This is a genomic window from Klebsiella sp. 64, assembly GCF_018223915.1.
Classification (GTDB): Bacteria; Pseudomonadota; Gammaproteobacteria; order Enterobacterales; family Enterobacteriaceae; genus Klebsiella; species Klebsiella pneumoniae.
Genome location: NZ_JAGRQZ010000014.1, coordinates 55,930 through 111,762 on the forward strand (window position 1 = coordinate 55,930; position 55,833 = coordinate 111,762).

The 55,833-nt window shown below is 57.2% G+C and carries 58 protein-coding genes (1 of these 58 only partly in view); 24 read left to right on the plus strand and 34 right to left on the minus strand.

Features of this window, described 5'->3' with window-relative positions; translation table 11 throughout:
- Positions 1-37 precede the first annotated feature (37 nt).
- The 4 genes from KHQ23_RS11465 to KHQ23_RS11480 are packed head-to-tail and all read right to left on the minus strand — an operon-like array spanning position 38 to position 2,788.
- The gene (locus KHQ23_RS11465; RefSeq protein WP_016530278.1) at positions 38-841 is read right to left on the minus strand and encodes a carboxymuconolactone decarboxylase family protein; all 804 of its coding nucleotides are present in this window, start codon (positions 839-841) and stop codon (positions 38-40) included.
- A 32-nt stretch (positions 842-873) separates the two neighbouring features.
- Positions 874-1,893, minus strand: coding sequence for an aldo/keto reductase (locus KHQ23_RS11470; protein ID WP_002916289.1), 1,020 nt, complete (start codon positions 1,891-1,893; stop codon positions 874-876).
- Between the two features lie 20 nt (positions 1,894-1,913).
- Entirely contained in the window at positions 1,914-2,471 is a 558-nt protein-coding gene (locus KHQ23_RS11475; protein WP_004181226.1) for an NAD(P)H-dependent oxidoreductase, read from the minus strand.
- Positions 2,472-2,479: 8 nt separating this feature from the next.
- Positions 2,480-2,788: a superoxide dismutase gene (locus KHQ23_RS11480; protein WP_004151785.1), complete on the minus strand. Its 309-nt coding sequence runs from the start codon at positions 2,786-2,788 to the stop codon at positions 2,480-2,482.
- Positions 2,789-2,926: 138 nt separating this feature from the next.
- Between KHQ23_RS11480 and KHQ23_RS11485 the strand changes: the two genes are divergently transcribed.
- Complete coding sequence (locus KHQ23_RS11485; protein WP_023301278.1) at positions 2,927-3,853, plus strand: LysR family transcriptional regulator; 927 nt, start codon at positions 2,927-2,929, stop codon at positions 3,851-3,853.
- Positions 3,854-3,856: 3 nt separating this feature from the next.
- On the opposite strand, the gene KHQ23_RS11490 is transcribed toward KHQ23_RS11485, so the two are convergent.
- A complete protein-coding gene (locus KHQ23_RS11490) occupies positions 3,857-4,429 on the minus strand; it encodes a DUF1349 domain-containing protein (protein ID WP_002916283.1) in 573 nt (190 codons plus the stop codon).
- Between the two features lie 30 nt (positions 4,430-4,459).
- On the minus strand, positions 4,460-4,753 hold the full coding sequence (locus KHQ23_RS11495; RefSeq protein ID WP_002916282.1) for a YciI family protein: 294 nt from the start codon (positions 4,751-4,753) through the stop codon (positions 4,460-4,462).
- Positions 4,754-4,971: 218 nt separating this feature from the next.
- Here KHQ23_RS11495 and KHQ23_RS11500 point away from each other — a divergent pair, with 218 nt between their 5' ends.
- From KHQ23_RS11500 to KHQ23_RS11520, 5 genes are all read left to right on the plus strand, one after another.
- The gene (locus KHQ23_RS11500) at positions 4,972-5,301 is read left to right on the plus strand and encodes a metalloregulator ArsR/SmtB family transcription factor (protein ID WP_002916281.1); all 330 of its coding nucleotides are present in this window, start codon (positions 4,972-4,974) and stop codon (positions 5,299-5,301) included.
- 51 nt (positions 5,302-5,352) lie between these two features.
- Complete coding sequence (locus tag KHQ23_RS11505; RefSeq protein ID WP_021464060.1) at positions 5,353-6,645, plus strand: arsenic transporter; 1,293 nt, start codon at positions 5,353-5,355, stop codon at positions 6,643-6,645.
- Between the two features lie 9 nt (positions 6,646-6,654).
- A complete protein-coding gene (gene arsC / locus KHQ23_RS11510) occupies positions 6,655-7,077 on the plus strand; it encodes a glutaredoxin-dependent arsenate reductase (RefSeq protein WP_002916278.1) in 423 nt (140 codons plus the stop codon).
- A 472-nt stretch (positions 7,078-7,549) separates the two neighbouring features.
- Positions 7,550-9,103: a peptide MFS transporter gene (locus KHQ23_RS11515; protein WP_002916277.1), complete on the plus strand. Its 1,554-nt coding sequence runs from the start codon at positions 7,550-7,552 to the stop codon at positions 9,101-9,103.
- Between the two features lie 184 nt (positions 9,104-9,287).
- The gene (locus KHQ23_RS11520) at positions 9,288-9,587 is read left to right on the plus strand and encodes a DUF1889 family protein (RefSeq protein WP_002916274.1); all 300 of its coding nucleotides are present in this window, start codon (positions 9,288-9,290) and stop codon (positions 9,585-9,587) included.
- Between the two features lie 62 nt (positions 9,588-9,649).
- Here the strand turns inward: KHQ23_RS11520 and KHQ23_RS11525 are convergent, their stop codons facing one another.
- From KHQ23_RS11525 to KHQ23_RS11540, 4 genes are read right to left on the minus strand one after another with little or no spacing between them, the layout of a single operon-like run.
- Entirely contained in the window at positions 9,650-11,098 is a 1,449-nt protein-coding gene (locus KHQ23_RS11525; protein ID WP_002916272.1) for an MdtP family multidrug efflux transporter outer membrane subunit, read from the minus strand.
- A complete protein-coding gene (gene mdtO / locus KHQ23_RS11530) occupies positions 11,095-13,032 on the minus strand; it encodes a multidrug efflux transporter permease subunit MdtO (protein ID WP_021464059.1) in 1,938 nt (645 codons plus the stop codon). The genes KHQ23_RS11525 and mdtO overlap by 4 nt, the downstream gene beginning before the upstream one ends.
- 12 nt (positions 13,033-13,044) lie before the next feature.
- Complete coding sequence (gene mdtN, locus KHQ23_RS11535; protein ID WP_004174502.1) at positions 13,045-14,070, minus strand: multidrug transporter subunit MdtN; 1,026 nt, start codon at positions 14,068-14,070, stop codon at positions 13,045-13,047.
- Positions 14,071-14,076: 6 nt separating this feature from the next.
- Positions 14,077-14,349, minus strand: coding sequence for a YtcA family lipoprotein (locus tag KHQ23_RS11540; protein WP_002916204.1), 273 nt, complete (start codon positions 14,347-14,349; stop codon positions 14,077-14,079).
- A gap of 205 nt (positions 14,350-14,554) precedes the next feature.
- Here KHQ23_RS11540 and yjdI point away from each other — a divergent pair, with 205 nt between their 5' ends.
- Positions 14,555-14,785 (plus strand): 4Fe-4S mono-cluster protein YjdI, encoded by a 231-nt coding sequence (yjdI, locus tag KHQ23_RS11545; RefSeq protein WP_002916202.1) that lies wholly within the window; start codon positions 14,555-14,557, stop codon positions 14,783-14,785.
- 11 nt (positions 14,786-14,796) lie between these two features.
- A complete protein-coding gene (locus KHQ23_RS11550; protein ID WP_002916201.1) occupies positions 14,797-15,069 on the plus strand; it encodes a GNAT family N-acetyltransferase in 273 nt (90 codons plus the stop codon).
- Between the two features lie 42 nt (positions 15,070-15,111).
- On the opposite strand, the gene KHQ23_RS11555 is transcribed toward KHQ23_RS11550, so the two are convergent.
- From KHQ23_RS11555 to KHQ23_RS26535, 11 genes are all read right to left on the minus strand, one after another.
- The gene (locus KHQ23_RS11555; RefSeq protein WP_073553320.1) at positions 15,112-16,524 is read right to left on the minus strand and encodes an EAL domain-containing protein; all 1,413 of its coding nucleotides are present in this window, start codon (positions 16,522-16,524) and stop codon (positions 15,112-15,114) included.
- A complete protein-coding gene (locus tag KHQ23_RS11560; protein ID WP_211776874.1) occupies positions 16,521-17,426 on the minus strand; it encodes a fimbrial protein in 906 nt (301 codons plus the stop codon). The genes KHQ23_RS11555 and KHQ23_RS11560 overlap by 4 nt, the downstream gene beginning before the upstream one ends.
- 17 nt (positions 17,427-17,443) lie before the next feature.
- Positions 17,444-17,929 (minus strand): fimbrial protein, encoded by a 486-nt coding sequence (locus KHQ23_RS11565; RefSeq protein ID WP_004229447.1) that lies wholly within the window; start codon positions 17,927-17,929, stop codon positions 17,444-17,446.
- A 27-nt stretch (positions 17,930-17,956) separates the two neighbouring features.
- The gene (locus tag KHQ23_RS11570; protein ID WP_004900407.1) at positions 17,957-18,484 is read right to left on the minus strand and encodes a fimbrial protein; all 528 of its coding nucleotides are present in this window, start codon (positions 18,482-18,484) and stop codon (positions 17,957-17,959) included.
- A 10-nt stretch (positions 18,485-18,494) separates the two neighbouring features.
- Positions 18,495-21,107: a fimbrial biogenesis usher protein gene (locus KHQ23_RS11575; protein WP_009308599.1), complete on the minus strand. Its 2,613-nt coding sequence runs from the start codon at positions 21,105-21,107 to the stop codon at positions 18,495-18,497.
- Positions 21,108-21,188: 81 nt separating this feature from the next.
- Positions 21,189-21,875, minus strand: a complete 687-nt coding sequence (locus tag KHQ23_RS11580; RefSeq protein WP_004144024.1) for a fimbria/pilus periplasmic chaperone — start codon at positions 21,873-21,875, stop codon at positions 21,189-21,191.
- Between the two features lie 67 nt (positions 21,876-21,942).
- Positions 21,943-22,479, minus strand: a complete 537-nt coding sequence (locus KHQ23_RS11585; RefSeq protein ID WP_004174507.1) for a fimbrial protein — start codon at positions 22,477-22,479, stop codon at positions 21,943-21,945.
- A 70-nt stretch (positions 22,480-22,549) separates the two neighbouring features.
- Positions 22,550-23,098, minus strand: coding sequence for a type 1 fimbrial major subunit FimA (fimA, locus tag KHQ23_RS11590; protein WP_002916190.1), 549 nt, complete (start codon positions 23,096-23,098; stop codon positions 22,550-22,552).
- Between the two features lie 479 nt (positions 23,099-23,577).
- Positions 23,578-24,186 carry a type 1 fimbria switch DNA invertase FimE gene (fimE, locus tag KHQ23_RS11595; protein ID WP_002916189.1) on the minus strand — a complete coding sequence of 203 codons (609 nt, stop codon included), beginning with the start codon at positions 24,184-24,186 and terminating at the stop codon, positions 23,578-23,580.
- Between the two features lie 465 nt (positions 24,187-24,651).
- A complete protein-coding gene (gene fimB / locus KHQ23_RS11600) occupies positions 24,652-25,257 on the minus strand; it encodes a type 1 fimbria switch DNA invertase FimB (protein ID WP_004151951.1) in 606 nt (201 codons plus the stop codon).
- Positions 25,258-25,407: 150 nt separating this feature from the next.
- Positions 25,408-25,656: a hypothetical protein gene (locus KHQ23_RS26535; RefSeq protein WP_002916186.1), complete on the minus strand. Its 249-nt coding sequence runs from the start codon at positions 25,654-25,656 to the stop codon at positions 25,408-25,410.
- A gap of 817 nt (positions 25,657-26,473) precedes the next feature.
- Between KHQ23_RS26535 and KHQ23_RS11605 the strand changes: the two genes are divergently transcribed.
- Positions 26,474-27,430: a nickel/cobalt transporter gene (locus KHQ23_RS11605; RefSeq protein ID WP_032435030.1), complete on the plus strand. Its 957-nt coding sequence runs from the start codon at positions 26,474-26,476 to the stop codon at positions 27,428-27,430.
- Here the strand turns inward: KHQ23_RS11605 and KHQ23_RS11610 are convergent.
- Entirely contained in the window at positions 27,427-27,933 is a 507-nt protein-coding gene (locus KHQ23_RS11610; protein WP_002916184.1) for a MarR family winged helix-turn-helix transcriptional regulator, read from the minus strand. The two genes, KHQ23_RS11605 and KHQ23_RS11610, sit on opposite strands and share 4 nt — an antisense overlap.
- 81 nt (positions 27,934-28,014) lie before the next feature.
- Here KHQ23_RS11610 and KHQ23_RS11615 point away from each other — a divergent pair, with 81 nt between their 5' ends.
- Entirely contained in the window at positions 28,015-28,911 is an 897-nt protein-coding gene (locus tag KHQ23_RS11615; RefSeq protein ID WP_004181213.1) for an EamA family transporter, read from the plus strand.
- Between the two features lie 95 nt (positions 28,912-29,006).
- On the opposite strand, the gene KHQ23_RS11620 is transcribed toward KHQ23_RS11615, so the two are convergent.
- The gene (locus KHQ23_RS11620) at positions 29,007-29,216 is read right to left on the minus strand and encodes a DUF1471 domain-containing protein (RefSeq protein WP_002916131.1); all 210 of its coding nucleotides are present in this window, start codon (positions 29,214-29,216) and stop codon (positions 29,007-29,009) included.
- Between the two features lie 705 nt (positions 29,217-29,921).
- Between KHQ23_RS11620 and mrkA the strand changes: the two genes are divergently transcribed.
- From mrkA to mrkF, 5 genes are all read left to right on the plus strand, one after another.
- Positions 29,922-30,530, plus strand: coding sequence for a type 3 fimbria major subunit MrkA (gene mrkA, locus KHQ23_RS11625; protein ID WP_000756959.1), 609 nt, complete (start codon positions 29,922-29,924; stop codon positions 30,528-30,530).
- A 95-nt stretch (positions 30,531-30,625) separates the two neighbouring features.
- The gene (gene mrkB, locus KHQ23_RS11630) at positions 30,626-31,327 is read left to right on the plus strand and encodes a type 3 fimbria chaperone MrkB (RefSeq protein WP_000820818.1); all 702 of its coding nucleotides are present in this window, start codon (positions 30,626-30,628) and stop codon (positions 31,325-31,327) included.
- Between the two features lie 11 nt (positions 31,328-31,338).
- Positions 31,339-33,825 (plus strand): type 3 fimbria usher protein MrkC, encoded by a 2,487-nt coding sequence (gene mrkC, locus KHQ23_RS11635; RefSeq protein ID WP_000813718.1) that lies wholly within the window; start codon positions 31,339-31,341, stop codon positions 33,823-33,825.
- Entirely contained in the window at positions 33,816-34,811 is a 996-nt protein-coding gene (mrkD, locus tag KHQ23_RS11640; protein ID WP_032435028.1) for a type 3 fimbria adhesin subunit MrkD, read from the plus strand. The genes mrkC and mrkD overlap by 10 nt, the downstream gene beginning before the upstream one ends.
- Before the next feature lie 13 nt (positions 34,812-34,824).
- Positions 34,825-35,460 (plus strand): type 3 fimbria minor subunit MrkF, encoded by a 636-nt coding sequence (gene mrkF / locus KHQ23_RS11645; RefSeq protein ID WP_002916122.1) that lies wholly within the window; start codon positions 34,825-34,827, stop codon positions 35,458-35,460.
- A gap of 34 nt (positions 35,461-35,494) precedes the next feature.
- On the opposite strand, the gene mkrJ is transcribed toward mrkF, so the two are convergent.
- From mkrJ to KHQ23_RS11675, 6 genes are all read right to left on the minus strand, one after another.
- Positions 35,495-36,211 carry a phosphodiesterase MrkJ gene (mkrJ, locus tag KHQ23_RS11650; protein ID WP_004144002.1) on the minus strand — a complete coding sequence of 239 codons (717 nt, stop codon included), beginning with the start codon at positions 36,209-36,211 and terminating at the stop codon, positions 35,495-35,497.
- Positions 36,212-36,354: 143 nt separating this feature from the next.
- Entirely contained in the window at positions 36,355-36,927 is a 573-nt protein-coding gene (gene mrkI / locus KHQ23_RS11655) for a transcriptional regulator MrkI (RefSeq protein ID WP_002916079.1), read from the minus strand.
- Between the two features lie 17 nt (positions 36,928-36,944).
- Positions 36,945-37,649, minus strand: a complete 705-nt coding sequence (gene mrkH / locus KHQ23_RS11660) for a transcriptional activator MrkH (RefSeq protein WP_004152886.1) — start codon at positions 37,647-37,649, stop codon at positions 36,945-36,947.
- 382 nt (positions 37,650-38,031) lie between these two features.
- The gene (locus KHQ23_RS11665; protein WP_002916061.1) at positions 38,032-38,910 is read right to left on the minus strand and encodes an aldo/keto reductase family oxidoreductase; all 879 of its coding nucleotides are present in this window, start codon (positions 38,908-38,910) and stop codon (positions 38,032-38,034) included.
- Positions 38,911-39,028: 118 nt separating this feature from the next.
- Positions 39,029-40,258, minus strand: coding sequence for an amino acid permease (locus tag KHQ23_RS11670; RefSeq protein WP_002916058.1), 1,230 nt, complete (start codon positions 40,256-40,258; stop codon positions 39,029-39,031).
- Positions 40,259-40,381: 123 nt separating this feature from the next.
- Positions 40,382-40,843 (minus strand): multidrug/biocide efflux PACE transporter, encoded by a 462-nt coding sequence (locus KHQ23_RS11675; RefSeq protein ID WP_002916056.1) that lies wholly within the window; start codon positions 40,841-40,843, stop codon positions 40,382-40,384.
- A gap of 102 nt (positions 40,844-40,945) precedes the next feature.
- Between KHQ23_RS11675 and KHQ23_RS11680 the strand changes: the two genes are divergently transcribed.
- The 3 genes from KHQ23_RS11680 (at position 40,946) to ompK26 (ending at position 44,055) form a co-directional block, all read left to right on the plus strand.
- Entirely contained in the window at positions 40,946-41,815 is an 870-nt protein-coding gene (locus KHQ23_RS11680) for a LysR family transcriptional regulator (protein WP_004185510.1), read from the plus strand.
- 118 nt (positions 41,816-41,933) lie between these two features.
- Positions 41,934-43,112 (plus strand): acetyl-CoA C-acetyltransferase, encoded by a 1,179-nt coding sequence (locus KHQ23_RS11685; protein WP_211776872.1) that lies wholly within the window; start codon positions 41,934-41,936, stop codon positions 43,110-43,112.
- 247 nt (positions 43,113-43,359) lie between these two features.
- Positions 43,360-44,055 (plus strand): KdgM family porin OmpK26, encoded by a 696-nt coding sequence (ompK26, locus tag KHQ23_RS11690; RefSeq protein WP_032435026.1) that lies wholly within the window; start codon positions 43,360-43,362, stop codon positions 44,053-44,055.
- 134 nt (positions 44,056-44,189) lie between these two features.
- Here the strand turns inward: ompK26 and KHQ23_RS11695 are convergent, their stop codons facing one another.
- Positions 44,190-45,365 carry an oligogalacturonate lyase family protein gene (locus KHQ23_RS11695; protein WP_002916048.1) on the minus strand — a complete coding sequence of 392 codons (1,176 nt, stop codon included), beginning with the start codon at positions 45,363-45,365 and terminating at the stop codon, positions 44,190-44,192.
- Positions 45,366-45,508: 143 nt separating this feature from the next.
- On the minus strand, positions 45,509-45,640 hold the full coding sequence (locus KHQ23_RS26470) for a hypothetical protein (protein WP_004154563.1): 132 nt from the start codon (positions 45,638-45,640) through the stop codon (positions 45,509-45,511).
- Positions 45,641-45,850: 210 nt separating this feature from the next.
- Here KHQ23_RS26470 and kduD point away from each other — a divergent pair, with 210 nt between their 5' ends.
- Together kduD and KHQ23_RS11705 are read left to right on the plus strand one after the other, a co-directional pair.
- Positions 45,851-46,612 carry a 2-dehydro-3-deoxy-D-gluconate 5-dehydrogenase KduD gene (gene kduD, locus KHQ23_RS11700; RefSeq protein ID WP_002916003.1) on the plus strand — a complete coding sequence of 254 codons (762 nt, stop codon included), beginning with the start codon at positions 45,851-45,853 and terminating at the stop codon, positions 46,610-46,612.
- 295 nt (positions 46,613-46,907) lie between these two features.
- Positions 46,908-48,329, plus strand: coding sequence for a sugar porter family MFS transporter (locus tag KHQ23_RS11705; RefSeq protein WP_032435024.1), 1,422 nt, complete (start codon positions 46,908-46,910; stop codon positions 48,327-48,329).
- On the opposite strand, the gene KHQ23_RS11710 is transcribed toward KHQ23_RS11705, so the two are convergent.
- Positions 48,326-49,321 (minus strand): LacI family DNA-binding transcriptional regulator, encoded by a 996-nt coding sequence (locus KHQ23_RS11710; RefSeq protein WP_032435022.1) that lies wholly within the window; start codon positions 49,319-49,321, stop codon positions 48,326-48,328. The genes KHQ23_RS11705 and KHQ23_RS11710 overlap by 4 nt on opposite strands.
- A 94-nt stretch (positions 49,322-49,415) precedes the next feature.
- Here KHQ23_RS11710 and KHQ23_RS11715 point away from each other — a divergent pair, with 94 nt between their 5' ends.
- From KHQ23_RS11715 to KHQ23_RS11730, 4 genes are all read left to right on the plus strand, one after another.
- Positions 49,416-49,550 (plus strand): hypothetical protein, encoded by a 135-nt coding sequence (locus tag KHQ23_RS11715; RefSeq protein ID WP_004143987.1) that lies wholly within the window; start codon positions 49,416-49,418, stop codon positions 49,548-49,550.
- Positions 49,551-49,562: 12 nt separating this feature from the next.
- Positions 49,563-50,804 carry an MFS transporter gene (locus KHQ23_RS11720; protein ID WP_002916000.1) on the plus strand — a complete coding sequence of 414 codons (1,242 nt, stop codon included), beginning with the start codon at positions 49,563-49,565 and terminating at the stop codon, positions 50,802-50,804.
- 19 nt (positions 50,805-50,823) lie between these two features.
- On the plus strand, positions 50,824-52,257 hold the full coding sequence (locus tag KHQ23_RS11725; RefSeq protein WP_073553322.1) for a glycoside hydrolase family 32 protein: 1,434 nt from the start codon (positions 50,824-50,826) through the stop codon (positions 52,255-52,257).
- Positions 52,258-52,378: 121 nt separating this feature from the next.
- On the plus strand, positions 52,379-53,722 hold the full coding sequence (locus tag KHQ23_RS11730) for a carbohydrate porin (RefSeq protein ID WP_004149644.1): 1,344 nt from the start codon (positions 52,379-52,381) through the stop codon (positions 53,720-53,722).
- Between the two features lie 59 nt (positions 53,723-53,781).
- Here the strand turns inward: KHQ23_RS11730 and KHQ23_RS11735 are convergent, their stop codons facing one another.
- Positions 53,782-55,068, minus strand: a complete 1,287-nt coding sequence (locus tag KHQ23_RS11735; protein ID WP_020802368.1) for an ABC transporter substrate-binding protein — start codon at positions 55,066-55,068, stop codon at positions 53,782-53,784.
- A gap of 16 nt (positions 55,069-55,084) precedes the next feature.
- A protein-coding gene (locus KHQ23_RS11740) for an ABC transporter ATP-binding protein (protein WP_032435018.1) crosses the window boundary here: on the minus strand, positions 55,085-55,833 show its 3' portion. Its footprint extends 379 nt past the window's final position; only the last 749 of its 1,128 coding nucleotides appear in the window; its start codon lies off the right edge, out of view; it ends in the stop codon at positions 55,085-55,087.

Here is a 55,833-nt window from a genome sequence, read left to right on the forward strand (position 1 = left end):
ATAAATAAAGGACAGCTTCCCTGTCCTTTATTCTTTTTTATTCAGCTTTGCTCTCGCGCGCTCGCAATACCTCACCGACCACCGGGGCGGCGGTAAACGCATTTGGCCATCCCGCGTAGAACGCCGCCTGGGCGACTACTTCTCCGGCCTCTTCAGCCGAAAGCCCATTATCCATAGCTCTGTTTAGGTGGTAGCCAATCTGCGCGCTCTGTCCGGCGGCGATTAACGCGCTGACCGTCACCAGACTTCTGTCGCGGGGCGTAAGCGCGGGCCGTTGCCAGAGGTCGAGAAACAGCGGGTCGGCGGTAAATTTAACCAGGCCAGGCGAAATGGGGCCGACATTTTTTTCCACGGTGTCTGCACGCTGTTTCTCTACCTGTTCATTGAGTGGCAGCAGCGTTGGCGAGGCGGCGGGCAGGGCCTCTGCCGTCACGCCCCTGGCTTCAAAGATGGTTTTAGCGACGCTGACGGCTGACATCGCATTGGGCCAGCCAGCGTAGAAGGCGAGGTGAGTAATGATCTCTGACACTTCCGCTGGCGTCACGCCGCTATCGAGCGCAACGGCAATATAGTGCTTCAGCTCGCCTGGCTGGTTGCGGGCAATCAGCATCGCTACGGTCACGATGCTACGGTCGCGGGCGGACAGGGCGTCACGTTGCCAGAGGTCGTTGCTGATGGCCTCGCGGCCGAAGCGCGCCAGCGCCGGGGAGACCGCTTGAATATCAGCGTCCGCAAGGGTGGAAGGGGTAATTTTCATCATAGCTTCATCTCTTTGTTCGTGGGCATAAGCAAAATCAGACAGCACAAGCGACAAGGCTGCCGCGGCAATCACGTTTTTCATGTTTTATTCTCCCTGCTGAACAGGACAGAGGGTTACCGCGTCCACACCTGATGATGGTCTTTGGCTTGCGGCGTGTTTTGCGCCATCACGCCTGTGAGAACGTGCGGCTGGTAGGCTTCTTCCAGATAACGGATGTCTTCCGGGCTCAGTTGAAGGGCTACAGCGTTGACCGCGCCGTCAACATGATGCTTTTGCGTGGCGCCGATCACCGGAGCGGTGACTTTAGTCAGCAGCCAGGCCAGCGAAATTTCGGTCATGGAGACCTGATGCCGTTCGGCAAGTTCGGCGACGCGGGCAATAATGATCCGGTCCTGTTCTGCCGTGCCGTCGTATTTGCCCCGGGCATAATCATCTTCCACCGCTCGCCGCGTGTGGCCTTCTAAGCGGGAGAGACGGCCGCTGGCCAGCGCGCTATAGGGAGTCATGGCGATACCCTCTTCCGCGCACAGCCCGAACAGCTCTCGTTCATCTTCACGCATAATCAGGTTGTAGTGGCTCTGCACAGAAACAAAGGATGTCAGCCCTTCGCGTTCGGCAAGGGCGTTCACCTTCGCCAACTGCCAGGCATAGCAATTGGAAATGCCAATCGCGCGCACCTTGCCGGCGGTCACTGCGGTGTGCAGCGCCTCCAGCACGTCGATAACCGGGGTGTTGTAATCCCAGATGTGGTAGATGTAGAGGTCGATGTAGTCCATCCCGAGGTTTCGCAGACTCTGGTCAAGCGAGCGGGCTATCGCCTGTTTTCCGCTGATCCCCTCGGCAATCTGCGCGGCGGTTCGTGGCAGAAACTTGGTGGCCAGCACCACCTCCTCGCGTTTTGCCATCTCCCGCAGCGCCCGGCCAACGTACCGTTCGCTGGAGCCGTTCTGATAGGCGATGGCGGTATCGTAAAAATTGATGCCCTGTTCCAGAGCGTGGCGGATGATGTCCCGGCTGGCTGTTTCGTCCAGCGTCCAGCGATGCTGACCCGTTGACGGATCGCCAAACCCCATACATCCCATGCAGATACGGGAGACCAGTAAGTCACTCTTCCCGAGCCGGGTATACTGCATCGTTATTTTCTCCCTTTGGGTTATTCCACCAGAGTATTAAGCCGCGCGATCAGTCTGGCCGCGTGTTCCCGGGCAAGCGTTTTTTGCTGAGCGATTTTGTCGGCATCCCGGTCGGCGTAGCTAATACCGCAGGTATAAACCGGCGCCAGCAGCTCAAGATTGCACAGCCTGGCCGTGGTCTCGAAGGGAAGGAGATACTCCTCAATGGCATGGCCAAAGAAACCGTCAGCGGTATAGAGCGCCTGTGGCGCTCCCGTGGTGAAGGAGAGGATCAGCTTTTTACCACCCAGTTTCGCCGTTGAGCCATGGGCGAAGCCGTGGACAAATACCTCGTCCAGCCACTGTTTCATTAACCCGGGCAGCCCATACCAGCTAAAGGGAAACTGCCAGACAATCACATCCGCCTGCAGCAGGCTTTCCTGCTCAGCGGCGATGTTGAATTTGCCGTCCGGATAGAGCCAGTCCAGACGACGGATTTCCGCATCAGGCAGGGCGGTCGCCAGCTCATCGAGGATGGTGGCGTTGGCGATGGAATGGTTAAGATCCGGATGCCCGGAAACGACAAGAATATGAGCCATTCCCAACGTTACTCCTGATGTTTAAATTCAGCAGAGAAGAGATTTTCCCAGCTAATAAACGAGCCGAGTGGAATACACTCGAAGGTTAATAGACCCGCTTTTGCCAGCGGAAATTCGGCCATGACATTATTCGCCTCTTCCACGGTGTCGCACTCGAGGAAAATAGCGACGCCGGGTCGATCCTGACGGAAATAGATGTCGCGAATAAAGCCTGACTTGTACAGTCCCCAGGCGTGCAGGGCTTCTGCGGTAAGGTGCGGCGCATAGTGTTCCAGCGTCGCGCCGGGGGCAGGGATATCCAGACATAAAATTCGCATAGTTGTCTCCGGAAAGTCGTTATCAGCGGGAAGAGACAAAAGTATACGAGCCGCAGGGGGGGAAGATTAGGCGGTCATTGACTTAAGAATATTTAGCCTGTACTTAATAATCAGGCGAGGGTGTCTTAAGGAGATGCTATGAATAACGCGCTTTATAATCAGATACGCATCTTTCAGAGCATTGCGCGCGAGGGCAATATCTCGGCCGCCGCGCGCAAGCTCGAAATCACGCCGCCGTCGGTCAGCAATGCGCTCAGGCTGCTGGAGGAGCATATTGGCCACCCCCTTTTTGTGCGCACTACCCGGCGTATCGAGCTGACGGAAACCGGGCAACAGCTGCTGGAGCAGACCGCCGCGGCGGTGGAGACACTGGAAAAGTCGCTGGAAATCATCCGCGACCAGAATCAAGAGCCCTCCGGGGCAGTGAGAATAACCCTCTCGCGCTTTGCCTACCTGCTTATTCTCAAACCGGCGATGGCGGCATTTTGTCAGCAATATCCGGGGATCCAGCTGGAAATATCGGTCTATGACGGTACCGTCAATATTATTGAAGAACGTTTCGACCTTGGGATCCGCTTTGGCGATATTCTCGAAGGCGGCGTGGTCGCCCGCCCGTTAATGAAGCCGTTTCGTGAAGGGCTATACGCCTCCTCTGCCTATCTTGCCGAATATGGCGTGCCAGCGATGCCTGCCGATCTCCATCATCACCGGCTGATTGGCTATCGCTTTATTACCAACAACCGCATCCTGCCGCTGATCCTCAATGACCACGGCGAGCAGCTCACCGTCGAGATGCCCGGACAGTTAATCAGCAATGATATTGACGTCATGGCCGACGGTATTCGCCACGGACTGGGAATTGGCCGTTTATTTGAACCAATCCTGCAATTACAGCCCGATCGTGAGCAGTTTATTCCCGTGATGGAGGACTACTGGAAAACCTATCCGCCGGTTTATCTCTATTACCCAAAAAACGCAGGCAGAACGAAAAGGGTGAAAGCCCTGATTGATTTCCTGATAATGCATGCCGCGGATGATGCAGAGAAAATCGGGTCTTCCCGCTAGCGTTCAGCTCAGATCGTGCAGCGCTTTGTCCAGCGGCGGGGAAAGCTGAATATCCTGAAACGCAACCGCCAGTCCGCCACGCTCCGGTGAGCAGCACATGACGCCCGCTTTCACCGGGCCTGGCGGAAAGTAGCCGAGCCGCAGTAGCGGCCAGCGCTCGCCGTCGGTTGAATACTGCAGCCTTAACGCGTCGCCCTTGCGGGTCAGCCGCAGCCAGAAGGTGCGCGGGTCGCCGGGGAAAAGCCCGGTGGCCCAGTCGGAGTGGGTTAGCGTCAGTACGCTGCCGATGGCCGGGGCATCGTCATTAAACTCAATTCCCGCCTTCAGCCAGGTCTGCTCGTCGGCCATCATCATCAGCCCAGCCTGGTCGTAAAGCGTGGTGAAATCCGCACAGATTTTTGCCTGCAGGGTAAAATCGCCCGCCACTTCTGCGGCATAGAGATGGCCAGAGAAGCGCTCGAAGCCATACCAGGTATGGCGCCAGAAGTCGGTATGCTTATTAGTGACCACCGTCAGGCCGTCGGAATCGCGGCGCCACTCGGCAGGTTCATTGATCCAGTGAAAGTACGGCTGCATTTTTCCTCCGGGATATGCTTTCAGACAGGGTTATAACAGCGACTGCAGCGCGGGTGACGCCATGCTGGCCTCAAAGGGAATAATCTCTGTACGGGCGAGACCCAGCTGCTGGAAGGGATCCTGGCTCAGACGCGCTTGCAGAGTTTCCCGGCTATCGCATTTTGCCAGAATGACGCCGCCGGTGCGGGGAATACGGCGGCCGGAGGCGAGAAAGAGGCCGTCAGCATAGCCTTTTTTGAGCCATTCGATGTGGGCGGGGATCGCACGGTCAACCTCTTCGAGCGGTTTTATATACGTTAAAACAACCACATAAATCGTACTCATCCTGAAAGCCCTGGCAATCCAATGGGATCTCCAGCCTGACATATTTCGATGATGGATAAAAGAAAACGCGGCATTTTTCCGTGCTATTTAGCAGGGATGGCGGGGCGCAACATCCCGGATGCTCATCGCAGACGTGAATTAATATATATGTTTTTTCGCATGTATATTGATCTTTCTTTGTGGCCCCGTATGCTGTCCGTCACGCTTGAGGAGAAATCATGTCTTTATTGCCCCTGCAACTGTTCAAAAACCTCGCCGATGAAACTCGGCTGGGGATCGTATTGCTGCTCAAGGCGCGTGGAGAGCTGTGCGTGTGCGATCTCTGTACGGCGCTCGCCCAGTCCCAGCCCAAGATCTCCCGCCATCTGGCGATGCTCCGTGAGAGCGGATTGCTGCTGGATCGTAAACAGGGTAAGTGGGTCCATTACCGCCTCTCTCCGCAGATGCCGGCCTGGGCGGCGCAGGTGATTGAGCAGGCCTGGCTCAGTCAGCAGGAGGATGTGCGGCTGATGATCAGCAGACTGGCTGGCGGGCCGGGTTGCCGGTAAAAAATTTATCTTAACATATATGATTTTTCGAATGTGATTGGCGGAGGAACGATGTTGCTGGCAGGTACGATTTTTATCCTGACCCTGGTGCTGGTGATCTGGCAGCCGCGGGGGTTAGGGATCGGCTGGAGCGCGGCCTTTGGCGCGGCGCTGGCGCTGGCCACCGGTGGCGTACAGGTAGCCGATATCCCGGTGGTATGGCATATCGTCTGGAATGCGACCGCCACCTTTATCGCCGTTATCATTATCAGCCTGCTGCTTGATGAGTCTGGCTTTTTCGAATGGGCCGCGCTGCACGTTTCCCGCTGGGGAAGAGGCCGGGGTCGTCTGCTGTTTACCTGGATTATCCTGCTCGGCGCGGCTGTGGCGGCGCTGTTTGCCAATGATGGGGCGGCGCTGATCCTCACGCCAATCGTGATTGCCATGCTGCGAGCGCTGGGGTTCAGCAAGGGAACGATGCTGGCCTTTGTCATGGCCGCCGGATTTATTGCCGATACCGCCAGCCTGCCGCTGGTGGTGTCGAATCTGGTGAATATCGTTTCGGCAGATTTCTTTGCCATCGGCTTCAGGGAGTACGCTTCGGTGATGGTGCCGGTCGATCTCGCGGCGATCCTCACCACCCTGGCGATGCTGCACCTGTTCTTTCGCAAGGATATCCCGCCGGCCTGGGATATGGCGTTACTAAAAGCGCCGGCCACGGCGATAAAAGATCCAGCGACGTTCCGCACCGGCTGGGGCGTGCTGCTGCTGTTGCTGGCTGGCTTTTTCGTCCTTGAACCGCTGGGGATCCCGGTCAGCGCCATCGCGGCGCTCGGCGCCGGGATCCTGTTTGCTGTCGCGAAGCGCGGGCGGGTAATTAACACCGGCAAGGTGCTGCGCGGCGCCCCGTGGCAGATAGTGATCTTCTCGCTGGGAATGTATCTGGTGGTGTATGGTCTGCGAAACGCCGGGTTAACGGATTATCTGACCACGGTGCTGAACATGCTGGCGGAGCGCGGCCTCTGGGCCGCGACGCTGGGCACAGGTATCCTGTCGGCCTTCCTCTCTTCAATAATGAATAATATGCCCAGCGTACTGGTCGGCGCCCTGTCGATTGATGGCAGCGCGGCAACAGGGACGATCAAAGAGGCCATGATTTATGCCAACGTCATCGGCTGCGATCTGGGGCCCAAGATCACGCCAATTGGTAGCCTGGCCACGCTGCTCTGGCTGCATGTGTTGGCGCAGAAGCACATCACCATCGGTTGGGGGTATTATTTCCGCTGCGGCATCACCATGACCCTGCCGGTGCTGCTTGTGACGCTGGCCGCGCTGGCGCTGCGTCTCTCCTTCAACCAGCCATGAGAACGTACTATGAGCATCACCATTTACCATAACCCTGATTGCGGCACCTCGCGTAATACGCTGGCGCTGATCCGTAACAGCGGCGCCGAGCCCACCGTTATCTATTATCTGGAGACGCCGCCGTCGGGTGATGAGCTGCGCCAGCTGCTCGCCGCGATGGGGATCCCGGTGCGCGCGCTGCTGCGGAAAAACGTCGAACCCTACGACGCGCTGGGCCTGGCGGAAGACCGGTTTACTGACGACCAGATAATCGACTTTATGCTTCAGCATCCGATCCTGATTAACCGTCCGATCGTAACGACGCCGCAGGGCACCCGACTCTGCCGCCCGTCAGAGGTGGTGCTGGAGATCCTGACGGCGCCGCAAAAAGGCGCATTCGTGAAGGAGGACGGTGAGCCAGTCATTGATGCCGCAGGGCAGCGTGTGAAATAGCGCGCAGAATGGCGCCGGCTGTAGCAGCCGGCATGCCGTGTTAAACCTGCTGTATGGTAGGCTCTCCAGGTATGTAGCGCCTGGATTGCTGACAATATTCTCGCTTAGCGCTATTTCTCCACTATCCAGTCTGTTTCCCTTACTTTTCCTGCCGTTATACACCGCCTCTGCGCCGGTGGTTTATGTCTCTCGATAAATTATTAACTGTTTGTTTTTAATGGGTAAAATTTCGTTTTGTGCGTAATGATATAAAGTCAACGTCGTTTGCATTATTGCGAACATTAAATCTGTAAAACTAGATGTTTGTCGACTTTTCATCTAAAAAGGGAAGGTAAGGGGCTGGACAAAACCATTGCGTGGTTATCAAATGGTTAAAAATGCTCGTGTTTGATGTTAATACAAACAAATTATAAATCGTCAGCCTGCTTTATACGGTTAACTTGCGCTGCGGCGCACCTTACCTGGAGAATTTATGCATTCCTCTGTTAATAAAAACGAAAGCCGTACCTTTTTCGGCCATCCTTATCCGCTGGGCTCCCTGTTCTTCACTGAAATGTGGGAGCGCTTCTCGTTTTACGGCATCCGTCCTTTACTGATCCTGTTTATGGCGGCGACAGTGTACGACGGCGGCATGGGCCTGGCGCGAGAGAACGCCTCGGCGATCGTTGGGATTTTTGCCGGCAGTATGTATCTGGCCGCGCTGCCGGGCGGCTGGCTGGCGGATAACTGGCTTGGCCAACAGCGCGCCGTCTGGTATGGCTCTATCCTGATCGCCCTGGGGCACCTGTCGATCGCTCTGTCAGCATGGCTGGGCAACGATCTGTTCTTTATCGGTCTGATGTTTATCGTCCTGGGTTCCGGGTTGTTTAAAACCTGTATCTCGGTGATGGTCGGCACCCTGTATAAAAAGGGCGACGCGCGCCGCGACGGTGGTTTTTCGCTGTTCTACATGGGGATCAACATCGGCTCGTTTATCGCGCCATTGATCTCTGGCTGGCTTATCAAATCGCATGGCTGGCACTGGGGCTTCGGCATCGGAGGGATCGGGATGCTGGTGGCGCTGATCATTTTCCGTGTCTTTGCCGTACCGTCGATGAAGCGCTATGACGCGGAGGTTGGCCTCGATTCCACCTGGAACAGCCCGGTGGCGAAAAAGAATGGCGTTGGAGCGTGGCTGCTGGCGCTGGCGCTGGGAGTGGCGGTGCTGGTCACGCTTATCAGCCTGGGCACGATCGTGATTAACCCGGTAGCGGTGGCCAGCGTGCTGGTCTATGTGATTGCCGCCTCCGTGGCGCTCTATTTCATCTGGCTGTTCGTCTTCGCCGGACTCAACCGTAAAGAGCGGGCGCGCCTGCTGGTATGCTTTATTTTGCTGGTCTCGGCGGCCTTTTTCTGGTCCGCGTTTGAACAGAAACCGACCTCCTTCAACCTGTTTGCTAACGACTATACCAACCGGATGATCGGCGATTTTGAGATCCCCGCGGTCTGGTTCCAGTCGATTAACGCCTTGTTTATCATTCTCCTCGCGCCGGTATTCAGCTGGGCGTGGCCTGCGCTGGCGCGTAAAAACGTTCGTCCGGGCAGTATGACCAAATTCGTGATTGGCATCCTGTGCGCAGCGGCGGGCTTTGGCCTGATGATGCTGGCGGCGCAGAACGTTCTGAGCAACGGCGGGGCCGGTGTGTCGCCGCTGTGGCTGGTGGGCAGCATCCTGATGCTGACGCTCGGTGAACTGTGCCTCAGCCCGATTGGGCTGGCGACCATGACTCTGCTGGCGCCGGAGAGAATGCGCGGCCAGATGATGGGGCTGTGGTTCTGCGCCAGCGCGCTGGGTAACCTGGCGGCGGGCCTGATCGGCGGTCATGTGAAGGCCGATCAGCTGTCGCTGCTGCCGGACCTCTTCGCCCGCTGCTCCATCGCATTGCTGATCTGCGCCGCCGTGCTGGCCGTGCTGATTGTCCCGGTCCGCCGGATGCTGGAGAACAGTCGGTCCAGCGCCGCGCAAAAATCCCTCAGCAACGCCTGACGCGATCCTCAGGCCGGCCCTACGGGGCCGGCTTGTTTTTTGTCCAATCCCCGCCCCAGCAGAACAAAATCCCCTTTTCACAATGCGCGATGTCCCATAACGTGAGCGTGTTCTTTGAAATCACGTCGCTTTCCGGTCCATAGTGTAGTCAGGTTTACTATGTGGTTAATATAAGGACACACCTATGCCAGCAGTCATTGATAAAGCATTGGATTTCATCGGTGGTATGAATACGTCTGAGCCAGTACCACAGTCTATGGATGAAAGTACCGCGAAGGGAATTCTCAAATATTTAAAAGAACTGGGCGTACCCGCCACCCCGGCCGACGTCGCTGCGCGCGGCCAACAGCAGGGCTGGAGCGCTGGGTTTACCGACAAAGTGGCGGAGTGGGCTGAACGGGTCGCCGCCGGCGAACGGCTGGTGATTAAGCATCCGGAATTCTTTTCCACCTATATGCGGGAAGAGCTGCGCGCCCTGGTGTAATCGCCGCGCATCCACCCCGCCTCTTCAGCTTAATGCCTTCCCCTATTGGGAAGGCATTTTTGTTATTGCCCTCGATAGCCGCCGCCCAGGGCTTTGATCAGGGTAATGTCGGTGCTTAGCCGCTGGGCCTCAATGTCCAGCAGCAACAGCTGCTGGGCGAGGACCGCCCGGCGGGCTTCTTCGGCGGCGTAGCGGCTGAGGAGGCCGCGCTGATAATGGGCGCGAGCGCTATCGGTGGTGGTCTGCGCCGCGGTGACTTTTAGCTGCTGCAGCGCGCGCTGCTGATTCAGGTCGTTAAGCTGGCTGGAGCTGATGGCGACATCGCGAACCGCATCCAGCACCGCCTGGTTGTACTGTTTGATCAGGATGTTGCTGGCGGTGCGTACCGACTGCAGATTAGCGTTCAGACGGCCGCCGTCGAAGATCGGCAGATACAGCCCGGGCAGCAGGTTGATCTGCTGGAAAGAGGACTTAAACAGATCCCCGACGCTCAGGGCGTTATAGCCCCAGAACGCTTTGATATCAAAATGGGGGTAGAAGGCCGCTTTCGCCGCATCGACCTGGCTCAGGGAGGCGGTGACGTAGCCGCGCAGCGCCTGCAGGTCCGGACGGCGGGCCAGCAGCTCGAAAGAGAGCGACGGCGGCAGCGTCTCCTGGAGCGCCGGCAGCGCCACCGGATGGATGGCCGGCATGCTCTGCGCATCGGCGCCGATCAGCGCCCGCAGGGTTTCACGATACTGGGTCAGCATCCCCTCGGCGCTAATGATCTGCTGGCGAGCGGCGAGCTGTTCGGCCTGGGCGTTGGCCACATCCACACTGTCTTCCAGGCCGCGCCGGGTCCGGTGCTCGTGGGCTTCCACCGAGAATCGGGCAATGCCCTCTAGCTCCTGCAGCAGCGCGATTTTCTGGAACGTCGCCTGCATGGCGAAATAGAGCTGCGCCACGCTGCTGGCGATGTCGAGCTCAATGCCGGCGGTCTCCGCCAGCCGGGCGTTTTTCTCGCCAATAGCGGCGGCGACCCGGGCGCGATCGGCCCCCCAGAGATCGATATTCAGCTGCGCCCCGACGCCAACGGTATTCAGCGTATACCAGGGGCCGTTTTTATCCACCGGCAGGGAGTATGAGTAGGGCCAGCTAAAGGATTTGTCGGTGATCCGCAGGCGGTTTTGCGCCGCGACGGCGGTGGCCTGCAGGCCCATCGCCGACCGGGCGAGTTCCACCGTGGACTGCGACTGGGAGATGCGCAGCCGGGCGGCCTGCATGGTCGGCGAGTTCTGCAGCGCCCGGTTGATCAGCATATTGAGCTGAGGATCATCATAGGCCTCCCACCAGCGGGCGGCCGGCCAGTCGCTGTTCGCCAGGTGGATCACCTGCGCCAGCTGGGCCTGCTGCGGATTGACGATGGCGACCTGGGCAGGCTCATCCTGGATCAGCGCGCAGCCGCTGAGCAGCGTCAGCGTCAGGGTAAAAAGAGTGCCGCGCAGGCGCGCGGAGAAAGGAAGGATCATCATGACGTTTTAGCCTGTTGCTCAGTCGCTATCGGTGTCGGCCCCCAGTCGGGCAGGGCGGCCAGCGCGGCGGCCAGCGCCGGGCCAAAGGGGTTAGTCAGTTCGGCGGTTAGCTGTTCGCCAGGCGCCGTCGCCTCCTGTTCGATACGTTCAGCGTAGCGCCGCAGCTGTTCGGCGCAGCGGGCCAGGGTCGGGTCTCCCGGCGCGGCGTTGAGTCGGTAGCCTTCGCTGAGGCGGGCGATCTCCTCGGCCTGGGCGAGGGTGGCGCGCATCGGCCAGCCTTTCGCCTGGGGCCAGGGGTGAGCATACGTGCCCAGCGGTTCGGCGCGAACCCGGTGGAGCAGCGCTTCGCTGTCGGTGAAGGCGACAAGCAGGGGAGCCAGCGGAACCGCCTCCTTCGGGGCGGCGAGGCAGTCCGCCAGCCGGCGATAAAGTGCCGCAAGGCGGGTTTTCAGCTGCGGCGCTTCGCTGTCCGGCCAGAGATACAAATGAACAATGGAGGAGACCAGCACCCCGAGCAGGATGCCCAGCACCCGATCCCGCAGCTCGGTGAGGTTCGTCAGCGGAGCAAACCAGCTGAGAAAGGCCAGCGCAAAGGTGAAACCAATCTGGATCCCGGCGTAGGCGATACGCTCCGAGCCGGCGGCAATCCACGCCGCCAGCGCCAGCACCGGCAGGGACATCGCCAGCAGGCCCGTCAGCGAATCGGTCCAGGGCTGGACAAAGACGATTAACAGCAGCGCCAGCAGGGAGGCGAGCAGCGCCCCGCCGATGCGCAGCCATGTCTTTTGCATCGTGGCGCCCAGCCCGGGCTGGGCGACGATCACGCAGCTCAGCATAATGGTATGTAGACCCTGCCAGTCGGCAGCGGTATAGAAGACATAGCAGATTAGGGTCGCCAGCAGGGTCTTGAGCGCAAAATGGAGATATGCCGGGTTGCGCCAGGCGTCCGGCGCCAGCAGGGGCGCCTTCTCCACCTCACCCTGCGGCAGGGCAACCGGCTCACCCTGCGCCAGCCGCTGCAGAGTGGTAGCCATCTCCTGCAGAACAGCGCGATTGACGCCGCGACCGCTGAGCGTCAGGGGAGGAATAGCGCCGTCAAACGGCCCCTCGCTAAGGGCGTTCTTCAGCTGAAGTACCGCCTGCGACAGCTGCTGGCGATCGTCACTATCCGCCTCGTCTGCTTGCAGCAGGGCCGCCAGCTGGTAGCAGCGCAAAGTGGCGGCCAGCCGCGAGCGCCAGGCCTGGGGATCGGCGGCGATCTCCGGTGTCGCCCGGCTGGCCTGGGCGAATAGCGACTGCAGCTGATTGAACTGCGCGGCGGTCTCGCCGAAGGTCGGTGGCGCTTCAGCGTCCGGGGCCGCCAGCCGCCGGGCGACCTCGTGCAGCATCCCGGCCAGACGCGCCTTAAACTGGTTACCGGGAAAGGCCTGCTGAAAGCAGGCGTTGACCAGCAGGGTGACGAGGATCGCGGTGTTAATCGCCACCCACAGCCAAAGCAGCAGCCGCACCAGGATCTCGCTCTGGCTGGTCATCGACGGGAAGGTCTGAGCGTAAATCACCGCCAGCGCCACCACGAAAAAGGCCAGTCCCAGCTTGCCCAGCACCCGCATCAGATAGAGGGCGCAGAAAAAGAGCGCCACGGAGGCCGCCAGGCGGATCAGCGGGTAGTCATAGGTCCACTTGATGATCAGCAGCACGCCGCCGAGCGCCACGGTGACGGTGACAAAAAAGACCACGCTGACCAGCTTAATCATCAACACGTTAGGCTGGCTGACGTAGAACACGACGATCAGCGCAACGGCCAGGAAAGGGATCTGCAGGGTCATAAACAGGGTGATGAGCACCGCGCAGCTTAGCGTCAGGCGCAGCGTGTAGCTGGCGCGTCCCGGCGCGTCGCGCAGTTCCTGGCGTAAAAAATGGGCGAGAGGAAACATAGCGTCGCCCGGCTACGGCTGCAGCACGGCGCTGGCCGAGGCGCCCATGCGGAACAGTTCCGGGTCGGGATCGCTGACGGCGATTTTCACCGGGAAGCGCTGCGAGACGTGGACCCAGTTAATGCTTTTCTGGATCAGCGGCAGCCCTTCGATGACGCTCCCACCTTCGGGCAGGACCCCGGAGCCGACCGAATCCACCACCCCGTTAAAGGTCCGGTTGTGGTTGGTCATCACGGTGATCCGCGCCGCCACGCCGGGGCGCACGTTGTTCAGGTCGGTTTCGCGGAAGTTCGCGATCACATACCAGCGGTCGTCATCCAGCAGGGTGAAGACCGGCTTCAGCGCCGAGGCGTACTGGCCGACGGTGGTTTTCAGCGCCACCACCACGCCGTTGAACGGCGCGCGCACTTCGGTAAATTCCAGATGCAGTTCAGCGAGGGCGATTTGCGCCAGGACCCCGGCGCGTTGCGCCACCATGGCATCCACGCCGGTCACGGCCGCCGAGGCCTGTTTGGCCTGCAGCAGCGTGGCCTCCAGCTCCGCCCGCGCCGCTTTCTCAGCGGTGCGCGCCTGATCGAGATCTTCCTGGGAAGCGAACCCCTGCGGCACCAGCGGCTCAAGGCGGATACGCGTGGAGGTGGTCTGCTTAACCAGCGCTCTGGCGCGCTCGACGGCGGCCGCCACCGACTGGGCGTTATACTCCTGCGCTTTGATGGTGCGCTGGGTCAGCATGATCTGCGCGTCGAGGGTCGTCAGCCGGGCTTTCGCGTCATCGAGCATTGCCTGATAGGGGCGGGGGTCGATGCGGAACAACAGATCGCCTTTTTTCACCCGCTGGTTATCGCGAATGGGCATCTCCACGATGCGTCCGCTGACCTCGGGCACTACATCGATGGTATCAGCATAGACATAGGCGTCATTGGTCTCCGGCGAGGTTTGCAACTGCCAGATAACGAGGATCAGCGCCAGGATGGCGGCAAGGACCAGCGCCAGCAGAGGCCACTTTTTGCGTAACAGGGAAGTGCGGGAAGTTGTCATAAGCGATCAGTGAACAAAAAACAGAAACCACAGCAACGTGGCGAACAGGAACATCAGCGCGACGTAGCTGAAGACCAGGGGAGAAAAGCGCGGCTGCCAGCCTTTACGGGTAATCAGGATATGGCAGGGGATCAGTAAAAACGCACCGCCCAGTAAGCAGAAAAACCAGCCGGGAAAAGCAGCGCCCAATACCGGGATCTCTGGCGAAAGTGAGCAGCCGGAAAGCGGCAAGACGAGCAGTAACCGCGCCGGGCGGGCGATGGTGGCAATATGATTCAATGGAACATCCCTGAGTGATCATACCAGTGTGTCATGAGTGTAATCGCCTCGTTGCGGGAATGAAAGTCAACCGATCGTTGACTGCGGGATCCTTGCGCGATGGGAGAGCATGATGTGAGGCGTCAATTCCCGCGCTTGCGCATAGTCAGCCGCCACGGCGAGGGCTATGCTTAGCCTGAAAGATAAAAACGACCGAGGCAATGTCATGGATAAGGAATTACTGGAAGCCGGCTACCGGGCCTACACCGGGGAGAAAATCGACGTCTACTTTAATACGGCGATCTGTCAGCATTCCGGGAACTGCGTGCGCGGCAGCGCGAAGCTCTTCAACCTGAAGCGTAAGCCGTGGATTATCCCGGATGAAGTGGATGTCGCGACGGTGGTAAACGTGATTGATACCTGCCCGAGCGGCGCTCTGCAATATCGTCATAAATAAGCGAGGAGAAGATGGAAATACTGGAAGGGCATAACAAATTTTATGTTAACGACGCGCAGGGAAACCAGGTGGCGGAGATTGTTTTTGTTCCCACCGGCGAACACCTCAGCATTATCGAACATACCGATGTTGATCCCAGCCTGAAAGGCCAGGGCGTGGGGAAACAGCTGGTGGCGAAGGTAGTGGAAAAAATGCGCCAGGAGCAGCGGAAGATTATCCCTCTCTGCCCGTTTGCCAAACATGAATTCGATAACACCCGCGAATACGACGATATTCGCGCATGACGTACCGGCACCGGTGCTAACCGGTGCGCTTTTCTCGCACCCTCAACGTTTCGCCGGATCGCGCTGGTGGGAAAAGCGGCGGATCAGATCCGGGAGATGTTCGCGCCGCATCGGTGGTGAAAACAGATAGCCCTGGAAGCGATCAATCCCCAGCGATTTTAACTGCGTAAATTTCGCCAGTGAATCCACCCCTTCCGCCACACAGCGACTGTCGCTTAACTGGCAGTAGTAGGCCAGGCTTTTTATTAGCGCAAGCGCCTTTGGATCGTGCTGGGCGTCGTTGACGATGCTCATATCCAGTTTATACGCATTGAAGTGCAGTCGACGCGCCGGAAAGATAACGCTCCCCTGAGAAAAGCAGTCGTCCAGCATCACGCGCACGCCAGCACGTTGCAGCTGCGCCACGTGGGCGGCGGAGCGGCTCTGATGGCGAAAATCGATAGTTTCAGCATATTCCAGCACCAGCCTTGCCACGCCCTCTGGCTGCCGAAGCTGCTGGCGAGCGGCTTCCACCATCCGCAGCAGGCTGTCACTGTCGGCGAGCGAGGAGGGTATGTTGACCGAAAAATAGAAGGCGCCTGGATACTCATTAATATTCTGCACGGCCTCCTGCAGAACAAAGGCCGTAAGCAGCAGCCAGGTGTAGTCGGCGCGGAAGTGCGGCAGAAAGGTCTGGGGGCGAAGTACCTGGCCGCGGTGGCGCCAGCGGATCAGGATCTCCACCCCCTGTAGCTGTGAGCGACTATCGACGATAGGTTGAAAAACCGGGAAGACCTGGCGATCGTGAATCGCTTGTACCCATTCCTGTTCAAACGCCGTCAGTGCGTTTGCGGGTGAGCGCGGCAGCAGCGTGCGCGGAAAGCGGGGGGCCAGATGCGGATGACATTCCACCAGCTTTTTCACCCCAGCCAGCCGCTGGGTGTAGAGCGTTTTCTGGCTCAATCCGAGACGTTGGGCCTGCTCGCCTATCGTCTGCCCTTGCAGCAGGGCGAGGATCACCTTGAGCTCGGCGTGGGTCAACCCGACGACCCGTTTTCCGTGGATCAGCGCGGCTTCGCTGGCAAGCCGCTCAAGCCGCGGCGCATTCTCCAGCCGATGGGCCAGCTCCGCGCAGGACAGATCGGCGGGGGCAGTATGGACGTTGCGCAGACGATCCGGATGACTCACCTGATAGAGCAGCGTTTGCCACAGCCAGATGGCCGGGCTGCGGCTCAGAATCAACATCGGTAACGGCGGCAAGGCCTCGTCGAGTAGCCTTGCCGCCTGGCGCAGCGTGGTGAGCATCCACAGGGGATCGTCAGGGAGATACACCACGATCCGCTTCACGGCGGCCAGCTCGCGCAGGGACATGCCCTCGACCGGCAGCTCAACGGGCCGCTTCGCGGCGTTCAGCATCAGCTGGCTCAACCCGCGGGCGGCCAGCGAGCAGGGCGAGAGGATATAATCGGTCATCATTGATAGACAAAGGTGATGCCGATGATCGACTGCACGTTGCCGGCGGTAACCTGGCCTGTGGTCCGGGCATAGGTGGCCGTCAGGCCGAGGTTGACCGGCGAGGTGCCGACGGTGCCCAGCGAGACCGTGCTGTTCGCCGGGACGGTGCTGCCGTTGCGCGTCAGCTGAACGCCTATCCCCTGCGCCGGCGAGGCGGAGGCGGTATTGGTGAAGATCGCGTTGGCGCTGTCCGCGGTGGTGCCGGAGAGGTAATACCCCAGCTGCTGGCTCTGCGCGCAGTGGACGGTGAGCGGCACGGCCATCGATCCCGGGTAGTCGGGGAGGGTGACGGTGACATCGCGGGCGGAGACGTCGCAGCCGCCGGTGGGGACCACCACGTCGTTGTTGGCGTAGATGTTCCAGATGAACTGGAAGGAGTCGCTATTGTAGTTGTTGGTCTGATGCAGGATCAGCACCGCGATTAACGATCCTGCGGTGATGGCCACTCCACCGGCAGTGCTCACCGGCGTCAGATACAGGACGGCCGGCCAGGGTTTATCGGTCCGTGAATCATAAATCACCCGCGCGGTTTCCGTGGTGGTCGGGAACGGGTAAGAGGTGCCGTTATATTTCACGGTGCCTGAAAAACTCGACAGCACACCGCCATAGGCGGATCCGCGCTGCAGGGTCACGTAGTCGGTGATCGTTTCCGGATAGTCGTTATGGCAAAAAATCTGCGTGGAGAGGTCGACCACCAGGTTTTGCCCGACGTTCACCGCCGGGGTCAGGTTAACGTAGACGTTGGCTGACCCGCCGCCGATGGGAATCGTCGCCCCGGTGGCCGTTTTGCAGGCAAAGGACCAGGCGTTCATCGACCAGCCCAGCAGCAGCAGGGTGGTGAACAGGGGGATTATTTTTTTCATCATGATGCTCTCCTGGCTCAGGCGTAGGTATAGGTGACGTTAATCACCGCCTGAATGGTGCCTTGCGTGGCGCCGCCGTTGACGGACAGCGCCCTGACCTGCAGCGGGAAGCGAGCGGACTGGCTGGCCTCATCCACCTGTACCGACTGGCTGCTGCCATTGTTCAGCGTGGTGCCGTCCTCGTTCTGCAGTTCGAGCTGAATATTGCCCGCCGTTCCCTGGTTTTTGTAATAGCCGGTGCTGTCCGCCGTTCCGCTGAAGGTGGCTTTCACCCGTGAAGTACCCACGGGGCAGTTGCTCAGATCCAGCGCCACGCTGTGCCAGGCCGATGCCGAGCCCGCACCGATCAGGCTAAAGGTATAGAGATCGCCCAGCTCGACGGTGGCATTGACGGTGGAAACCGTGCAGGGTCTGGCCACCACCTTGCCGTTGACGGTGAGAGTGACGTCGGCCGCCCGCAGGGAAGCGCTCGCGGTTAACAGGCCGGCCAGCAGCCAGCCCACATGAGTCCATTTCATTTCAGCCTCCGCTTACTGAAATTCCAGGGTGAATGTTGCTGTCGCATTGACATGCCCGGCGGTGACGGGCACCTGAGTGGCCATCAGCCGGGCGTAAAAGTTGAGAATATTGGTCTGGCCCGGGGTCAGCGTGGTCCAGGTCATGGTAGATGACGGCGCATTGACCGGCAGCCGGGACTGCTGCTGATCGAGAATTTCCACCCCCATTCCTGCCGCCGCCGAGGTCCCGGCATCGAGTTTTAACAGGCTGGTGTTGATGCTGTCCGCCACGCCGGTGAAACCGACCTTCACCGCGGTGACGGAAGTGCCGCAGGGCGACAGCACGATGCGGAACGGCACCGGCGGCGTCGTCGCCCCAACGGCATAAAACTGCTTCGCGGCGTTATCCTGTAAATCGACAGTAAAATCCTTCGATTCGCCGGCTACCGCGCAGGCGTTATCGCGGACATAGCCGCTGATGGCGATCGTGCTATCGGCGGCAAGCGCAGCCGGTGCGCCCAGGGTGAACAGGGTGCCCAGCAGATACTGCAGTGTTCTCATCATGATCTCCTTAGCGGCACGCGACCGAAAGCTGACTGAGCGCCTGCTGCTGGCTCTCCGGCGGCAGACGGTAATCGGCCACGCACTGAGCGTCCGGGCCATCGCCCCATTTCACCCGCACTTTGCCCGCCAGCGGCATCCCGCTCAGGTAGACCTGGCCGTTGTCCGCGACGATGCTGCCGCTCTGGTTGCTGTCGCCGGTGGCGAGGGCGCCAAACGGCACCGGTTTGCCGCGATGGGTCAGCGTCATCAGGATCTTCATCCCTACCTGGGCGTTAAAGTTGGCGCGGACAATCGCCCCATGGGTGGGCACCACGCTGACCACCGCATCGTCAAGGTCGACATTGTCCGCCAGGGTGTTGGTATCCAGCGCGATCCGGTTTTCGCGATACTCAGTGGCATAAGGCAGGACGGCATACCCGCGCCAGTCGGTGCGTACCCCGGTCTGGTTTTCCACTTTCACGCCGCCGGCGCCGGGGGCTTTCACCAGCACCACGGTATCGTTTAACGGTTGGCTCAGGGTGATGCCGTTGGCGTGCGCCAGCACGCCGCCGCTGACCCCGTAGTAGAGCTGTTTAAAGCCATCGCTGCGGCTGTAGCCGACGTTGGCGTTGCCGTAGCCGCCGCGGTAGTTGAGGGCGGTGTAGCCTGTGCTCCCGTTGTCGCCGTTGCCGCCGCCGGCATAGCCGGTCTGCACGCTATAGCTGAGGTTGTTGTCTTCCAGCAGGGTGCCGTACAGGCCCGCCAGATTGGTCATGCGGCCATTGAGATCGTGCGACAGGCTGTAGCTGGCGCTGGCGTGCCGCCAGACCGAGCGGCTGTCGGAACGCAGCCAGTGGCTGAAGGGGATATTGATATTGATCGCCAGCATTTGATCGCGCCCCTGCTGCCAGGCGTTTTTTGTCAGGCTGTAGCTTAGCGACCAGTTGATATCGTCCACGGCGGCGTTGAGGCCGGCCTGCAGCTGCTCATCGGCATCGTCGGTGCCCCAGTAGGTCTGGTGGCTACCGCTGAGATAGAGGGTGGCGGTGCGCCCCAACTGCTGAGTCACGCTCAGCTGCACCTTGCCGCGCTTGCTGTAAGCCAGATTGTAGTAGTCGGTAAATTTCGGTTTTACCTGGATAACGCCGTCCTGGGTTTCCACACTGTAGCCGCTCATCCGGCGGTAAGTGGTATCGGCAAAGTTATAATAGCCGCGGGTAGAGTAGCGGTAGCCCACCAGCTGCAGGTTGGTGCCGGTCTCATCCAGGGATTTGTTATAGAGAAAACGCACCGACTGCCCCTGATGTTCGCTGTCGTCAGCCAGGGTGGCGTTGGCCTGAGTGATATCCAGCGACAGGGCGCCGAAATAGCCCATGTTTTTCCCCACCCCAAGGTTAAAGGCGCGATAGCGGTCTGCCAGCTGGGTGCCGCCGTAGAGCGTCCAGCCTGCCGGCAGGCCATGCATGGCCGTGCCCTGGAAAAAATCGGGCGTTTCCTGCTGACTGTTGCCGCTGCGGTACTCCCCGGCGGTGAGGGCGAAGCGGGTATGGCCTTCACGCTGGAGAACCGGCACCGTTGACCAGGGCACGCTGAAGACCTGGCGGGAGCCATCCGCTTCTTTGATCGTGACCTGCAGATCGCCGCCATTGCCCGCGGCGTAGAGATCGTCGATGGTAAATGGTCCCGGCGGCACTGTGCTCTGGTAGATTTCGTAGCCGTTTTGCCTGATTGACACCTGCGCCGTGCCGCGGGCGATCCCGTGGATCACCGGCGCAAAGCCTTTCTGGCTGTCCGGTAGCATATTGTCGTCGGAGGCCAGCTGGGCGCCGCGGAAGTTGATCCCGTCGAAGACATCGCCGTTGGTGTAGCTGTCCCCTAGGGTGAGTCGCGAACGCAGAGGCGTGATGTCCCGCTCAAGCCAGCTGTTAACGTGCTGCCAGCGATTCTCGTTGGATGAGGTGCTACCGCCGCTGCTGTAGCTCCAGGTGCTGTTATCGCGCAGACGCCAGGCGCCAATGTTCAGGCCGCTCTGTAGATTCAGATAGGCGTAACGGCTGCTGCCACCTGTGGTGTTATGGGCGTTATTGCCCGTGAAGTTATAGTTTATCAGCCCGGCGGTGATACCGTTATCCCACAGCTCCGGCGGAATATAGCCGCGCGCATGGTTACCCATAAATGCCTGGGGGACGGTGAGGTACAGGCGCTGCTGTCCGACGTCGAAGCGTGTGGTAGCTTCGCTGATAAGCGTGGTCAGCGGCACGCAGGCCGTGCTGTCCAGCGTCGCCATGCCCGGCACCCGACCAGTATCCACACCCATGCTCGCCAGCTGGCCGCGCGTCAGGCAGGGTGACAGACCGTGACCCTGGGCATCGGCCTGGAAAGTGACGTCCCGGGTGGTCATAAAACCATTGTTGAGATAAATATCGACGCGATAGGTGCCTGGCGGAACCTCCTGGCCTTTTTCAAATCCCGACAGGTCAGCCACCGCCGCCGGATCGTCAGCTAAAAAGCGGGGGTTAAAATAGAGGTCCGCCCGCGCGGCAAACGGCTGTGAGCAGAGCCACAGCGCCAGCGCCGGAGATACCAGGCGCCGGGCAGTTCGGCAACCTAAATGATCCAGTCCATATTTCCGATGTGACATTATCCCTCCGGTCCGACGTTGCCCGGCTGTCATTGCTTCTGGTCATGCGCAGCGTGTCCCGCGCGGCGGGGCGCTTCTGGGTTAGCGCAGCACGCCATTCATTTTCGGCGTCAGCGCGCCGTAATCATTAATCGTGCGATAGGTGATGGTGTTCCCGGCATCCGCGGGTAGCTTGACGCTGGTTTTGCCCATCGGCGGTACGAGGGCGTTCTCCAGAATGCGTGTCCCGGCGTTCAGTTCGGTCACCGTCAGGTAATAGGGGGTGGGGTTCGTCAGCGTCAGCGACGATCCGCTACGGCTAAAGGTCAGCTTTTCCGCCGCTTGATCCGGAGGCAGGGCCAGTTTTCCCGGACGGTAGTAGAGCTTGATGCGGCTGATAATCGCCAGCTGCAGGGTATTGTCGCTGAGCTTTGATTTATCCATCGAAGGGATCGCCTTCACGTTCATCCAGAACAGACTTTCCCGATCCTGCGGCAGCTGGTTATTGGTGGCGTCGATAATGCGCAGGGTGTTCTCTTTTTTACCCTGCATGGCAAACAACGGAGGAGTGATGACAAACCGGCCGTCTCGCTGACCATCGGCATTTTCCACCCATGACTGAATAAGCCAGGTACTGTTGTCATCATTATTGGTCACCGCGAGCTGGACCTGCTTCTGTCCCGCCGGGTAGATAACCCGGGTCGCGCCAAGCGCAACGCCCGCCTGCGCGCTGGCGCTAAAGATACTGGCGGCGAAAAGCACACATCCTGCCAGTAAGCCATGCGCCATCGTTGCCGTTTTTCTCACATTATCTCCTTGTCTGCTCACCGTGTTGTCCTGTTTGTCTGCGGATTAATTACTGATAGGTCAATGAGAACCAGGCCTGGGCATTGGCTGCACCGCCGGTGACCTGGCGTCCGGTCGCCCGATATTTGGCGACGAAATTTAGCGTCGTCGGTCCGCGGTAGAGTGATATCCAGCGATCCGCTGGACGATTGAGCGGGAGCTGCTGGCCCTGGCTGTCGAATAGCGCAATACCGATCCCACTGGCGATCCCCGGACCTTCACCCACCGACAGCACGTCGGGGTTTTTTCCATCAGCCACGCCGTGAAAGGTCACACCCACATGCTGGCTGACCGCCGTACTGCAATCCTGTAAATGAATCGCGAAAGGGATTGGGTTGCTGTCTTCGCCGACAGCATGAAATCGATTACTGCTGATCTGCCCCAGATTGACCGTCATCTGCCGATCGCCGGCTTCGACGCGGCAGGAGCTCGCCATTATCAGGCCCTGAAAACGCATGCTGCCCCCCGGCAGCGTGACGTTCCAATGATTACCGGCCAGCGCCAGCGGAGGCAGTAGCAGCAGCAGACCAGATTTCATTCCCTGCATCGTTTCACTCCGGTTGAAAATAGAGAGCGGGCCCTCCTGGCCCGAATAGCTTCCCTGCCTGACTCGGGTCTTACTCGTACTGCACTTTGAACGTGGCATCCGCGTTCGCTATACCAGCCGTCGCTGCGCCGGTCGCGTAGTAACGTGCCTGGAACGGGATGATGTTGGGGCCGTCATTCAGCGTGGTCGCAGCACTGAAGGTGGCGCCGTCCAGTGCCAGTGGCGTACCGGTATTGTCGAGGATCTGCACGCCGACGTTGGTTGCGCTGCCAGCGGCAGAGTTTTGCAGGGCCAGAACGGTGGTATTGCTGCTGTCGATGGCCGTACCGGCGAAGGCGACGGACGCTTTGGTGGCTACCGTAGTGTCGCAATCATCCAGCTGGATGTTGAAACCGACGGCCGAACTGGTGCTCCCCGCCGTGGCCAGTTTCGCGGAACGCACCTGGCCTAACTGAACGGTTTGATCGATAGAGCCGGCATCCACCGCACAGGCCGCATTAACGACTTCTCCTTTAAAATGCACGGTCCCGCCGTTGACCGTGGTGGTATCGGCCAGAGCTGCCGTGGAGCTCAGTGACAGGGCTGACACAACAATCATTGCCAGTGTTTTGATTTTCATACTGTTTTCCTTTGAACGATGTCGAAATAACGAACCGGATTGGCAGCCGTTGTGCCTTCCAGGCATTTCAGATTTCAGCCGAGTGGTCCGGCTGCCGGCTCTGCACAGTTTTCGCCCAACCGATGAGACAATTGGGGCCATTTTGACTCGTTGGGATAAATGATCTGTATTTTGTGTCAATTGGGTATTCTGTGGTTTTAAATTCTGCCAAATTTGGTTTTTATGGTAATATAATCTGGTGTGGTGGGAGGGGGTGCGAAAGGAAAAGCGATGGCGTTGGCGACGGATCGCCGGTGCAGCAGAGATATGGTTAGAGAAAATTGAGTAATTGCAGGTTTAAAAATAGATAATAATCAATTAGATATGATTTTTTTTGCGGAAATATGGCGCAGTGAGTTGCAAAATATGTCAAAACATTTTTATGATATAAACAGTTTGGCCCCAATTGACCTGTTCGTTATTTTTTTAATTATTTAAAATCAATCAGTTATTTCATTTTTCGTCTTCTGGTCTTTTTCCTCTAAAAGATTATTTCTTTCCCAGATGCCAGCGAAACGTGCCGCATTACTGGCGGTGTAACGTACTGTATGACGAATATTGCGATGTCCTAGATAATCCTGTATCAAACGCGTATCTGTCCCTCTTTCCGCCAGTTCATAGCCGCAGGCGTGACGCAGCATATGGGGGTGAGTGTGCGTGACGGTACCCGCATTTTCCCCGGCGGAGCGAATAATACGATACGCCTGCTGGCGGGAGAGCGCGGTGCCGCGGCGGGAGATAAACAGTGCGTCCGTTTTGTCCGCCGCTTTCCAGCCGGCACGGACCAGGCTCCAGCGCTCAATCGCCTCGCGCTCATCAAAACGCAGTGGATGAATCGTCGAAAAACCATTCTTTAATCGCCGCACATTAACCCGCCCTTCATGGAGATCCAGATCGTGATAATGCAGATCCAGCAGTTCGCTAATGCGCATGCCATGGCGAAAGGCCAGCAGAATGAGGCAGTAGTCCCGTTCGCCGGTAGGGCCCTGACGAGCAGCCTGCATCATGGCCTGAACTTCTTTGGCGGTTAGAAAACGACGTCGGTTCACAATAGTTGCTCCTGAAAATAGGTATGAATGACCGTCACAGCGAAACCATACGCCATGACGAAATAGGTTCTGTAATGCTAAAACGGTACAGGGTGAAGATGATTAATCATGAATTGATAACATATTACATTGCCAGACACTAAAAATATCGTCGGGTGATAATTCTTAATTTTAAAGATTTTAATCATCGGCTCAATAGTATCTGTGCGGGTTGCCGCCAGGTATATAAAATGAAAGGATATTTTTCACTACCAGCCGTTATTAAAAACACAGCCGCGGAAATTTTTTCCCACCAATAAATACCCAGTCTTATTCCTGAGTAAACGCAGGGTTATATTAACTCTCAGTCATAAGGATTAAATAAGAACTTGTGGGAACAGTAATCCTAATTAACGCAGGGTTAATAATCATGAATATTTTAATTTGTCGACCGCTCGCGATACAACGCCATCCATGGCGTCAAGGCTATTGGATCAGCGACGATCGCTGTTTGTCACGGGGATTGTCCCAGATGCCATAGAAGCGTCCCGCATTGCTGGCGGTATACCAGACGGTGTGGCGGATATTGCGATGCCCGAGATAATCCTGAATCAAGCGGGTATCGATCCCCATATTCGCCAACGCAAAGCCACAGGAGTGCCGCAGCATGTGCGGGTGGATCTCCAGTGGCAGCCCCGCCAGTCCCCCTGAGGACGCGATAATCTGATAAAACTGTTGGCGGGAAAGGGGATTACCTTTGCGGGAGAGAAACAGCCATTCGCTGGCGGCCTGCGGCCAGCTGCTGCGAATGGCCAGCCAGCGCTTTAGGGCGTAGATCTCTTTATCCAGCAACGGGTGGGTAGTCGAAAACCCTTTTTTAAGCCGATGGATGTAAACACATCGGGCAGCAAGGTCGATATCCGATATTCGTAGACGACAGATCTCGCTGGCGCGCAGACCATGGATGAAGCACAGTAACGTCAGGCAATAATTACGTGCAGCATAAGGACCGGTATCGGCCGCTTTAAGTAAAGACTCAATTTCATTCTGAGTCAGGAAGTTCCTTTTTTTTATGTCGGCGTTATTCGTCATGGTTTTCCCTTTTATTGCAGGCATATTTTTGGTTTTCCGAGCCTGCGTCAGGTCATTGTTAAATTTGACTGCCTTTTTATTTTGAAACAGCGTGGTGATAACGTTTTAATTTGCTACGAGCGCGAGCGGTATCATGGGCTAGCTCCATTGCTAACGATAAGAGGCCGCGATCTGAAGGGTAAAGAAAGGGTGAGCTGGCTGAACTGATGAATCTTTCCTGGGGGTTTCCACGTCCTGTACATCCCTGATCCTCTTGATGATACCCGCATGATGATGAAGGCTTGGGCTTCCGGCCACGGCAAGGCGGCTATCAATGCCGTCATGATTGATTGCCTGTTTACTGGGCAATGTCACCCCAGTAAACCAGCCTCCCTCGCCGACAACCTTCGGGAATGGCATGAGAAATTTCTCAGACAAAATACAACCTTAAGTCGTCTGGATAGCATTCACTGCAAAACTACAACAGTGATTAAACCATACTGCAAAAAGCCTGGTGATAATAGCATTGTCTGTAATAGAGCACATTACGCCGTATTTCAACGGGTAAGCTTAATCTGGTACATGCGGTTGAATGAGATGAAAACTCGTCACGGTCAACGTATACAGGAAGATATCAATGGGAGGTATAGAGGACAGGTAAGTATTGCGACACGGTCTGGCGGCGGGTTGGAATGCTCGCTTCGGCGCGGGAAGGACTCACATCCAGGATACGCCGAAGCCTGCCGGTTCACCACTTTTCGTCACGTGCCTCCTGGCGCTTGTCGCTGCGCCAGGTGGCCTGTACGGAAAGCGATGGCAGCAGTAACCAGGGTAAGTAAGCCTCTTTTCATGGAAGTGATCCTGCTGAAGAGTACAATAAATAGCAGTTAAAGAATATTCCTGCCGGAAGCGCAGCATAATAACTGACAAAAAATGCTCGCCAAGAAATAACTTATTTATTTTTATCTGTGATTTTTTGAGTAATTATTCCTGTTAAAAGGTATTGGTAACCAATAACGCATAAAAAGATATAGCTGTGGTATGCTCAAGATATTGAGGCATTCTGCGCTAATACGGTGTCGGGAAGATAGCGATCGGTAGATAATGCGGAGCCTGGTGACTACGTACAATCCCGTGAACAGCTTCGACAAATTCCTCACCCTTCAGCGCTGACACCTTCGCTCGCCTGTCGTAAAGTTGCTGTCAGGCGGTTTACGTTTACTACAATGGTATAACGATGACGACTCCGATTGCGCTCCGCGACTGGCGCCTGCTGGCGGCCGGGTGCGGCGGCCTTCTACTGCTGGCCGCCGCTATCACCTTGCACAGCCACTGGGGTGACTTTCTCCAGTGGTGTCTCGCCACCCAAATTACCCTGCATCGCTATCTGGTGATGTACCTTCTGTTGCTGAATAACCATCAGTACAGCGGCGGTATCTGGCTGCTGGTGGGGGCCTTTCTCTATGGCGTGCTGCACGCCGTCGGACCGGGACACGGTAAATTTATCGTGACGACCTACCTGAGCACCAATCAGGAGAGCCTGACGGCGGCGCGGGTGGTGCCCTTTCTCGGCAGCCTGTTGCAGGGCGTCACTGCGATACTCTTCGTCTTTATTCTTGCGGTGGGGCTGAATCTGGCCGCCGGCGATCTTAGCGCCAGCCGCTGGTACGTCGAGAAGATCAGCGCCCTGACCATCGGCGTCTTTGGGGCTTATGTTATCTTTCGCGCTCTGCAAAGCCTGTGGCCGACAAAACAGGTGATTCGCCGTCTGACGCCAGCGCATCAGCATGACGCCTCGTGCGGCTGCGGCCATCACGGCGTGGGGCAGGATCTGCAGGGCGCTGACTGGAAGACGCGCCTTGGCGTGGTGTTGGCTATCGGCGTTCGGCCCTGTAGCGGGGCGATCATGATTTTATTATTCGCCAATGCGTTGGGGATTGTTAGCTGGGGCATCGCCGCGGTGATGAGCATGGCGCTGGGCACCGCGCTCTCGATCCTCGGTCTGTCGCTGCTGGTTCACTATGCGCGCCATCGGACGGTCAAACGATTGGTCACGAAACACCGCCCGCGGCCCTGGCTGGTACCGTTGGTGAAGATCCTCGGCGGTCTGGCGCTGATCCTCTTTGCCGTGGGATTGTTTTTCAGCGTGGTGCCGATCAGCGCCAACGGCGACTTTATCGCCGCTGGCTGTTAGCCCGTTTCCAGCAGTCGCATCAACACCCGCAGCGCCTGATCCAACTGCTGGCGTTCACCGTCACTGAGTCCTGCCAGCAGTTGCCGTTCGTTGTCGACGTGGGTTTCCACTGCGGCATCGATCCGTTCGCGTCCGGCGGAAGTCAGGGCGACCAGCATACTGCGGGCATCCTCCGGATTGGGCAGGCGGGTAATAAACCCGCGTTTCTCCAGCGCCTTCAGACGATGGGTCATGGTGCCGGAGGTAATCATCAGCGTGGAGAAGAGCTGGGTGGGCGAAAGTACGAAAGGCGCCCCGGCGCGCCGCAGCGTCGCCAGCATGTCAAACTCCCAGCGCACCAGATCGTGGCGCGTAAAGGCCACTTCCACCTGCGGCTCCAGCAGCATAGCGCATCGTTTCAGGCGACCTATCGGCCCCATGGGGCTGCAGTCGAGGTCTGGCCGTTCCCGCTGCCACTGGGCGAGGATGCGATCCACGGCGTCGATCGGCGGTGATTTGTCCATTAGTGCTCACTTGTCTTGATATCAAGATACTTGGCGGTACATACTTCACTCACTAATTTACCTTGAAGTGAAGATAAAATCATGGCTTTTCTCTCACGTAATCTGATTCTCGACCTGCTGCTCACCGCGCTGGCGCCCGCTATCTGGGGGACGACCTACATTGTCACCTCCCAGTTTCTGCCCCCTGACCGCCCATTTATTGCTGCGCTGCTGAGGGTGCTGCCGGCAGGTATCGCCCTGCTGATCTGGAGCCGTCGTTTTCCGCAGCGCGGCGAATGGGCAAAGCTGATCGTTACCGGCATCTTAAATATCGGCGCGTTTCAGGCGCTGTTGTTTATCGCCGCCTATCGCTTACCCGGCGGGCTGGCGGCGGTGATCGGCGCGATCCAGCCGCTGCTGGTGATGCTCCTCGCCTGGTGCGTCGACCGGCAGCGCTCGCCCTGGCTGGCCGTGTTATCCGCCATCGCCGGCATACTCGGTATGGCCATGCTGCTGCTGTCGCCGCACACCGTCCTCGACCCGCTGGGCATCGGCGCGGCGTTTCTCGGGGCGATCAGTATGGCGCTGGGCACCTGGCTCTCCCGGCGCTGGGCGCTCTCCCTGCCGATCGTCGCGCTGACCGGCTGGCAGCTGACGATCGGTGGGGTGGTGCTGGCCCCGGTGGCGCTGATCGTTGACCCTCCTTTGCATCAGGTAACAGTGCTGCAGGCGGCCGGCTATCTGTGGCTGTGCCTGGCGGGCGCCATGCTGGCCTATGGCCTGTGGTTTCGGGGGATTGGCCGCCTCTCACCGGTGGCCGTGTCGGCGATGAGTCTGCTGAGCCCGGTGACCGCCGTGGTACTGGGATGGATATTCCTCGGACAAAAGATCCAGGGGATGGCGCTGATGGGATTGATCGTGGTGCTGGCGAGCGTGCTGTCTATCCAGCGCGCGCTGGCGCGTCAGGCGGCGGGAGCAAAAACGAAAAAAGCCCCGTAACGGGGCTCGACATTGCTGCGTGCGGGGTGGGCGGCGGGAGCCAGACCAGCCACCCGCAGGCGGCCTGTCCGGCAGCTCCCTCTGCAACCATTCGCTTATTTAGACAGCTCGGCGGTCATATGGACCTGGTTGCCGGTGTACGCTTCGGTAATGTGATAGGAAGCGCCTTGTTCTTTCGCAATGGTTGCGATTTTCGCTTCTGCGCTGTCCAGGGTGTCTGCTGTCACGCTCACCGGATGAGCGAAGCTAGCGAAAGAGACCAGGGAGAGCATACCGGCAGCGGCGAGTAATTTTACGTTTTTCATGGTGTTTGTCCTTTTAACTTTTATGGTGGAAAGCATGTTTGCTTTCGATGGACTTATAATAAGTCTGCTAACTATAACGCGAGTGGCAAAAAGTGCGATTTAGATCACATTTTTATGGCGGTTTGATGGCGAAAACATGATCGTTTATCTATTTTTTAATTTAAAAACAATGAATTAATGATTTATTTCTGGAAGGGGATATCACATGGGCTGCCCTTGTTCAGGGAGAGGAATGCGCCTCATTCATGCTTTCATCATTCGTTGTGTGAATGATTTGGTGCTGTTTTCACCACCGCAAAGGCAGATTCAGACTTATCGCGATGGCCTTCCGAGGGCTTTTTCTGCATGCTGTTGCGGTCACTTTCTCTCGCTCTGGCGTTAGGCTTGCTGCGCTGTAAACAACCACCCTCGCGTTTTCATCTATCAATGACTGTTTATTAATAGTCGATGGTTATCTGTTATATAACTTAATGAAACGTGAACAAATGTATATTTGTCGGCGAATAAATAGCATTCTTTGACGCCGATAGCACCAGCGAACTTATATTTTTAGGTTCGTTACCTGACGCCTTAAATATTGCGGCTCCCGGTCAGTCGAAGATTCTATTAGCAGTGGCATAAATCAGCATCGCCTGATGTTTCTGGTTCTATGCGAATTCACAGTGTGCTCATTGATTCGTAATTCACTCTGACAAGGAAATGGCAATGAAAAAGGTTCTTCTCTCTGCAGCAATGGCAACCGCGTTTTTTGGCATGACTGCTGCCCATGCAGCTGATACCAATGTTGGCGGCGGCCAGGTTAATTTCTTCGGTAAAGTTACCGATGTATCCTGTACTGTTTCCGTTAACGGCCAGGGCAGCGATGCGAACGTTTACCTGTCTCCGGTAACCCTGACTGAAGTTAAAGCGGCAGCAGCGGATACTTACCTGAAACCGAAATCTTTCACCATTGACGTCTCTAACTGCCAGGCTGCTGATGGCACTAAACAGGATGACGTAAGCAAACTGGGCGTGAACTGGACCGGCGGTAACCTGCTGGCTGGCGCAACCAGCAAACAACAGGGCTACCTGGCGAACACTGAAGCTTCCGGTGCTCAGAACATCCAGCTGGTGCTGTCTACTGACAACGCTACCGCGCTGACCAACAAAATCATCCCGGGTGACAGCACTCAGCCGAAAGCGAAAGGCGACGCTTCCGCTGTAGCTGATGGCGCGCGTTTCACCTACTACGTAGGCTACGCCACCAGCGCGCCGACCACGGTAACCACCGGTGTGGTTAACAGCTACGCGACTTACGAAATTACTTACCAGTAATTCCGTCAGAAAATAAAACTGCCCCGCGATGGGGCAGTTAATAACAATAATAAAGCGGCAATGTCCGCCGCTTGTATTTTTATTCTGAGGTCAGCATGAAGCGTATTGCCCTTTTTTTCTGTTTCATTTTTAGTTTTGCGGCCCATGCCAACAATATTATTGTTAACGGTACCCGCTTTATTTATCCAGGAAATGAAAAAGAAATAACGGTACAGCTTTCAAATAACGCCGACCGTCCGGCGCTGGCGCAGGCCTGGCTGGATAACGGCGATGCCGATGCCACACCGGATACCATTACCACCCCGTTTATTATCACCCCGCCGATTTCGCGCGTTGACGCCAAGAGCGGCCAGACGCTGCGTATTAAGCTCGGCAGCAGCGCCGGTCTGGCGAAAGATAAAGAGACGCTGTGGTGGCTGAATCTGCTGGAAATTCCGCCGGTGGTGGCCAATCAGAAAAATGAAGGCCAGAACGTGCTGCAGCTGGCGATCCGTTCGCGCTTTAAATTTATTTATCGTCCTGCCGGACTGGGCAACCGCGATGCGGCGGCCGAGAAGCTGACCCTGACCGCCAGCGGCAGTAGTCTCGCCATCAACAACCCGACGCCGTTCTACATTACCGTCAGCCGTATTTCCCGCGACGGCGGTAAAGCCCTGAACAGCAAAACCGTGATGCTGGCGCCGCAGTCCAGCCAGACGGTGGCGCTCTCCTCCGCCGTCAACCGCGGCGAAACCCTGACCGTTAACAACATTAATGACTATGGCGCCGATGTCGCAGTGAAAGTGGCCGTTAAATAAGGGAAAAGCTAATGAAGCAGAGGTCATTCTGCCCGGGAAGATTAAGCACCGCGATCGCCATCGCGCTGTGCTGCTTTCCGCCATTTTCCAGCGGACAGGAAAACCCGGGAACGGTATATCAGTTTAACGACGGCTTTATTGTCGGCAGTCGCGAAAAGGTCGATCTGTCGCGCTTTTCGACCAGCGCGATTACCGAAGGCACTTACTCCCTTGACGTCTACACCAACGACGAGTGGAAAGGGCGCTACGATTTACGCATCGCGCGCGATAAAGATGGTCGGCTGGGCGTCTGCTACACCAAAGCGATGCTGGCCCAATATGGCATCGCGGCGGAAAAGCTCAATCCGCAGCTGAGCGAGCAGGAGGGCTACTGCGGTAGCCTCAAATCCTGGCGCAACGAAGAAAACGTCAAAGACAACCTGGTCCAGTCCTCCCTGCGGTTGAACATTTCGGTACCGCAGATCTATGAAGATCAACGCCTGAAAAACTATGTCAGCCCGGAGTTCTGGGACAAAGGTATTACCGCGCTCAATCTTGGCTGGATGGCGAACGCCTGGAACAGCCATACCTCTTCGGTGGGCGGGTCGGATAACAGCAGCGCCTATCTGGGCGTCAACGCCGGACTGTCGTGGGACGGCTGGCTGCTGAAGCACATCGGCAACCTGAACTGGCAGCAGCAGCAGGGTAAAGCGCACTGGAACAGCAACCAGACCTATCTCCAGCGCCCTATCCCACAGCTCAACTCCATCGTCAGCGGCGGGCAGATTTTCACCAATGGTGAATTTTTCGACACCATCGGTCTGCGCGGGGTTAATCTTTCCACCGATGACAATATGTTCCCGGACGGCATGCGCTCGTATGCTCCGGAAATTCGCGGCGTGGCGCAGAGCAACGCCCTCGTCACCGTGCGCCAGGGCAGCAATATTATCTATCAGACCACCGTTCCGCCCGGACCGTTTACCCTGCAGGATGTCTATCCTTCCGGCTATGGCAGCGATCTTGAGGTCTCGGTGAAAGAAGCGGATGGCTCGGTAGAAGTGTTTAGCGTGCCTTACGCCTCCGTTGCTCAGCTGCTGCGCCCGGGCATGACCCGCTACGCGCTCTCCGCCGGTAAAGTGGACGACAGCGCGCTGCGCAACAAGCCGATGCTCTATCAGGCGACCTGGCAGCACGGGATCAACAACCTGTTGACCGGCTACACCGGGGTCACCGGTTTTGACGACTATCAGGCCTTCCTGGTGGGGACCGGGATGAACACCGGCATCGGCGCGCTCTCTTTTGACGTCACCCATTCGCGGTTGAAGAGCGATGCCCATGATGACTCGGGTCAGAGCTATCGCGCGACCTTTAACCGCATGTTTACCGATACCCAGACCAGCATCGTGTTGGCGGCGTATCGCTACTCGACGAAAGGTTATTACAACCTCAACGACGCGCTGTACGCCGTCGATCAGGAAAAAAATAGTCGCAGCAACTACACCCTGTGGCGGCAAAAAAACGGCATGACCTTCACGGTGAACCAGAACCTGCCGGACGGCTGGGGCGGGTTTTATCTCAGCGGCCGTATCTCCGATTACTGGAACCGCTCCGGGACCGAGAAGCAGTATCAGGTCAGCTACAACAATTCATTTGGTCGTCTCTCCTGGTCGGCGAGCGCGCAGCGCGTCTATACGCCAGACAGCTCCGGTCATCGTCGCGACGATCGTATTTCACTCAACTTCAGCTACCCGCTGTGGTTTGGCGATAACCGCACCGCCAACCTGACGTCGAACACCTCGTTCAATAACTCGCGCTTTGCCAGCTCGCAGATTGGTATCAACGGTTCGCTGGACAGTGAAAACAACCTTAACTACGGCGTGTCGACCACCACTGCCACCGGCGGTCAGCATGATGTGGCGCTCAACGGCAGCTACCGTACGCCATGGACCACCCTCAACGGCAGCTACAGCCAGGGCGAAGGCTATCGTCAGAGCGGCATTGGCGCCAGCGGGACGATGATCGCCCACAGCGGCGGCGTGGTGCTCTCACCGGAAAGCGGCTCGACGATGGCCCTGATTGAAGCCAAAGACGCGGCCGGGGCGATGCTTCCGGGATCGCCGGGCACCCGTGTGGACAGCAATGGTTACGCCATCCTGCCGTATCTGCGCCCGTACCGGATTAACGCCGTGGAAATCGACCCGAAAGGCAGCCATGACGACGTGGCCTTCGATCGCACCGTGGCGCAGGTTGTGCCGTGGGAAGGCAGCGTGGTTAAGGTCGCGTTCGGCACTAAGGTGCAGAACAACCTCACCCTGCAGGCGCGCCAGGCGAACCACGAGCCGTTGCCGTTTGCGGCAAGTATTTTCTCCCCCGACGGCAAGGAGATCGGCGTTGTCGGCCAGGGCAGCATGATGTTTATCAGCGATGCGAACGCCAAACGCGCGATTGTGAAGTGGAGCGGCGGGCAGTGTTCGGTGGATCTGGGACAGCAAACAACAAAGGATAGCGTATGTCGCTGAGGAAATTACTAACGCTTTTTATCGTCTTAATGGCGCTGGGAACCACCTCGTCCTGGGCCTCCTGTACGCGTCTCTCATCGCCAACGGTGATGCTGGACATGGTGGTGGGCAGGGTGGTGGTGCCCCCGGATCTGCCGGTGGGCTCGGTGATCCTTACCCGCGACTGGACGATGAGCGCTCCCGGCGGGGCAAGCTATCGCTGTACTTCCGGCACCAACCGCTTTGCGGCGAAGATCGTGTCGCCAGGGGCCACGGACCTTGGAAATAAAATCTACTCCAGCAACGTGCCGGGAATCGGCATGCGTTTCAGCCGCGGCGGCGCAACGGTAAATATCGTCTATCCCGACGTCTTTTCGTCCCGGGTATATAACACCACCAACTATTCCCTCGAAGGGTCGCGCTTTACGCTGCAGATTATCAAAACCGCGGCAACCACCGGCAGCGGCACCCTGGCGGCGGGTAAGTACACCTCCTACGACTGGGAGAGCGGCGGTAACCCGATCCTCGAAACCTATCTGAGCGCCAACGCCATCACCGTGGTCTCGCCCTCCTGTTCGGTGCTGAGCGGGAAAAATATGAATGTCGATGTGGGTTCCATCCGGCGCACCGACCTGAAAGGGGTCGGCACCACCGCCGGCGGGAAGGATTTTAATATCGACCTGCAGTGCAGCGGCGGCCTGAGTGAAACGGGATATGCCAACATTAGCACCTCGTTCTCCGGTACCCTGGCCACCAGCACTACCGCTACCATGGGCGCCTTGCTGAATGAAAAAGCCGGCAGCGGGATGGCGAAAGGCATTGGCATCCAGGTGCTGAAGGATGGCTCCCCGCTGCAGTTTAATAAGAAATACACCGTCGGCCGCTTGAATAATCAGGAGACCCGCTACATCACCATACCGCTGCACGCGCGTTTTTATCAGTATGGCCCGACGACCAGCACCGGCGAGGTGGAGTCGCATATGATCTTTAACCTGACGTACGATTAATACGGGAGGGGGAATGAAGGGATTGCCGAAAAACACTATCGCGTGGCTGCTATTTTGCGGCAGCCTCGCCGCCCCCTCGGCGTGGGGTTTTGAGACCAATTACGATCGCGGACGGGTCGATTTTGCCGGGCGGGTGACGGATATTTCCTGTAGCGTCGCGCTAAACGGCGGCCAGCATGCCGGCAGCGGTAATGTCTGGCTGGCGCCGGTCAGCCTGGCGGAAGTCCACGATCGCGGGGCCGGGGCGTTTATGAAACCGCAGCCGTTTACCCTGGCACTGTCAAACTGCCAGCTGCGCCATGATGGTGGAGCAGCCTCGCAGGATGAGGTGCGTCGGGTCAGCGTGCGCTGGGTCGACGGTTTTTTACTGACGGCGGTCGGTAACGAAAACGCCGGGTATCTGGCCAATACCTTGCCGGATGGAGCGCAGAATATTTATCTGGCCCTATCGACTAACGATAATAATACGCTGGATAAGAGTAATAAAATTGTCCCGGCGGACCCGCAGCAAAATCAGGTGCGTTTGCAGGAAAGCGCGGTCAGCGGCGGCCTGTTCACCTATTACGTTGGTTATGTTTCGCCAACGCCGAAAAGCGCCACCAGCGGGCCGATTACCAGCTGGGCAACGTGGGAATTAGTTTATAATTAAGTGACGTTAAAAAGCCGGGAATTCCCGGCTTTGTTTACATGGCAATATCGTCGGCGACCAGTTGTTCAATACTGACTTCCCGCCAGTAATGTCCCTGGATAGCAAACCACTCCATTCCCTGCAGCCATTCTTTATGGGCTTCGCTTTCGACACCTTCAATAATCACATTATGATGGTTGCGCGATAAAAAGGTCACCAGCGCATCCATCAGCTGGCGGCCGGACTCTTTGCGCATCAGGTGCCAGAAAAAATCCTTATCAATTTTCACATAGTCAAAGTGATAACCGCGAATAGCGTTAATTCCCGCGTAGCCGGAGCCGAAGTCGTCGAGCCACAGTGAGGTATCCTGTGGGCTCTGCCAGGCGGCAAGAGAATTATGCAGCAGATTCTCGGCGTTTTCGGTTACCTCGAAATGGACGCAGGTCAGGGCGGCGACTTTGGCTTTTATATCCTTCTGGCGCAACAGGTTCAGGATATGGTCATCAACGTTAATTGTTGCGGAAATATGGTTACGTAAAAACCAGGCTTTATGCTTTTCAATCAGTGCCAGTTGTTCGAGAAAAATACGTTCACGAACGGCGGCGGTAGCATGGCGGAAAAAATCTTCGGGGGAAATAGAAAGATTATCAAAGCGGCTTAAGCATTCCACCGCGACCAGAGTACCTTGTGGGGAAAACATTTTCTGAAAGACGTAGCGTACAGCGATATCATTACGAGATAAAATGTTGTCTTCGAATATTTTAGTGTTCATTATCCCTCTTCACGAGGTTAGTCAGACAATAGGCAGAGGATACATTAATTATAGGCTACCTGATGATTAATGGGAATGGCGGGAAATGTAAATCAACAGCGAATAAGTACGCTTTATCCGCTACTGATTTACCGGGAGAACATTTAGCATTGATGGAGAGCGGCAATACGCTGATTCATAGTGCGGGAATTATCTATACCCAGTTTTTGCATGATATGGATGCGGTGGCTATGAACCGTTTTATGAGCAATGCCGAGCAGGGCGGCAATACGCTTATTATTATTGTTGGCAATGAGCAGTTCGAGGATCTGACACTCCCGTGGTGAAAGCTGTTTGCGCAATCCTCGCGGCGGCAGTTCGCTGACGCCTTTGGCGCGCTGGACGATAGATGAAAAAAGAGTTAGCGGAGATTTCTCACTAATAATCATAGCGTTGTCAAAGTTTATCAACTCTCTGCACAGCCCGACAATGTCGCTTTTCACCATTAGCACCGGCTGCTGGCAGCGCAGCAGGGAAAGGCGGAGCGCATTCAGCAGATCGACGATTCTGATGGCAGAAATATCCTTATTAATTAAATTGAAAATAATCGTCTGGGCCAGTGGCAGATGTTTCTCATGGATGACATCGGCATAACTCAGACGGGTGGCATTTTCATGGCTATCAATAAGGTAGTGATAGATTGAGTGACCAATGAGATTGTCATTGGTGTACAGCAATATACTGTCCAAGGTTGTCAGATTCTCTTTTTGCGCTTGGCTTCTAAGATCAGGTCCAGCAGTATCTTCTCTATTCTGCGCTGGTCATCGAGATGGCGGAACTTAAACTGGCAGGATATCTGATAGTAGCTCTCACTCTCTTCATTAGCGTTATCCAGGGTGATAACAATGACATTTTTGACCACCAGGTCGATGGTGATCTCGCCATATTCTGCAAGCATAAGTACGGCGTTTTTCAGTAAGGCGTTGTGGCTGAGAAATTTAAGATTCGGCGTTTTGGTCATCAATGCGCAACCGCCATCTGAAATGTCTTTGATATCGAAAAGATAGTTTTCGCCGTTTTTATGGCGGCCGCGGCAATAAAAGTCATGCTCATGGCGTAAACGAAAGCGGGGATCGCGGCGACGCTGCACTACCTGCAGGCATTCAGGCAATGAAAAAGCGTAGCGGATACCTTTATCGACACCGCTATTGTCATGTTTTGTCAGGGCCGCATTAAACTCTATTTTCCCTGAATCGCTATGCAGGAGAAAGCGAATTTTATGCCCGGACGGGATTTTGCGATGGGTCTGAATATGAAACTCGGCAAAGTCCACGCGCGTCAGTTGGGTTATGATACTGGTGTTGTTAAAAAATATTTCAATTTCAGTACGTTTGCGCAACTCCTCTCTGAAAATAGCAATAATTTCATACTTACTGGTCTTTATCGTTCCCTCTGTCATATGCATCCCTTGTAAATAGTTGTCGTGAGGCGTTTGATTTTTCTTATAGCAATAGCAACATTCTGATTGGGTTAATCAGATGTTTTTATGAGCGTTTGATGTTATTGACTATCTTTGCAGCCAGATTGATATGTATAAACTTGGAATTTGATATTGTATTTCCTGTAATCAAGAGTTTCGAATTTTGGTCATGACAAAAACGACAACGGTCTCCAAGCTGGAGACCGGTCGAAGGATAAAAACTTAAGTTTAATTAACGGGGATAATGAGAGAACGATCGTCGATCACGCCCCATTTGTAGGATCTATAGTGCCAGTAGCGGTGAGGTTTTTCCAGGCAAATATTGAGGAGGGATAGGGTTCCCTCCATTTTGTCTCGCAGGTCAGCGGCGCGCGGCGGTGGCGATATTATCGAGGGTGCGCAGCGCTTCCGCGGGCAGGACCAGCTCAGCAGCGGCAATATTTTCCGCGAGGTGCGTGCGGGAGGAGGTGCCGGGGATCAGCAGAATATTTGGCGCTCGCTGGAGCAGCCAGGCGAGGGCGACCTGCATCGGCGTCGCCTCAAGCGAAGCCGCGACCTCGTTCAACTCCTGCGCCTGCAACGGCGTAAAACCGCCCAGCGGGAAAAAGGGCACCCAGGCGATGTGCTGGGCGGCCAGCGCATCCACCAGCGCGTCGTCGGCGCGATGGGCAACGTTATAAAGGTTTTGCACGCAGACGATGGGCGTCATTTTCTGCGCATCCGCGACCTGCTTTGCCGTCACGTTGCTGAGGCCGATATGGCGGATTAATCCTCGCTCTTTCAGTTCCAGCAGGGTGGCGAGTGGCGCCTCCAGCGAACCCTCCACCGGGCCGTGCGGGCTCAGCATACTGCGCAGATTAACCACTTCCAGTACCTCGAGCCCCAGGTGACGCAAATTGTCTTCAACGGCCTGGGTCAGTTCGGCGGGCGACATGGCCGGTAGCCAGTTGCCTTTCTCGTCACGGCGGGCGCTGACCTTGGTGACAATGCACAGATCGTCAGGGTAGGGGTGGAGCGCTTTGCGGATCAACTGATTGGTGACATGTGGACCGTAGAAATCAGAGGTATCGATATGGTTTATCCCGGCCTCGACGGCGGCCTGCAGGACGCGCACCGCTTCTTCAGGATCTTTGGGCGGGCCGAAAACACCGGGGCCGGCCAGCTGCATCGCGCCGTAACCTAAGCGATAGACCTGGCGATCGCCGAGCGTGCCGCGACCGGATAAGGTGACACTGGACATAAGAACTCTCCTCACGGTGGCTAAGCCGTAAGTGTAATCCGCTCACAAGGAAGGCAAGGGGGAGAATATTGTCAGAATGTGCGACAGCAGCTCAGGCAGCCGCTGTCGCCAGAGGGGATTAGCCGAAGAACATCACCGACACGCAGAGCAGACCAACCACCAGCGTAATGGCGTTACCCACCGAGCGGTACGGCTTCAGCGCCGGAATGAGCCATGTCGACAGCGTGGGCATAATAAACAGGATCATGGCGATTAGCGGTCCGCTGATAGCGTAGATCATTGAGATCGCATTCGGGTTGATAAAGCACACCGCAAAAGTGAAGGCGGAGACCAGCAGGATCGACATCGCGCGGTTGAAAGCGCGGCTCTTACGCACGCCCAGCAGGCCCAGCGAGCTTTTGACGATTTCGCTGGCGCCTTCAATCACTCCGAAGTAGGTTCCGAGAAACGATTTCGACATAGCGACGACGGCGACGATGATGCCGGTCACCGCCAGCCATCCCGGCGCGCCTGGCACCATCGACAGGGCGGAGAGGATAGTCACCCCCTGATCGCGGGCGGTCTCTATATAGGTTGCCGGGATCGCCAGCAGACAACTGAAGACAAAAAACAGCACGCTGGCGCAGATGATGGTGTAGGCCACCTTCATGATTTTTTTGCATTTACCCATGGCCAGGTCGCCGTGTTTCTCCTGCTGATCGATAGCAAAAGTCGAGATGATCGGCGTATGGCTAAAAGCGAAAACCATCACGGGAATAGAGATCCAGACCTGGTGGAGCGTCTGCGGGCTGAACTGCATCTGGCTGGTGAGATGCTCCGGATGCCAGTCGCGGATTAAATAGAGGGAGAGAAACAGGAAACAGGCGATAAGCGGGAAGACCAGAAAGCCCATCACCTTGATGGTGACCTGCCGTCCCATGAGAAAGATCAGGTTGAGGACCAGCACGACCCCCAGACTCAGCAGCGCACGCAGCCCTGGGGTCATCGGCGTGCGATGCGCCACCTGTTCGGCCAGCGAGTTGGTGATGGCCACGGCGTAGATGAGCACCACCACAAAGAAGGCAAGGAAATAGAGGCCGGTGATCAGGTTGCCAATTTTCTTACCATAGTAGTGATTAACTGCGCCGGTGATCCCGGTTCCCGGCGCGATATTGGCCGAGAGAATAAACTGGCTCAGCGCTTTGTGGGGCCAGTAAGTGAGCGGCCAGGCGACCAGCGCGGTGATGAACAGCACAATGGCGCCAGCCGAACCCAGCTGGATCGGTAGAAATAGCGTCCCAGCGCCTACTGCAGTGCCATATAAGGCAAAACTCCATAGAGTTTCTTCTTTAGACCAAATTTTAGACATTATGCGACTTTATCAACCGTCAAACCAAAAAAAAGGAGTGCAATTTACCATATTTATGGTTCGTCTGTTGCGATAGTTTTTGGTGATAAAGTCGCGGCGGATCGTCGAAGATCCGCGCCGGGATTAACCGCGCGCCGTCTGGCGCGGGCGGCGGTGACGAATAACGCGCTCGCGCAGGGTGTCCCATACCCAGTTAAAGGCCATGGTGTAGGGCAGGAAGAAAAGCATAAAACCGATCTCCAGCATAAACGCCTGCAGCAGCGAGACGCCCAGCACGATCGCCACCATGGTGACGCCAATGATGACGAATCCGGTTTCGAAACCGAGCGCGTGCAGGGCGCGTACTTTCAGCTGGCGGGGGAAGCGGGAGACCGGCCACAGGCGATCGAACGCCGCGTTATAGATAATGTTCCATACCATCGCCAGGGTGGCGAGCAGAATGCTCAGTCCGCCCATCTCCACTACCGAGCGCTGCATCAGCCAGGCGGCGGTAGGGGCGAGGATCAGCGTCGCCAGTCCTTCGAAGGTGATGGCGTGGATAACGCGTTCGGTGAGCGTCTTGCGCTGATGTGGGGTCTGTTGCATGGCGAGCTACCTCCAGTTTTAGCCTGAACAGGAAATTACCCGGCAGTTTATGGAAAAATATGATAAACAAAAGATAGGACCCATCGATATTGTAGATACATCATGCGTTATTCACCGGAAGCCTTAACCGCCTTTGTCGAGGCGGTCGACAGCGGATCGTTCTCCGCCGCCGCCCGCCGCCTGCGGAAAAGTCAGTCGACGATCAGTACCGCCATCGCCAATCTGGAGGCCGATCTCGGCGTAACCCTCTTTGACAGGGCAACGCGGCAACCGACGCTGACCCCGCAGGGGGAGCAGGTGCTGAGCTATGTCAAAGCGATTCTTGCCGCCAGCGAGCGGCTGGACGAACTGGCTGTGTCGCTGTCCGGCGAGACGGAGCCGCGGCTGACCTTCGTGCTCTCCGATACTCTGCACCCGGACGTGCTGGAAGATCTGCTGGTGCAGTTTGACCGCCGCTTTCCTCATACCGAGTTTGAGTGTTTGATTGGCGAAGACGAGGATGTGATCGATCTCCTGCAAAAATCCCGCGCCCAGGTGGGGCTGATTGAGGCGAGGGAGCGCTACCCCACCGATATCGGCAGCACCCGCCTGCCGCTGCAGACGGCGATGGGCATTTATGTAGCCCCTGGCCATCCGCTGGCGGCGCAGGGTAAGGTCGCCTGGGATGAGCTGCGCAGCTGGCGCGAGCTGCGTTTGAGCACCTTTCTGGCCAGCGCCACCGAACCTGCCGCAGGCCAGGTCTGGTCGGCGCCAAACTACCTGCTGCTGCTCAGCATGGCGGCGCAGGGGTTCGGCTGGTGCATTCTGCCCAGCGCGCTGGTGGCGGAGTTTGCGCCGCAGGGCGGGCTGGTGGCGCTCGATATCCCCGGCTGGCCGCGGGCGATTTCAGTCGATCTGCTGTGGAATAAGAAAGCGCCGCCGGGAGCGGCCGGCAGCTGGCTGCGTCAGCATCTGCAGCGGCGTGAACGTTAACGAATAGCTATTTCTTTGTGATTGGCTTCACTTTTTTTAAACAATTACAAAGTTTTTTGATAACAATTATCTAGTATATCGCTGTTTCTTTGCGCAAATGCATGGGCAGGGGTAGAGGATGAAGGATGTCGTGATCGTCGGCGCGCTGCGAACGCCGATTGGCTGCTTTCAGGGCGCATTATCGCGCCATTCAGCCGTCGAGCTGGGGAGCGTGGTGGTGAAGGCGCTGGTGGAGAAGACGGGAATCGATCCGCACAGCGTGGATGAGGTGATCCTCGGCCAGGTGCTGACCGCGGGGACCGGACAAAATCCGGCGCGTCAGTCCGCTATTCGCGGTGGGCTGCCTAACACCGTATCGGCTATCACCATTAACGATGTCTGCGGTTCCGGCCTGAAGGCTCTGCACCTCGCTACCCAGGCGATCCAGTGCGGGGAAGCGGACGTGGTGATCGCTGGCGGCCAGGAGAATATGAGCCGAGCTCCGCATGTGCTTACCGACAGCCGTACCGGCGCCCAGCTGGGCAACAGCCAGCTGATTGACAGTCTGGTGCATGATGGGCTGTGGGATGCTTTCAACGATTATCATATGGGCGTCACGGCGGAAAACCTGGCCCGGGAATTTGGCATCAGTCGCGAGCTGCAGGACGCCTGGGCGCTCAGCTCACAGCATAAGGTGCGCAAGGCGATTGATTCCGGTCGCTTTCGCGATGAGATCGTCCCGGTTGTCACCGAGCATAACGGCGCGGCGCGCACCGTGGATACCGATGAACAACCGCGGGTGGATGCCAGCGCGGAAGGGCTGGCCAGCCTGCAGCCCACCTTCGATCGCCTTGGATCGGTAACCGCCGGCAACGCCTCAAGCATCAATGACGGCGCGGCGGCGGTAATGATGATGAGCGAGGCTAAAGCGCTGGAGCTGGGGCTGCCGATCCTTGCGCGGATCCGCGCCTTCGCCAGCGTCGGCGTCGATCCGGCGCTGATGGGCATTGCCCCGGTGCATGCCACCCGTCGCTGTCTGGAGCGGGCCGGCTGGCGGCTGGACGACGTCGATCTGATCGAAGCCAATGAGGCCTTTGCCGCTCAGGCGATCTCGGTTGGCCGGGTACTGGAGTGGGATGAGCGCCGGGTCAACGTCAACGGCGGCGCGATCGCCCTCGGCCACCCCATCGGCGCCTCCGGCTGCCGGATTCTGGTGTCGCTGGTGCATGAAATGATCAAGCGCGATGCCCGCAAAGGTCTGGCGACGCTGTGCATTGGCGGCGGTCAGGGCGTGGCGCTGGCGGTAGAACGCGCATAGCGCTATACCTCGATTTCCATGGCCTCCTGCGGGAGGCCTTTTTTATGCGCCGTGCTTTGCCGAACCCTTATTTTTCCCTCCCTCTTTCACTCTCCCCGGCGAAATTATTGAGCTTCGTCACGTCTTGTTGTGCCACCTTTTTTGAAACAAATAACTACGATCCTGGTCACTAAAACTATGGTGCCTAAAAAATAAAATGATGTTTCATAAAAACGAAATGTCATTTTATTTATTGTAAGGGTACCCTATGTTAAAACGCTCTCTGGTTCTCGCCGCCCTCTGCGGTATGTCTTTTGCAGCAACCGCGGTAACGATAGATTTACGTCATGAATTTATTGATGGCGGAAAGAGTGATAAAAGTAATGCTGACCGCGTCTCCGTTTCTCACCGCTTTGCCAACGGCTTAGGCTTTACCGTCGAGGCCAAATGGCGCTCAGGCGGCGACAACGGTTCGCAACCCTATTCGGACGTGGTGGGCAATGGTCATGAAGACACCATCAGCTGGCGCTGGAAAGCGACGTCGAACTTGTTCCTCACCCCCGGGTTTACCATTGAGAGCAACGACAGCCGCTCCATCTACAAGCCGCACCTGCACGCGCAGTACAGTTTCGACAACGGCTTCTATGTCGCCGCTCGCTATCGCTATGAATACACCCGCTATCCGAACAACGCCGGCAAAGATGATGACAAAGTTAACCGCGGCGACGCGTGGGCCGGATTTGTCCTCGGCGACTGGCGTACAGAGCTGAACTATGTCTATGCCCGCAGCTCGGAAGGGGTCAGCCGCAACGACAATAAACCCTACTCGCAGGAATTTAACGTGAAGGTGGCCTATAAGCTGGATAATAACTGGTCGCCGTATGGCGAAATTGGCAACGTCGGGGTCAATGACCGCAGCGATCGCCAGACCCGCTTCCGCGTTGGGGTGGCTTACTCGTTCTGACCGACCATTCATCCCTCATCGTTTGTTTTCCCCGGCGCCGTCAGCCGGGGTTTTTTTATGGGGGAAGAGAAGGGACAAAAAAAGCCCTCCATGAAGGAGGGCAAGGCCAGTTACAGAAAAAAGTGTGGCGTGGATCAGGCGCTCAGCATTGACGGGTGCGCGGGTAATTTCGCGATATAGATGGCCGGTTTACCGTCTTTATCGGAGCTGAACAGAATGGCGCTATCGTCCGGGGTAAATGAGGGGTGCGGGTGCGTTACCTGGCGGCTGTTGGCCACCGTCGCCCACGAGGTATCATGGCGCGCGACGCGGAAGTAGCGCTTTTCCGCCACGTTAAAGACATACAGCCAGGGATCGTTATCAATGGAGTAGCCGCCGGTATCCTTGACATCCACCGGTGTACCTGAGCCATCGCCTACCAGCAGCGTGCCATCGAAATTGCTCATCAGATGCGAGCAGGCCGGCATCGTCATCAGGGCCTCGTTGACGCCGCTTTCGGGATCAAAGCGATAGATCGTCCGCCCCTGCTGGCCTTTCAGATAGGAGACGTAGATCAGCGCCGAACCGTCCGGCACCCAAAATTCATGAGTACAGCTTTCGCCTGGAGCATGCGCTTTGACTTTGCGAACATGGCTGCCATCCTCGTTGACCAGCCACATGCGGGCGTCCACCAGATCGTGCGGCCCTTCATGGCAGAAGGCGACGGTATGGTCGTCGAAGGGACGATAGATCGGGTGTCCCAGCCAGATTTTTTCCTCATGGATCACCTGGCTCTCACCGCTGCGCAGGTCGACGCGCAGCAGGCGGCAGTGCGGTCCTTTATGGAAGAAATCATGGAAAATCTGCCAGTCGTTGAGTGGCGTCCAGTCGCTTTTGGCAATCTCAATGCCCACCAGTTTGCTGCAATCGCTGTTTGCCACCCAGGTGCCATACCCTACCCAGTCATCGCTAACGCGATAAACTTCGCGCTCGGCGAGGGTGGTCAGGTTGACTTCCAGCAGGATACGGTCATTTTTCACGTAATAAAGCGACTTATCGTCCGGGGAGAGGAAGCCGCCGAAGGTGTTATCCCCGGCGCCTTCGGTTAGCTGGACGGCCTCGGCGCTGGCGATATTCAGCAGATAGTAGTTCCAGTGGCCGTCAAACTCGCCGGCGAACAGTAAATGGCTGCCATCGTTAAAAAAGCACTTCTGATAGAAGTAGTTGCGATGACAGGTGACCTCCGGGGGGGTTAAGCGGGTGACTTCCGCCCCGGTATCCGGATCGTGGCTGACGTGATAATTCAGTTTGACCCGCATGCCTTTAGCCATGTAGTGCTCCTTTCTTTCCTGCGATGCCGCTGGACCAGAGGCGTGTCGCTGAGTGATATGTTTTAAAAGACGGGTATTAATTTATCAAAACATTGTTTCATTATTTGTGATGGCTCACGCAGTTCAGCGTAATTCCCGCGTTTTCAGCGGGCTGCTGGCTTCGCTTCGGCACCTCTGCAGACAATCGGTTGAATCTTCATCTTTTCAAAACCTTTTCCGGCCTGGCGCGTGCCGGGAGGCTCCTTTGCTTTTTCTTTTTTTGTAATCATCATCATAAAAAATGAAACATCGTTTTAAATAATATTGAAAATGGCTGGGGGCGGGGCTAAGATGGCACCCATCAGCAAAACGGAACTCTGTTTTATTTTCATTATGGTGGGCTATGCCCGAGAGTTCGCCCCACGCTCAGTCGCGCCGCCGGCGCGGACCGGGCCGAGAGAACCTTGCCTGCAAACAGCAGGCTCTGAACGACTAAGGAACATAATATGATTCTTGATGCATTCTCCCTGCAGGGAAAAGTGGCCGTCGTGAGCGGATGCGATACCGGTTTAGGTCAGGGGATGGCCCTCGGGCTGGCGGAAGCGGGCTGCGATATTGTCGGTATCAATATCGTCGAACCGGTGGAGACTATCGAGCGAGTAACCGCGCTGGGACGCCGTTTTCTTAGCCTGACCGCCGACCTGCGCCAGATCGACGGTATTCCTCAGCTTCTGGAGCGGGCGGTGGCGGAGTTCGGCCATATTGATATTCTGGTCAACAATGCCGGCCTGATTCGCCGCGAGGACGCGCTGGCGTTCAGCGAAAAAGACTGGGACGACGTGATGAACCTCAACATCAAGAGCGTATTTTTTATGTCCCAGGCGGCGGCGAAACACTTTATCGCCCAGGGCAGCGGCGGGAAGATCATTAACATCGCCTCCATGCTGTCGTTCCAGGGGGGGATCCGCGTGCCGTCGTATACCGCATCCAAAAGCGCGGTGATGGGCGTCACCCGCCTGCTGGCCAACGAGTGGGCCAAACACAACATCAACGTCAACGCCATCGCCCCGGGGTATATGGCGACCAACAACACCCAGCAGCTGCGCGCCGACGAGCAGCGTAGCAGCGAAATCCTCGATCGCATTCCCGCCGGGCGCTGGGGGCTACCGGCCGATCTGATGGGGCCAGTCGTGTTCCTTGCCTCCTCAGCCTCCGATTACATCAATGGCTACACGGTGGCGGTGGACGGCGGCTGGCTGGCGCGCTAACCGTCCGCGATGGCCGGAGTCTGTGGTATCGCTCCGGCTATCTGAGCAATTATTGTCCATACGGCAAAGTGCGGATCGTCCATACTCCGGAACACGGGTATAATGTTACCGCTCTGTATAAACAGGGTTATTAACTATTGGAAACGCATTTTTTGTTACTTTGAAAGTTTAATGTCCATCACAAAACCCATCCTGCCAGCAATATAGTCCATATCTTTGGCTTATCCTGCCTGACCCATTCATCCACCAGTCACGTACTTTCGTCTTATGTCTTACTCTGTGTGGCAGGAAAAAAATGACTTCAATCAGTAACGACTCTACATTATCGCCGCGGACGCAACGTGATACCCGGCGGATGAACTGGTTTGTTTCCATCGCCGCGGCGGTGGCGGGCTTGCTTTTTGGCCTGGATATCGGCGTGATATCCGGAGCGTTGCCCTTTATAACCGACCATTTCACCTTATCCAGCCAGCTTCAGGAGTGGGTGGTTAGCAGCATGATGTTGGGGGCGGCGATAGGCGCGCTGTTTAACGGCTGGCTGTCGTTCCGCCTTGGTCGTAAATACAGCCTGATGGCGGGGGCCGTACTCTTTGTGGCCGGCTCTATCGGATCCGCTTTTGCCGCCAGCGTGGAGGTACTGCTGGTGGCCCGCGTGGTGTTGGGCGTGGCAGTCGGGATTGCCTCTTATACCGCGCCGCTGTACCTCTCCGAGATGGCCAGCGAGAACGTGCGCGGGAAAATGATCAGTATGTATCAGCTGATGGTCACCCTTGGCATTGTGCTGGCGTTTCTTTCCGATACCGCCTTTAGCTACAGCGGTAACTGGCGCGCCATGCTGGGCGTGCTGGCGCTGCCGGCGGTGATCCTGATCATTCTGGTCGTCTTTTTGCCGAACAGCCCGCGCTGGCTGGCGGAGAAGGGACGCCATATCGAAGCGGAAGAAGTGCTGCGGATGCTGCGCGATACCTCGGAAAAGGCGCGCGACGAGCTTAACGAGATCCGTGAGAGCCTCAAGCTGAAGCAGGGCGGTTGGGCGTTGTTTAAGGCCAATCGTAACGTGCGCCGGGCGGTGTTCCTGGGCATGCTGCTGCAGGCGATGCAGCAATTCACCGGCATGAACATCATCATGTACTATGCGCCGCGTATCTTTAAAATGGCGGGCTTTACCACTACTGAACAGCAGATGATCGCCACCCTGGTGGTGGGCCTGACCTTTATGTTTGCCACCTTTATTGCGGTGTTCACAGTGGATAAAGCGGGCCGCAAGCCAGCGCTGAAAATCGGCTTTAGCGTGATGGCGCTGGGCACTCTGGTGCTGGGCTACTGCCTGATGCAGTTCGACAATGGCACCGCATCCAGCGGCCTCTCCTGGCTCTCCGTCGGCATGACCATGATGTGTATTGCCGGGTATGCGATGAGCGCGGCGCCGGTAGTGTGGATCCTCTGCTCCGAGATCCAGCCGCTAAAATGCCGCGACTTCGGTATCACCTGCTCGACCACCACCAACTGGGTGTCGAACATGATCATCGGCGCCACTTTCCTGACGCTGCTTGACGCGATTGGCGCCGCCGGCACCTTCTGGCTCTACACGGCGCTCAACGTGGCCTTTATCGGCATCACCTTCTGGCTGATCCCGGAAACCAAGAATGTCACCCTCGAGCACATTGAGCGCAACCTGATGGCGGGCGAGAAGCTGCGCAACATCGGTAATCGTTAATGTGAGGCGCGCGGCAACCACGGGCTGGCGACTTTGCGCGTCTCCCGATGGTTGTCGCCGTGAATGATATGCAGGGCGCTCAGGCGCCCGATGTCATAATGCGGCAGTTGCACTGTGGAGAGCGGCGGTAGAAACAGATCGCCAATGCCCACCATGTTGTCGTATCCCACTACCGCCACGTCCTGTGGAATGCGTAACCCCTGGCCCAGCAGCGTCTGGTAGACCATAAACGCGATGCGATCGTTGCCGCAGATCACTGAGTCAAAGCCAGGTTTACCCTCGCGGATATGCGCCAGCACCGCCGCCGGGATATCGTGGTAATGCTCATCGCCCTGGCCCATATACGAATGGCTCAGATGGTCCGGTTCGATACCGGCCTCCCGGCAGGCGCGCTCCAGCCCCCGGCGGCGGCGGATCGTCGCCGGCTGGCTGGCGGGTAAGTGCAGGCACAGCGGACGACGATAGCCAGCGGCAAGCAGGGCTTTCACCGCGTCGTACTGCCCCTGTTCATCGTCCGGGATATAGCTGGCCACCGGCTGGCTGAGGCTTTCGCAGTTGGCCAGCACGCAGGGCAGAGTCAGCAGTTTTTCCGGCAGCGGTACCTGGCGCAGGCCCATGGTGGTAAAGATAATGCCGTCCGGACGGTGGGAGAGGAGCAGGTCGACCACCGCTTCCGGACGATCGTCAGAAAACATATTGACCACAAAGCTATTCCAGCCGTGGGCGCGGGCCGTCTCTTCGATCGATAAGGTGATCTCCACCGAAAAGGGCGTGGTCACGGTATCCAGCGCCAGCACGCCGATGGTGCTGGGGGTTGCGCGCGCCCCGCGGATCTTCTTCGCCGACAGGTCGGGGACGTAGTTGGTTTCGGCGATGGCGGCCTGCACGCGGGCCAGTGTCTCAGGCTTCAGCCGCTCCGGGGTGTTCAGCGCCCGTGAGACGGTCATCAGAGATACATTCGCCAGTTTTGCTACATCTTTCAGGGACGCCATTTTTTCCTCCGCCATTGCCGCAGAGTACAGGCTATACAACTAAGTCGCTGATGTAAAAGAGTGAAACGATTTTCTGCTATCGCCGTCGTGAGCTATGTTGCGGTTGATTTTTGATCGCGATCGCATCTTCATTATGTTAACGTTAACTTTTGTGATTAACATCATATATCGCAGCGAATCCACCTGCGTTTTGTTTTTTGTTAACGTTACCATAATTGCATTCCTCTAACACGAGAATGTCATGATGAAAGCGCCTCACTCACACAGCTACCCGTTGCTCAGTGCCTTACTGTTTTTCTTTTTCGTGACCTGGTCGTCATCCGGCTCCTTGCTCTCTATCTGGCTTCACCAGGAGGTTGGGCTGAAGGCAGGCGATACCGGTATTATCTATGCCGTACTGTCGGTTTCCGCGCTGTTTGCGCAAGTTTGCTATGGATTTATCCAGGACAAGCTGGGGCTGCGCAAACATCTGCTCTGGTATATCACCGCGCTGCTGATCCTCTCTGGTCCGGCGTATCTGCTGTTCGGCCACCTGCTGAAAATCAACGTCCTGTTGGGCAGCATCTTTGGCGGGATCTATATCGGTTTGACCTTTAACGGCGGCATCGGCGTGCTGGAATCTTACACCGAGAGGGTGGCGCGTCAGAGCCAGTTTGAATTCGGCAGGGCGCGGATGTGGGGCTCGCTCGGCTGGGCGGTGGCCACCTTCTTCGCCGGCCTGCTGTTTAACATCAATCCGCAGCTAAACTTCCTCGTCGCCAGCTGTTCCGGGCTGGTGTTCTTTATCCTGTTGGCGCGGCTGCGGGTCTCCTCGGCGCCGCATGCGATGCAGGAGGCGGTATCGGGCGGTAAGGTGACCCTCGAAGATGCGCTGCGCCTGCTGACGCTGCCGCGCTTTTGGGCGCTGGTCTTCTTCGTCATCGGCACCTGCATTTACGGCGTCTATGACCAGCAGTTCCCGGTCTATTTCTCATCGCAGTTCGCGACCCTGCAGGAAGGCAATGAGATGTATGGCTACCTCAACTCCTTCCAGGTGTTCCTCGAGGCGGCCGGCATGTTCTGCGCGCCGTGGCTGGTGAACCGCATCGGCGCCAAAAACGGTCTGATTTTCGCCGGCATGGTGATGGCGATGCGCATGGTGGCCTCCGGTCTGGTGGAGGGGCCGCTGCTGATCTCCATCACCAAACTGCTGCACGCGGTGGAGTTGCCGATACTGCTGGTGGCTATCTTTAAGTACAACAGCCTCAACTTCGATAAACGTCTCTCCTCCACCCTCTATCTGGTGGGCTTCGCCTGCACCAGCTCGATTATCGCCAGCGTATTGTCGCCGCTGGCGGGCTACAGCTATGAAAAATATGGCTTCGCCCAGTCCTACCTGATCATGGGCCTGCTGGTGTTCTGCACCACCTTTATTTCCATCTTCTTGTTGCGCTCCGGCAAATCCTCCGCCGATCCGCTGGTGTCGCAACCTACCGCTATCTGAATCAAAAAGAGTGAAAATGATGACTTACACAATCTCCCGGGCTGAACAGGTACTCCAGACACAACGCCAGGCGCTCAATCTGCGCTGGTATCCGCACTATCACCTGGCGGCCCGCGCCGGGTGGATCAACGACCCAAACGGTCTGGTGTGGTTTGACGGCTGGTACCATGCCTTTTATCAACATCACCCGTACTCCACCCAGTGGGGACCGATGCACTGGGGGCACGCGCGCAGTAAGGATCTGGTGCACTGGGAGCATTTGCCGGTAGCCCTGGCGCCGGAGGGCCCGGAGGATAAAGACGGCTGCTTTTCCGGCTCGGCGGTGGTCGATGGCGATACCCTGGCGCTGATTTACACCGGGCATAAGTTCCACGGCGATCCTGGCGACGAAGCCAATCTGTATCAGGTGCAGTGTCTGGCCACCAGCCGCGACGGGATCCACTTTGAGCGCCAGGGGATGGTGGTCGACACCCCGCCGGGTATGCACCACTTCCGTGACCCGAAGGTCTGGCGTGAGGGAGATAGCTGGTACATGATCGTCGGCGCGCGCGAAGGCGATACCGGCCAGGTGCGGCTGTACCGTTCAGCCGATCTGCGCCAGTGGCAGGACGCGGGGGTGCTGGATGAAGCGGAAAGCACCATGGGCTATATGTGGGAGTGCCCGGACTTCTTCACCCTCAACGGCAAACGCGTTCTGATGTTTTCCCCACAGGGGATGCAGGCCGCGGGGTTCAGCAACCGCAATCTGTTCCAGAGCGGCTATCTGATCGGCGAGTGGCAGCCAGGCCAGCGTTTTATTCGCCATGGCGAATTCCGGGAGATGGATAACGGCCACGATTTCTATGCCCCGCAAAGCTTCGCCACCCCCGATGGCCGGCGGATCGTGATTGGCTGGCTGGATATGTGGGAATCGCCGCTGCCGGAGCAGCAGGACGGCTGGGCGGGCATGCTCTCCCTGCCGCGCGAGCTGAGCCTGAGCGCGGATGACCGCCTGCAGATGCGCCCGGCGAAAGAAGTGGAGAGCCTGCGCGGCGCCTGGTTCCCGTGGCCGGTCAGCACCCTGAACAACCAGCAGACGACGATGGTCGACAACTGCGAGGCGATGGAGGTGAATCTGCGCTGGGACTGCGCCCGCAGCAGCGCCGAGCAGTATGGTCTGCGCTTTGGCGATGGCCTGCGCATCTACGTGGATGCCCAACAGCAGCGTCTGGTGCTGGAGCGGCATTATCCGCAGTATGGCCTGTGCGGGACGCGCAGCGTGCCGTTGACCGCCGGGGCGGATCTCAACCTGCGAATATTTTTCGATAGCTCTTCGGTGGAGGTTTTTGTCAATGACGGCGAAGCCTGCCTGAGCAGCCGTATCTATCCGCAGGCTCCCCGCCGTGAATTAGCGTTATTTGCCTGGAGCGGCTCGGCGGCATTAAACGAAGCCTGCGCCTGGCAGCTCGAATAATAATAAGGCTGTTGTCGTTAATAACCCGTCTTTGACGATGGGCGGGTTATTATTGCCTGCATCGTCGTGCGTTACCCATTAATAAAAAATTCAGTTCATTCCATAATAAAAGGGTTTACCGATGAATAAAATCTGGGTCGGGTGTTTTCTGACGTCTCTGTATCTGCCATCCGTTATGGCGCAGGCGCCGTTATCGCTGGAGGAGCGACTGGCGCAAATGGAGCAGCGGCTAAAGGCGACGGAGGCGCGCGCCGCCAGCGCAGAGGCGGAAATTAAGACGCTGAAAGGCCAGCAGCAGGCCGCGACGGTCGCCCGCGCGGCGCCTGCTTCGCCGCGTTTGCAGCTAAATGACAATGGCGAATTAAAATTTTATGGCGACGTCGAATTTAACCTCGATGGTGCCAGTCGCACCGGCAGCCTGACGTCGGTCAAAACCAGCGCGAATAAAAGCTGGGCGCCCGGCGATAAAGAGCGCTGGGATATTAACGGTCGTATTCTGCTGGGTTTCGATGGCAGACGGAATGGCGCCGACGGGCAATATGCCGGATTCAGCGTGCAGCCTCTGGCGGATATGGATGGCAAAATGAATCTTGATGATGCGGTATTTTTCTTCGGCCAGCAGGATGACTGGAAAATAAAAATAGGCCGCTTTGAAGCCTGGGATATGTTCCCGCTGAATCAGGATACCTTTATTGAATATTCAGGTAATACCGCCAACGATCTCTATTCCGATGGCTATGGCTATATTTACATGATGAAAGAGGGGCGCGGGCGCAGCAGCAGCGGCGGTAACCTTCTGTTTAGCAAAACGGTGGATAACTGGTATTTCGAAGTTAACACCCTGGTGGAGGACGGCAGTTCGCTGTTTGTCGATCAGAACTATCATGGTAACGCGCTGGAAAACCGCAAAAATGTGGTGTACGTGCGGCCGGTGGCGGCGTGGCAGTCCGGCGCCTGGTCGGCGGCCGCGGCGATAGAGAGCAATCTCGTCAACAATGCTTACGGCTATCAGAGCCAGAGCGGACGCTGGGTCGACCAGTCAAACCGCACCGGCTACGGGCTGACCATGAGCTGGAACACCCTGAAAAGCGATCCGCAGGATGGGGCGGTGGTTAATCTGAGTACCGCCCTGCTGGACGCGGCGGACGAAACCGACTTCAGCGCCGGGATCAACGCCCTTTGGCATCGCGTGGAGCTGGGCTATATCTATGCGCACAATAAAATCGACCAGTTCAATATGGCCGGGGTGACCAGCGAATGCGATGGCGATTGCGCTATCCTGGCGCCGGGGCGCTATGACATCCATACCCTGCACACCTCCTGGCAGTTGCCGAATATCATGGCGATGCCGAACTTCAATATTTACCTTGGCGCCTATGCCTCGTGGCTCGATTCCACGGCAGCGAAGAGCGGGAATCCCGATGAACGCTACGGCGCCCGGGTGCGCTTTAAATATTTCTTCTGACAGGGCCGTCTGGCAGACCCTCCCGCGGCGTGCGCCGCGGGAGAGTTCAGACGGGCAGGTTAGCGCATCGCGCGGCGCAGAATGCGGTCGGTCTGGCGCTGGAAGTCCTCGGCCGCTTCTTCCACCGACTTTTTACCGTAGTCGATGTACTGCAGGGTGGTGCCGAACTGGGCGACGATCTGCGGATCGTCGAAGTAAGGGGAGACCGGCAGAGCGGTGGGCAGGGATTGCGCCAGCTTCAGGCCGGACACCGCCGGATCGTCGGCTTTGATTACCCCATCCTCGGTCAGGTAGGTGACCGCCGCTTTACTCAGCGGCACGCCGCGCTCCAGTCCAAGAATATCCACCCCTTCTTTGCTGTTCAGCAGGAAGTTAATCACTTTCGCCGCCGCCTGCGGGTTTTTCGTCGATTTGCCAATCGATAACATTTGCGCGGGCTTGAAGAACAGTCCGGCATCGGTGGCGCCCGGCAGCATCGGGTATTCCCCCAGCACCAGCTTCGCCGGCGGCTTCAGGTTATCGGAATATTTGTTGATGGTGGAGTTCCACATGTAGGTCCCGCCCCATTCGCCCTGGATCCACGGCTTCATTTCGTACATGTTGCTCTTGCCGAAGGAGGCATAGTAGCGGGTGTCCGGCATCACATGGCTGTCGATAAGCTTCTTATACATACCGAAGAAATCCGCCCACTGCGCTTTGCTGTAGGAGAATTTTCGCCCTTTCTCATCGATGGCCGGCTGATTGTATTTTTGCACCATATAAGAGTTGAGCAGGGCCAGCACGTCCTGGTGTTCGAGCACCACCGGGTAGTACTGTTTCCCGAGCTTGCTTTCGAAAGTTTTTCCCGCCGCCATGAGTTCATCCCAGGTTTTCGGGAAGGGGATGCCCGCCTTTTTCCATGCTTCGTCGTTAAAGTAGAAGACGCGGGCGGTGACGGAAATTGGAATACCGTTAAGCTTGCCGTTGACCGTGGTGGACTGCAGTTCTTTGGCGTCGAACTGGCTGAGGTCGATCTCGTCTTTCAGGGTATTCAGATCGTAAAAACCATCGCCATTTTTCGAAAAGATCGGCAGCCAGTTCCAGTTGGTCTGCATCACGTCAGGCTCGGTACCGCCGGCAATCTGGGTGGTCAGGCGTGAAAGATGGCCGTCCCAGCCGGTGTATTCTGCTTTGACGTTGATGTCGGGATGTTGTTTGTGGAATTCCTCCAGCGCCTTGAGGGTGACCTGATGGCGGCCGTTGCCCCCCCACCAGGACATACGCAGGTCGACATCCTGCGCTAGCGAAGAGAAGGCGCTAAGGCCCAGGGTGGCGGAGAGGGTGGCGCTTATCAGCACGTTTTTCATTGTTATGCTCCAGGGTTCACAGAGAGAGGTTCTGTTCGGTTTTGGCGTCAAAGATGTGACACTTGTTGAGATCAAAGGTGAAATAGACTTTGCGATTCAGTCCCTTGGCAATCATCGGCTTCGCATCGTCCGACGGCACGCGGGCGGTCAGCTCATAATCAGCAACCCTGAGATAAACAAAGAATTCATGTCCCATGTTTTCTACGCGTACCATTTCACCCGCGCAGGAACCTTCGGCAAACGGTTCATCGGAGAGAGAGACAAACTCCGGGCGCACGCCAAAGAACACCTGCTGATTCTTATGGGTTTCAACTTTGCTTTGCAGCCGATCGTTGAGCGGCAGCCGCTGATCGCCCAGCGTCAAATGCAGGCGACCACCGTGCTCAACCAGCTGGCTGGGACGAATATTCATCTCCGGCGCGCCGATAAACCCGGCGACAAACATATTTTTCGGCTGGTGGTAGAGATTGTCCGGGGTATCAACCTGCATAATGTGGCCGAGCTTCATCACGCAGATGCGGTCGCCCATGGTCATCGCTTCCGTCTGATCGTGGGTGACGTAGACGGTGGTCGCCGGTTTGCCAGATTTTTTCAACTGCTTATGCAGATCGGAAATGCGGATCCGCATCGAGGCGCGCAGCTTGGCGTCAAGGTTGGAGAGCGGTTCGTCGAACAGGAAGACGTCCGGTTTTTTGACGATCGCCCGGCCCACCGCCACGCGCTGCGCCTGGCCGCCGGAGAGCTGGCGCGGCAGGCGATCGAGCA

Coding starts and splice junctions, on each gene's coding strand:
- KHQ23_RS11465 (WP_016530278.1), bottom strand. CDS start 841: ATGAAAAACGTGATTGCCGCGGCAGCCTTGTCGCTTGTGCTGTCTGAT.
- KHQ23_RS11470 (WP_002916289.1), bottom strand. CDS start 1,893: ATGCAGTATACCCGGCTCGGGAAGAGTGACTTACTGGTCTCCCGTATC.
- KHQ23_RS11475 (WP_004181226.1), bottom strand. CDS start 2,471: ATGGCTCATATTCTTGTCGTTTCCGGGCATCCGGATCTTAACCATTCC.
- KHQ23_RS11480 (WP_004151785.1), bottom strand. CDS start 2,788: ATGCGAATTTTATGTCTGGATATCCCTGCCCCCGGCGCGACGCTGGAA.
- KHQ23_RS11485 (WP_023301278.1), top strand. CDS start 2,927: ATGAATAACGCGCTTTATAATCAGATACGCATCTTTCAGAGCATTGCG.
- KHQ23_RS11490 (WP_002916283.1), bottom strand. CDS start 4,429: ATGCAGCCGTACTTTCACTGGATCAATGAACCTGCCGAGTGGCGCCGC.
- KHQ23_RS11495 (WP_002916282.1), bottom strand. CDS start 4,753: ATGAGTACGATTTATGTGGTTGTTTTAACGTATATAAAACCGCTCGAA.
- KHQ23_RS11500 (WP_002916281.1), top strand. CDS start 4,972: ATGTCTTTATTGCCCCTGCAACTGTTCAAAAACCTCGCCGATGAAACT.
- KHQ23_RS11505 (WP_021464060.1), top strand. CDS start 5,353: ATGTTGCTGGCAGGTACGATTTTTATCCTGACCCTGGTGCTGGTGATC.
- arsC (WP_002916278.1), top strand. CDS start 6,655: ATGAGCATCACCATTTACCATAACCCTGATTGCGGCACCTCGCGTAAT.
- KHQ23_RS11515 (WP_002916277.1), top strand. CDS start 7,550: ATGCATTCCTCTGTTAATAAAAACGAAAGCCGTACCTTTTTCGGCCAT.
- KHQ23_RS11520 (WP_002916274.1), top strand. CDS start 9,288: ATGCCAGCAGTCATTGATAAAGCATTGGATTTCATCGGTGGTATGAAT.
- KHQ23_RS11525 (WP_002916272.1), bottom strand. CDS start 11,098: ATGATGATCCTTCCTTTCTCCGCGCGCCTGCGCGGCACTCTTTTTACC.
- mdtO (WP_021464059.1), bottom strand. CDS start 13,032: ATGTTTCCTCTCGCCCATTTTTTACGCCAGGAACTGCGCGACGCGCCG.
- mdtN (WP_004174502.1), bottom strand. CDS start 14,070: ATGACAACTTCCCGCACTTCCCTGTTACGCAAAAAGTGGCCTCTGCTG.
- yjdI (WP_002916202.1), top strand. CDS start 14,555: ATGGATAAGGAATTACTGGAAGCCGGCTACCGGGCCTACACCGGGGAG.
- KHQ23_RS11550 (WP_002916201.1), top strand. CDS start 14,797: ATGGAAATACTGGAAGGGCATAACAAATTTTATGTTAACGACGCGCAG.
- KHQ23_RS11555 (WP_073553320.1), bottom strand. CDS start 16,524: ATGATGACCGATTATATCCTCTCGCCCTGCTCGCTGGCCGCCCGCGGG.
- KHQ23_RS11560 (WP_211776874.1), bottom strand. CDS start 17,426: ATGAAAAAAATAATCCCCCTGTTCACCACCCTGCTGCTGCTGGGCTGG.
- KHQ23_RS11570 (WP_004900407.1), bottom strand. CDS start 18,484: ATGAGAACACTGCAGTATCTGCTGGGCACCCTGTTCACCCTGGGCGCA.
- KHQ23_RS11575 (WP_009308599.1), bottom strand. CDS start 21,107: ATGTCACATCGGAAATATGGACTGGATCATTTAGGTTGCCGAACTGCC.
- KHQ23_RS11580 (WP_004144024.1), bottom strand. CDS start 21,875: ATGGCGCATGGCTTACTGGCAGGATGTGTGCTTTTCGCCGCCAGTATC.
- KHQ23_RS11585 (WP_004174507.1), bottom strand. CDS start 22,479: ATGCAGGGAATGAAATCTGGTCTGCTGCTGCTACTGCCTCCGCTGGCG.
- fimA (WP_002916190.1), bottom strand. CDS start 23,098: ATGAAAATCAAAACACTGGCAATGATTGTTGTGTCAGCCCTGTCACTG.
- fimB (WP_004151951.1), bottom strand. CDS start 25,257: ATGACGAATAACGCCGACATAAAAAAAAGGAACTTCCTGACTCAGAAT.
- KHQ23_RS26535 (WP_002916186.1), bottom strand. CDS start 25,656: ATGCCATTCCCGAAGGTTGTCGGCGAGGGAGGCTGGTTTACTGGGGTG.
- KHQ23_RS11605 (WP_032435030.1), top strand. CDS start 26,474: ATGACGACTCCGATTGCGCTCCGCGACTGGCGCCTGCTGGCGGCCGGG.
- KHQ23_RS11610 (WP_002916184.1), bottom strand. CDS start 27,933: ATGGACAAATCACCGCCGATCGACGCCGTGGATCGCATCCTCGCCCAG.
- KHQ23_RS11615 (WP_004181213.1), top strand. CDS start 28,015: ATGGCTTTTCTCTCACGTAATCTGATTCTCGACCTGCTGCTCACCGCG.
- KHQ23_RS11620 (WP_002916131.1), bottom strand. CDS start 29,216: ATGAAAAACGTAAAATTACTCGCCGCTGCCGGTATGCTCTCCCTGGTC.
- mrkA (WP_000756959.1), top strand. CDS start 29,922: ATGAAAAAGGTTCTTCTCTCTGCAGCAATGGCAACCGCGTTTTTTGGC.
- mrkB (WP_000820818.1), top strand. CDS start 30,626: ATGAAGCGTATTGCCCTTTTTTTCTGTTTCATTTTTAGTTTTGCGGCC.
- mrkC (WP_000813718.1), top strand. CDS start 31,339: ATGAAGCAGAGGTCATTCTGCCCGGGAAGATTAAGCACCGCGATCGCC.
- mrkD (WP_032435028.1), top strand. CDS start 33,816: ATGTCGCTGAGGAAATTACTAACGCTTTTTATCGTCTTAATGGCGCTG.
- mrkF (WP_002916122.1), top strand. CDS start 34,825: ATGAAGGGATTGCCGAAAAACACTATCGCGTGGCTGCTATTTTGCGGC.
- mkrJ (WP_004144002.1), bottom strand. CDS start 36,211: ATGAACACTAAAATATTCGAAGACAACATTTTATCTCGTAATGATATC.
- mrkH (WP_004152886.1), bottom strand. CDS start 37,649: ATGACAGAGGGAACGATAAAGACCAGTAAGTATGAAATTATTGCTATT.
- KHQ23_RS11665 (WP_002916061.1), bottom strand. CDS start 38,910: ATGTCCAGTGTCACCTTATCCGGTCGCGGCACGCTCGGCGATCGCCAG.
- KHQ23_RS11670 (WP_002916058.1), bottom strand. CDS start 40,258: ATGTCTAAAATTTGGTCTAAAGAAGAAACTCTATGGAGTTTTGCCTTA.
- KHQ23_RS11675 (WP_002916056.1), bottom strand. CDS start 40,843: ATGCAACAGACCCCACATCAGCGCAAGACGCTCACCGAACGCGTTATC.
- KHQ23_RS11680 (WP_004185510.1), top strand. CDS start 40,946: ATGCGTTATTCACCGGAAGCCTTAACCGCCTTTGTCGAGGCGGTCGAC.
- KHQ23_RS11685 (WP_211776872.1), top strand. CDS start 41,934: ATGAAGGATGTCGTGATCGTCGGCGCGCTGCGAACGCCGATTGGCTGC.
- ompK26 (WP_032435026.1), top strand. CDS start 43,360: ATGTTAAAACGCTCTCTGGTTCTCGCCGCCCTCTGCGGTATGTCTTTT.
- KHQ23_RS11695 (WP_002916048.1), bottom strand. CDS start 45,365: ATGGCTAAAGGCATGCGGGTCAAACTGAATTATCACGTCAGCCACGAT.
- KHQ23_RS26470 (WP_004154563.1), bottom strand. CDS start 45,640: ATGATGATGATTACAAAAAAAGAAAAAGCAAAGGAGCCTCCCGGCACG.
- kduD (WP_002916003.1), top strand. CDS start 45,851: ATGATTCTTGATGCATTCTCCCTGCAGGGAAAAGTGGCCGTCGTGAGC.
- KHQ23_RS11705 (WP_032435024.1), top strand. CDS start 46,908: ATGACTTCAATCAGTAACGACTCTACATTATCGCCGCGGACGCAACGT.
- KHQ23_RS11710 (WP_032435022.1), bottom strand. CDS start 49,321: ATGGCGTCCCTGAAAGATGTAGCAAAACTGGCGAATGTATCTCTGATG.
- KHQ23_RS11715 (WP_004143987.1), top strand. CDS start 49,416: ATGTTGCGGTTGATTTTTGATCGCGATCGCATCTTCATTATGTTAACG.
- KHQ23_RS11720 (WP_002916000.1), top strand. CDS start 49,563: ATGATGAAAGCGCCTCACTCACACAGCTACCCGTTGCTCAGTGCCTTA.
- KHQ23_RS11725 (WP_073553322.1), top strand. CDS start 50,824: ATGACTTACACAATCTCCCGGGCTGAACAGGTACTCCAGACACAACGC.
- KHQ23_RS11730 (WP_004149644.1), top strand. CDS start 52,379: ATGAATAAAATCTGGGTCGGGTGTTTTCTGACGTCTCTGTATCTGCCA.
- KHQ23_RS11735 (WP_020802368.1), bottom strand. CDS start 55,068: ATGAAAAACGTGCTGATAAGCGCCACCCTCTCCGCCACCCTGGGCCTT.